Source organism: Synechococcus sp. W60.3 (genome assembly GCF_047502615.1).
Taxonomy (GTDB): Bacteria; Cyanobacteriota; Cyanobacteriia; order Thermostichales; family Thermostichaceae; genus Thermostichus.
Genome location: NZ_JANSHJ010000012.1, coordinates 1 through 54990, shown reverse-complemented (window position 1 = coordinate 54990; position 54990 = coordinate 1). Strand labels below are relative to the sequence as shown.

General features: G+C 60.6%; 54 protein-coding genes, 2 pseudogenes and 1 riboswitch. Of the genes and pseudogenes, 32 read left to right on the top strand and 24 right to left on the bottom strand.

Annotated features, from left to right (window positions below; translation table 11 throughout):
- The first annotated feature begins 76 nt into the window (after positions 1 to 76).
- Both NW846_RS06165 and NW846_RS06160 read left to right on the top strand, forming a co-directional pair.
- The gene (locus NW846_RS06165; RefSeq protein WP_414347692.1) at positions 77 to 607 is read left to right on the top strand and encodes a GNAT family N-acetyltransferase; all 531 of its coding nucleotides are present in this window, start codon (positions 77 to 79) and stop codon (positions 605 to 607) included.
- Positions 608 to 648: 41 nt separating this feature from the next.
- A complete protein-coding gene (locus NW846_RS06160; RefSeq protein ID WP_369781487.1) occupies positions 649 to 1218 on the top strand; it encodes a peroxiredoxin in 570 nt (189 codons plus the stop codon).
- Here the strand turns inward: NW846_RS06160 and NW846_RS06155 are convergent.
- The gene (locus NW846_RS06155) at positions 1215 to 1400 is read right to left on the bottom strand and encodes a hypothetical protein (RefSeq protein WP_011429792.1); all 186 of its coding nucleotides are present in this window, start codon (positions 1398 to 1400) and stop codon (positions 1215 to 1217) included. The genes NW846_RS06160 and NW846_RS06155 overlap by 4 nt on opposite strands.
- Here NW846_RS06155 and NW846_RS06150 point away from each other — a divergent pair.
- Positions 1399 to 2151, top strand: a complete 753-nt coding sequence (locus tag NW846_RS06150; protein WP_414347697.1) for a glycerophosphodiester phosphodiesterase — start codon at positions 1399 to 1401, stop codon at positions 2149 to 2151. The genes NW846_RS06155 and NW846_RS06150 overlap by 2 nt on opposite strands.
- Here the strand turns inward: NW846_RS06150 and NW846_RS06145 are convergent.
- The 6 genes from NW846_RS06145 to NW846_RS06120 all read right to left on the bottom strand — a co-directional run bounded on the left by NW846_RS06145 (position 2148) and on the right by NW846_RS06120 (position 7678).
- On the bottom strand, positions 2148 to 2879 hold the full coding sequence (locus NW846_RS06145) for a protein-L-isoaspartate(D-aspartate) O-methyltransferase (RefSeq protein WP_083759154.1): 732 nt from the start codon (positions 2877 to 2879) through the stop codon (positions 2148 to 2150). The two genes, NW846_RS06150 and NW846_RS06145, sit on opposite strands and share 4 nt — an antisense overlap.
- 233 nt (positions 2880 to 3112) lie before the next feature.
- Positions 3113 to 4471, bottom strand: coding sequence for a gluconeogenesis factor YvcK family protein (locus NW846_RS06140; protein WP_011429795.1), 1359 nt, complete (start codon positions 4469 to 4471; stop codon positions 3113 to 3115).
- The gene (gene rapZ, locus NW846_RS06135) at positions 4464 to 5471 is read right to left on the bottom strand and encodes an RNase adapter RapZ (protein ID WP_011429796.1); all 1008 of its coding nucleotides are present in this window, start codon (positions 5469 to 5471) and stop codon (positions 4464 to 4466) included. Before rapZ ends, NW846_RS06140 begins: the two co-directional genes overlap by 8 nt.
- Positions 5472 to 5520: 49 nt before the next feature.
- Positions 5521 to 6216, bottom strand: a complete 696-nt coding sequence (gene nth / locus NW846_RS06130; RefSeq protein ID WP_099812305.1) for an endonuclease III — start codon at positions 6214 to 6216, stop codon at positions 5521 to 5523.
- A 6-nt stretch (positions 6217 to 6222) separates the two neighbouring features.
- Complete coding sequence (gene rseP / locus NW846_RS06125; protein ID WP_011429798.1) at positions 6223 to 7323, bottom strand: RIP metalloprotease RseP; 1101 nt, start codon at positions 7321 to 7323, stop codon at positions 6223 to 6225.
- Between the two features lie 112 nt (positions 7324 to 7435).
- On the bottom strand, positions 7436 to 7678 hold the full coding sequence (locus NW846_RS06120; RefSeq protein ID WP_011429799.1) for a NifU family protein: 243 nt from the start codon (positions 7676 to 7678) through the stop codon (positions 7436 to 7438).
- Positions 7679 to 7911: 233 nt separating this feature from the next.
- Here NW846_RS06120 and NW846_RS06115 point away from each other — a divergent pair, with 233 nt between their 5' ends.
- The 5 genes from NW846_RS06115 to sppA all read left to right on the top strand — a co-directional run bounded on the left by NW846_RS06115 (position 7912) and on the right by sppA (position 13262).
- A complete protein-coding gene (locus NW846_RS06115; protein ID WP_414515567.1) occupies positions 7912 to 9006 on the top strand; it encodes a PIN/TRAM domain-containing protein in 1095 nt (364 codons plus the stop codon).
- 53 nt (positions 9007 to 9059) lie between these two features.
- Entirely contained in the window at positions 9060 to 10781 is a 1722-nt protein-coding gene (locus tag NW846_RS06110; RefSeq protein WP_414347025.1) for a sensor histidine kinase, read from the top strand.
- A 7-nt stretch (positions 10782 to 10788) separates the two neighbouring features.
- On the top strand, positions 10789 to 11628 hold the full coding sequence (rsmA, locus tag NW846_RS06105; RefSeq protein ID WP_011429802.1) for a 16S rRNA (adenine(1518)-N(6)/adenine(1519)-N(6))-dimethyltransferase RsmA: 840 nt from the start codon (positions 10789 to 10791) through the stop codon (positions 11626 to 11628).
- Between the two features lie 120 nt (positions 11629 to 11748).
- Positions 11749 to 12381, top strand: coding sequence for a 3-oxoacyl-ACP reductase FabG (gene fabG / locus NW846_RS06100; RefSeq protein ID WP_240527266.1), 633 nt, complete (start codon positions 11749 to 11751; stop codon positions 12379 to 12381).
- A gap of 74 nt (positions 12382 to 12455) precedes the next feature.
- Positions 12456 to 13262 carry a signal peptide peptidase SppA gene (gene sppA / locus NW846_RS06095; RefSeq protein WP_011429804.1) on the top strand — a complete coding sequence of 269 codons (807 nt, stop codon included), beginning with the start codon at positions 12456 to 12458 and terminating at the stop codon, positions 13260 to 13262.
- Between the two features lie 147 nt (positions 13263 to 13409).
- On the opposite strand, the gene raf1 is transcribed toward sppA, so the two are convergent.
- Both raf1 and NW846_RS06085 read right to left on the bottom strand, forming a co-directional pair.
- Positions 13410 to 14507, bottom strand: a complete 1098-nt coding sequence (gene raf1, locus NW846_RS06090) for a RuBisCO accumulation factor 1 (RefSeq protein WP_041438181.1) — start codon at positions 14505 to 14507, stop codon at positions 13410 to 13412.
- 781 nt (positions 14508 to 15288) lie between these two features.
- On the bottom strand, positions 15289 to 15729 hold the full coding sequence (locus NW846_RS06085; RefSeq protein WP_011429807.1) for a DUF4278 domain-containing protein: 441 nt from the start codon (positions 15727 to 15729) through the stop codon (positions 15289 to 15291).
- Positions 15730 to 15818: 89 nt separating this feature from the next.
- Positions 15819 to 15910, bottom strand: a riboswitch (Glutamine riboswitch).
- Between the two features lie 255 nt (positions 15911 to 16165).
- Here NW846_RS06085 and NW846_RS06080 point away from each other — a divergent pair.
- A pseudogene (locus NW846_RS06080) lies at positions 16166 to 17229 on the top strand (cation:proton antiporter); the annotation flags it as partial.
- Positions 17221 to 18060, top strand: coding sequence for an NAD-binding protein (locus tag NW846_RS06075; protein ID WP_414515580.1), 840 nt, complete (start codon positions 17221 to 17223; stop codon positions 18058 to 18060). The pseudogene NW846_RS06080 and the gene NW846_RS06075, both read left to right, overlap by 9 nt.
- A gap of 27 nt (positions 18061 to 18087) precedes the next feature.
- Here NW846_RS06075 and NW846_RS06070 read toward each other — a convergent pair whose 3' ends face one another.
- Complete coding sequence (locus tag NW846_RS06070) at positions 18088 to 19452, bottom strand: CRTAC1 family protein (RefSeq protein ID WP_414515565.1); 1365 nt, start codon at positions 19450 to 19452, stop codon at positions 18088 to 18090.
- An 88-nt stretch (positions 19453 to 19540) separates the two neighbouring features.
- Here NW846_RS06070 and rpsT point away from each other — a divergent pair, with 88 nt between their 5' ends.
- Positions 19541 to 19843 carry a 30S ribosomal protein S20 gene (gene rpsT / locus NW846_RS06065; RefSeq protein WP_099812302.1) on the top strand — a complete coding sequence of 101 codons (303 nt, stop codon included), beginning with the start codon at positions 19541 to 19543 and terminating at the stop codon, positions 19841 to 19843.
- Positions 19844 to 20115: 272 nt separating this feature from the next.
- On the opposite strand, the pseudogene NW846_RS06060 reads toward rpsT, so the two are convergent.
- Positions 20116 to 20332 (bottom strand): annotated as a pseudogene (locus NW846_RS06060) (RNA-guided endonuclease TnpB family protein); the annotation flags it as partial.
- Between the two features lie 95 nt (positions 20333 to 20427).
- On the opposite strand from NW846_RS06060, the gene NW846_RS06055 reads away from it, so the two are divergent.
- Both NW846_RS06055 and NW846_RS06050 read left to right on the top strand, forming a co-directional pair.
- Complete coding sequence (locus tag NW846_RS06055) at positions 20428 to 20625, top strand: hypothetical protein (protein WP_143597040.1); 198 nt, start codon at positions 20428 to 20430, stop codon at positions 20623 to 20625.
- Between the two features lie 294 nt (positions 20626 to 20919).
- A complete protein-coding gene (locus NW846_RS06050; protein WP_011429811.1) occupies positions 20920 to 21183 on the top strand; it encodes a sulfiredoxin in 264 nt (87 codons plus the stop codon).
- A gap of 21 nt (positions 21184 to 21204) precedes the next feature.
- On the opposite strand, the gene NW846_RS06045 is transcribed toward NW846_RS06050, so the two are convergent.
- The 4 genes from NW846_RS06045 to NW846_RS06030 all read right to left on the bottom strand — a co-directional run bounded on the left by NW846_RS06045 (position 21205) and on the right by NW846_RS06030 (position 24419).
- Positions 21205 to 21876: a response regulator transcription factor gene (locus tag NW846_RS06045; RefSeq protein ID WP_414515563.1), complete on the bottom strand. Its 672-nt coding sequence runs from the start codon at positions 21874 to 21876 to the stop codon at positions 21205 to 21207.
- Between the two features lie 183 nt (positions 21877 to 22059).
- The gene (locus NW846_RS06040) at positions 22060 to 22848 is read right to left on the bottom strand and encodes an ABC transporter permease (RefSeq protein WP_011429813.1); all 789 of its coding nucleotides are present in this window, start codon (positions 22846 to 22848) and stop codon (positions 22060 to 22062) included.
- Positions 22845 to 23603 (bottom strand): uroporphyrinogen-III C-methyltransferase, encoded by a 759-nt coding sequence (gene cobA / locus NW846_RS06035; RefSeq protein ID WP_099812301.1) that lies wholly within the window; start codon positions 23601 to 23603, stop codon positions 22845 to 22847. The genes NW846_RS06040 and cobA overlap by 4 nt, the downstream gene beginning before the upstream one ends.
- A gap of 66 nt (positions 23604 to 23669) precedes the next feature.
- A complete protein-coding gene (locus NW846_RS06030) occupies positions 23670 to 24419 on the bottom strand; it encodes a sirohydrochlorin chelatase (protein ID WP_414515562.1) in 750 nt (249 codons plus the stop codon).
- 142 nt (positions 24420 to 24561) lie between these two features.
- Between NW846_RS06030 and NW846_RS06025 the strand changes: the two genes are divergently transcribed.
- The 4 genes from NW846_RS06025 (at position 24562) to NW846_RS06010 (ending at position 28531) form a co-directional block, all read left to right on the top strand.
- Positions 24562 to 25515, top strand: coding sequence for an asparaginase (locus tag NW846_RS06025; RefSeq protein WP_011429816.1), 954 nt, complete (start codon positions 24562 to 24564; stop codon positions 25513 to 25515).
- Between the two features lie 72 nt (positions 25516 to 25587).
- The gene (locus NW846_RS06020) at positions 25588 to 26355 is read left to right on the top strand and encodes a hypothetical protein (protein WP_414347680.1); all 768 of its coding nucleotides are present in this window, start codon (positions 25588 to 25590) and stop codon (positions 26353 to 26355) included.
- Positions 26352 to 27302: a hypothetical protein gene (locus NW846_RS06015; RefSeq protein WP_414347677.1), complete on the top strand. Its 951-nt coding sequence runs from the start codon at positions 26352 to 26354 to the stop codon at positions 27300 to 27302. Before NW846_RS06020 ends, NW846_RS06015 begins: the two co-directional genes overlap by 4 nt.
- The gene (locus NW846_RS06010; RefSeq protein WP_414347675.1) at positions 27275 to 28531 is read left to right on the top strand and encodes a BREX system ATP-binding domain-containing protein; all 1257 of its coding nucleotides are present in this window, start codon (positions 27275 to 27277) and stop codon (positions 28529 to 28531) included. Before NW846_RS06015 ends, NW846_RS06010 begins: the two co-directional genes overlap by 28 nt.
- A gap of 311 nt (positions 28532 to 28842) precedes the next feature.
- Here NW846_RS06010 and NW846_RS06005 read toward each other — a convergent pair whose 3' ends face one another.
- Positions 28843 to 29517, bottom strand: coding sequence for a DUF3318 domain-containing protein (locus NW846_RS06005; RefSeq protein ID WP_011429819.1), 675 nt, complete (start codon positions 29515 to 29517; stop codon positions 28843 to 28845).
- Positions 29518 to 29692: 175 nt separating this feature from the next.
- Complete coding sequence (locus tag NW846_RS06000) at positions 29693 to 30184, bottom strand: YajQ family cyclic di-GMP-binding protein (protein ID WP_099884135.1); 492 nt, start codon at positions 30182 to 30184, stop codon at positions 29693 to 29695.
- A gap of 118 nt (positions 30185 to 30302) precedes the next feature.
- Here NW846_RS06000 and NW846_RS05995 point away from each other — a divergent pair, with 118 nt between their 5' ends.
- Complete coding sequence (locus NW846_RS05995) at positions 30303 to 31145, top strand: SDR family oxidoreductase (RefSeq protein WP_011429821.1); 843 nt, start codon at positions 30303 to 30305, stop codon at positions 31143 to 31145.
- A 111-nt stretch (positions 31146 to 31256) separates the two neighbouring features.
- Positions 31257 to 31619 carry an FHA domain-containing protein gene (locus tag NW846_RS05990; RefSeq protein ID WP_011429822.1) on the top strand — a complete coding sequence of 121 codons (363 nt, stop codon included), beginning with the start codon at positions 31257 to 31259 and terminating at the stop codon, positions 31617 to 31619.
- Here NW846_RS05990 and NW846_RS05985 read toward each other — a convergent pair.
- On the bottom strand, positions 31616 to 32878 hold the full coding sequence (locus NW846_RS05985; RefSeq protein ID WP_414515559.1) for a lipopolysaccharide biosynthesis protein: 1263 nt from the start codon (positions 32876 to 32878) through the stop codon (positions 31616 to 31618). The genes NW846_RS05990 and NW846_RS05985 overlap by 4 nt on opposite strands.
- Positions 32879 to 33003: 125 nt before the next feature.
- On the opposite strand from NW846_RS05985, the gene mrdA reads away from it, so the two are divergent.
- From mrdA to NW846_RS05960, 5 genes are all read left to right on the top strand, one after another.
- On the top strand, positions 33004 to 34905 hold the full coding sequence (mrdA, locus tag NW846_RS05980; protein WP_414515557.1) for a penicillin-binding protein 2: 1902 nt from the start codon (positions 33004 to 33006) through the stop codon (positions 34903 to 34905).
- Positions 34906 to 35237: 332 nt separating this feature from the next.
- Positions 35238 to 35555, top strand: a complete 318-nt coding sequence (locus NW846_RS05975) for an HU family DNA-binding protein (protein ID WP_011429825.1) — start codon at positions 35238 to 35240, stop codon at positions 35553 to 35555.
- Complete coding sequence (locus tag NW846_RS05970) at positions 35530 to 36771, top strand: threonine-phosphate decarboxylase (protein ID WP_346426044.1); 1242 nt, start codon at positions 35530 to 35532, stop codon at positions 36769 to 36771. Before NW846_RS05975 ends, NW846_RS05970 begins: the two co-directional genes overlap by 26 nt.
- 26 nt (positions 36772 to 36797) lie before the next feature.
- Positions 36798 to 37463: a hypothetical protein gene (locus tag NW846_RS05965; RefSeq protein ID WP_011429827.1), complete on the top strand. Its 666-nt coding sequence runs from the start codon at positions 36798 to 36800 to the stop codon at positions 37461 to 37463.
- Between the two features lie 380 nt (positions 37464 to 37843).
- Positions 37844 to 38608 (top strand): hypothetical protein, encoded by a 765-nt coding sequence (locus NW846_RS05960; protein ID WP_414347513.1) that lies wholly within the window; start codon positions 37844 to 37846, stop codon positions 38606 to 38608.
- 208 nt (positions 38609 to 38816) lie between these two features.
- On the opposite strand, the gene NW846_RS05955 is transcribed toward NW846_RS05960, so the two are convergent.
- The gene (locus NW846_RS05955) at positions 38817 to 39893 is read right to left on the bottom strand and encodes an ABC transporter substrate-binding protein (RefSeq protein WP_414347501.1); all 1077 of its coding nucleotides are present in this window, start codon (positions 39891 to 39893) and stop codon (positions 38817 to 38819) included.
- Positions 39894 to 39911: 18 nt separating this feature from the next.
- Between NW846_RS05955 and nadC the strand changes: the two genes are divergently transcribed.
- The 3 genes from nadC to NW846_RS05940 all read left to right on the top strand — a co-directional run bounded on the left by nadC (position 39912) and on the right by NW846_RS05940 (position 43401).
- The gene (gene nadC, locus NW846_RS05950; RefSeq protein WP_011429830.1) at positions 39912 to 40754 is read left to right on the top strand and encodes a carboxylating nicotinate-nucleotide diphosphorylase; all 843 of its coding nucleotides are present in this window, start codon (positions 39912 to 39914) and stop codon (positions 40752 to 40754) included.
- Between the two features lie 156 nt (positions 40755 to 40910).
- Positions 40911 to 41843, top strand: a complete 933-nt coding sequence (gene nadA / locus NW846_RS05945) for a quinolinate synthase NadA (protein WP_414347504.1) — start codon at positions 40911 to 40913, stop codon at positions 41841 to 41843.
- Between the two features lie 37 nt (positions 41844 to 41880).
- Positions 41881 to 43401 (top strand): L-aspartate oxidase, encoded by a 1521-nt coding sequence (locus NW846_RS05940; RefSeq protein WP_414515555.1) that lies wholly within the window; start codon positions 41881 to 41883, stop codon positions 43399 to 43401.
- Here NW846_RS05940 and gndA read toward each other — a convergent pair.
- The 3 genes from gndA to tnpA all read right to left on the bottom strand — a co-directional run bounded on the left by gndA (position 43398) and on the right by tnpA (position 45885).
- Entirely contained in the window at positions 43398 to 44807 is a 1410-nt protein-coding gene (gene gndA, locus NW846_RS05935; RefSeq protein ID WP_414515553.1) for an NADP-dependent phosphogluconate dehydrogenase, read from the bottom strand. The genes NW846_RS05940 and gndA overlap by 4 nt on opposite strands.
- A 90-nt stretch (positions 44808 to 44897) precedes the next feature.
- Positions 44898 to 45383 (bottom strand): pentapeptide repeat-containing protein, encoded by a 486-nt coding sequence (locus NW846_RS05930; RefSeq protein ID WP_414347157.1) that lies wholly within the window; start codon positions 45381 to 45383, stop codon positions 44898 to 44900.
- Between the two features lie 106 nt (positions 45384 to 45489).
- Positions 45490 to 45885, bottom strand: a complete 396-nt coding sequence (gene tnpA / locus NW846_RS05925) for an IS200/IS605 family transposase (protein WP_414347159.1) — start codon at positions 45883 to 45885, stop codon at positions 45490 to 45492.
- Positions 45886 to 45920: 35 nt separating this feature from the next.
- Here tnpA and NW846_RS05920 point away from each other — a divergent pair, with 35 nt between their 5' ends.
- The 4 genes from NW846_RS05920 to NW846_RS05905 all read left to right on the top strand — a co-directional run bounded on the left by NW846_RS05920 (position 45921) and on the right by NW846_RS05905 (position 52447).
- On the top strand, positions 45921 to 47024 hold the full coding sequence (locus tag NW846_RS05920) for an RNA-guided endonuclease InsQ/TnpB family protein (RefSeq protein WP_099812285.1): 1104 nt from the start codon (positions 45921 to 45923) through the stop codon (positions 47022 to 47024).
- 76 nt (positions 47025 to 47100) lie between these two features.
- Positions 47101 to 48294, top strand: coding sequence for a nickel pincer cofactor biosynthesis protein LarC (gene larC, locus NW846_RS05915; RefSeq protein ID WP_414347162.1), 1194 nt, complete (start codon positions 47101 to 47103; stop codon positions 48292 to 48294).
- A gap of 211 nt (positions 48295 to 48505) precedes the next feature.
- Entirely contained in the window at positions 48506 to 50500 is a 1995-nt protein-coding gene (locus NW846_RS05910; RefSeq protein ID WP_011429836.1) for an ABC transporter ATP-binding protein/permease, read from the top strand.
- A 168-nt stretch (positions 50501 to 50668) separates the two neighbouring features.
- Complete coding sequence (locus tag NW846_RS05905; RefSeq protein WP_414347164.1) at positions 50669 to 52447, top strand: NADPH-dependent assimilatory sulfite reductase hemoprotein subunit; 1779 nt, start codon at positions 50669 to 50671, stop codon at positions 52445 to 52447.
- Positions 52448 to 52456: 9 nt separating this feature from the next.
- Here the strand turns inward: NW846_RS05905 and NW846_RS05900 are convergent, their stop codons facing one another.
- Positions 52457 to 53527: a 2Fe-2S iron-sulfur cluster-binding protein gene (locus NW846_RS05900; protein WP_414515550.1), complete on the bottom strand. Its 1071-nt coding sequence runs from the start codon at positions 53525 to 53527 to the stop codon at positions 52457 to 52459.
- 134 nt (positions 53528 to 53661) lie between these two features.
- Between NW846_RS05900 and NW846_RS05895 the strand changes: the two genes are divergently transcribed.
- Positions 53662 to 54480 carry a tetratricopeptide repeat protein gene (locus tag NW846_RS05895; RefSeq protein WP_414515549.1) on the top strand — a complete coding sequence of 273 codons (819 nt, stop codon included), beginning with the start codon at positions 53662 to 53664 and terminating at the stop codon, positions 54478 to 54480.
- A gap of 15 nt (positions 54481 to 54495) precedes the next feature.
- On the opposite strand, the gene NW846_RS05890 is transcribed toward NW846_RS05895, so the two are convergent.
- Positions 54496 to 54840: an STAS domain-containing protein gene (locus NW846_RS05890; protein WP_414348693.1), complete on the bottom strand. Its 345-nt coding sequence runs from the start codon at positions 54838 to 54840 to the stop codon at positions 54496 to 54498.
- Between the last annotated feature and the right edge of the window lie 150 nt (positions 54841 to 54990).

The following is a 54990-nucleotide window of genomic DNA, read 5'->3' as shown; positions in this document are numbered from 1 at the left end:
TTGCCGCCACTTCTTGTTGGCTGCGAGCTGCTTGCCGCTTCTCTGCGAAAATGGCAAGGACGCTTGCAACAGATGCTTGAACGCCCTGTTTTCCTCTGTGTTGCCCTCCCTCGTGGTCTATCCCGTCACGCTAGGTGATTTGGAGCCCGTGGCGGAGGTTCTCGCCCAGGTCTTTTACCCGCCCTTGGGTCTGCAGCGCTGGCTCCACCCGATTCACAAGTTGGGCATCCGCGAGGATTTGCGCCTCAAGCTGGCGGCCAGGGATCCGCACTACTGCTGCCTGGCGGCTGCGGTGGGATGCGAGGTGGTGGCCACTGCCGAGATCTCCTTGTGGGCGATGGCCCATGGGAAGTATCCCTATCTGGCCAACTTGGCGGTGTTGCCCCCTTGGCGGCGGCGCGGGATCGCGCGGCAGCTTTTGCTCAGCGCCGAAGGAGTGGTGCAAGGTTGGGGCTATCACCAGTTGTATCTGCACGTGGTGGAAGACAATCTGGCCGCCCGGCAGCTCTACGCCCAACTGCGCTACACTCCCATCCAGCGCACCTCTCAACTTTGGCATTGGCTGGGGATCCCACCCCAGCTTTTGCTCTGCAAGTGGCTGCCGTGAAGTTATGTAAACTAGAGCTAGAAAGCTGGAGAGGTGTTGCAGTGGTTATCGAGGAAGGGGGCAGGAGCTGGCGCTGGTTGGGCCTTGTGGGGTTGTTTACGGCTTTGCTGGTGAGCTGGGCAGGGGTTCAGCCCGCTTTGGCCCAGTGGGGCACCACCCCCCTGCCGCAGATCGGGGCGCCGGCGCCGGAATTTGAGCTGCCGGATCAGTCGGGCCAGGTGCGGCGGCTGGCGGATTTTCGCGGCAAGTGGGTGGTGCTCTACTTCTATCCCCGCGACTTCACTGCCGGGTGTACCATCGAGGCGCGCCGCTTCCAGCAGGATCTGCCCAAGTTTCGGACGCTGGGAGCGGAGATTGTGGGCGTGAGCGCCGACTCGGTGGACTCGCACCGACGGTTTTGCTCGGCAGAGGGGCTGCAATTTCCTCTGCTTTCGGATCCTGAGGGCACGGTTAGCCGCGCCTACGGCTCCTGGACGGGGGAGATGGCCCTGCGCAACACTTTTTTGATCGATCCTGAGGGGATCCTGCGGGCCATCGACCCGATTGTCAACCCCTCTCGGCACAGTGCCGAGGTCTTGGCCCAACTGCAAGAGCTCGCCCAGGCTGGCTAGTCCTGGGGGCCAAAGGTCTGCTCGAACTCCTGCAGCAGCTCGTCGATCTCCTCCAAGGCTTGATTGACATCGACCCGCAAGCTGCCCAGGTCTGGCTTTTCCAAAAGCTTGACCAAGGTGGGCCGGCGCTCGCGAATGCGCTTGATGCGCTCTTTGAAGGCGGCAATTGCAGCTGTGTCCATGGCTAGAGAGATTATTTCAACTCCTCCAGACTATCGCTTTCCCACCCGGATTGTCGCCCACCGCGGGGATCACACCCACGCCGAGGAGAATACCCTGGCCGCTTTTGCGGCGGCCATCGAAGGCGGGGCCGACGGGATCGAGCTGGACGTGCGCCGCAGCCGCGACGGGATCCCGCTGGTTTTTCACGATGCCGAGCTGGAGGGGCAGCCGCTGGCGGCGCTCACTTGGGCGGAGATCCGCGCCCGCAAGCCCACGATCCCCAGCTTGGAAGAAGCGCTGCTCCACGTCAGGGGCAGGATTGCCCTCGATATCGAGCTGAAAGAGGCGGGCTACGAAGAACAGATCCTCGCCCTCATCGGCAAGCTCTTGACCCCTGCAGAGTGTGTGATCACCTCTTTTTTGCCCCAGGTGGCGCAACGGGTGAAAGCCCTTCTGGGAGGGGCTGCCCCCCAGGTTGGCCTGTTGGTGGAGGCGCAGCCGGAGGGAGAGAAGGGATCCCTCTTGACCTACTGCCGCGAGGTGGGAGCGGATTTTCTCGCCCCCCATTACTCTTGGCTGGACCTGCCGTTTTTGGCGGCGGCGGCCCAAGCCAGGATCCCGCTCTACGTCTGGACGGTCAACGATCCGGAGATCATGGCCTTCTGTTTGCGCCCGTCTGGGGAGGAGCCGCCGGTGCGGGGGCTGATCACCGACCACCCTCAGTTGGCGCTGCAAATTCGCCGCCAGCTCTGGCAGGCCGCAGAAGACTAAACCATGGGCACAAATTGCACTGGGAAGGCCCCCTTTTGCACCACCCCCTCCGGGGTTTTGTGGAGGATCAGCAAGGATTGGAATCCCTGGCTTTCGCCCACCGGCACCACCAGGGTACCTCCCACCGCCAGTTGATCCAGCAGCAGCGTCGGCAGGGTTGGGGGGGCTGCCGTCACCACGATGGCGTCGTAGGGGGCGTGTTCCGGCCAACCCTGATAGCCATCTCCCTGGCGCACCTCCACGTTGCGGTAGCCCAAGGAGGCCAGGGTTTGCTGAGCGCGGGCGGCCAAGGGAGCCAGCCGCTCCAGGCTATATACTTGCCGGGCCAGCTCGGCCAAAATGGCCGCCTGATAGCCGGATCCGGTGCCGATTTCCAGCACCACCGACTCAGGGGTGAGGCGGGCCGCCTCAGTCATAAAGGCGACAATATAGGGCTGAGAAATCGTCTGGCCGTAGCCAATGGGCAGCGGGCAATCCCTGTAGGCGCGCTCCCGCAGCTCCGGGGGAACGAAAAGGTGGCGCGGCACCTTGCGCATTGCCTCCAGCACCCGGGGATCGCGGATCCCTCGCTGCAAGATCTGCTCCCTCACCATCCGCTCCCGTTGGCCAGCCCAGGGATCCATGCCACTATCGCCGGCACAGGACTGAGGAGCGCCCAACTCGGCAGCCGGGATCCCAGCCAAGGAGTCAGAAGTCCTCTTAAAAAGAGACGAGAACAACTTTACCATTGGCGCACAACCTCCAAAGCTAACAGCTTGCCGGGATTTTCCGGGAACGCTGCGCCGTCACTTGGGATCCCTCAACTCGATCCTGGCCTACTTTCCAAAAGACTTCCAGCTTTAATCAGGCTTTTTCCCCTACCCCTTCCCGCAAGGGGATGGAAACTCCTCTTGTGCACGACTTAGCCGCAAGGATCTACCGGCTACAGCTAGCCCTTAGCAAGGTGGGGCCGTGGGGTGGTTTAGCGGTGTCTGTCAAACCAGCGCATCAGCATCGCCGCTAGGCGCTCAGGGTTGTGACGCACCAAGCCGGTCTCAGGATCCTCTTGCATGACGTTGGCCAGAACTGCCCGGCAACCTAGGTAGGCCAGCTTATCCGGATCCAGCACCACAAACTCAGAGCCATTGCGGCGGTAATGCTCCAAGGCGCGGAGAGAAGGGGGCTCCCGCTGTACCAGGACACCATCGAACAAGCGCACGCCCGCCACCCGATCCAGGGCCATGACGTGATCCCCAACGGTGTAGCCGTCGGTTTCCCCTGGCTCGGTCATAATGTTGCACACGTAGATGTGGGGCGCCATGTTCTTGGCCAGAGCTTCCACAATCTCCGGGATCAACAGGTTAGGGATGATGCTGGTGTAGAGGCTACCCGGCCCCAGCACCACAAACTCTGCCGCCTCGATGGCCTCGATCGCCTCGGGCAAGGCAGGAGGGTTGGGCGGGTCGCAGCCAATGCGGCAAATGCGCCCCCTGGCTTTAGCGATGTTGGACTCGCCCACCACGCGGCGGCCATCGCTCAACTCCGCCCAGAGGGTGACGTCCGCCAGGGTGGCCGGCAGCACCCGTCCCTGAATGGCCAAGACCTGCGAGGTGGCGGTGATGGCCCGAATCAGGTCGCCCCCGGTTACGGCGGTGAGGGCGGTGATGAACAGGTTGCCGAAGCTGTGCCCGCTCAGACCTTCCCCAGCCTGGAAGCGGTATTGAAACAGCTCCGTGAGCAGCTTTTCTTCGTTGGCCAAGGCGGTGAGACAGTTGCGGATATCTCCAGGGGGCAACACGCCGATCTCCCGCCGCAAGCGCCCTGAGGAGCCGCCGTCATCGGCCACGGTGACAATGGCGGTGATGTTGGAGCTGTAGTGCTTCAACCCCCGCAGCAGGTTGGAAAGGCCGGTGCCGCCCCCCAGCACCACGATGCGAGGGCCACGACTCAGACGTCGCCGCGACAGGAGCTTATCCACCAGCGCCTCGTCTCCTTCTGGGATCAGCACATCTTCGATGGAGCGCATGGCGCTGCGAAAGCCCAGCACCACCATCACCAAGCCGATCCCGGTCACCAAGGGGCCGCTGATGTTGTTGGGGATCCAGGTGGTGATCAGGCGCAGGGTGATGTCGATTAATCGCTTGAGGCGAAAGATGGGGGTCAGCTCTGTCCAGATGGCGATGCCCAGCACCATCAGCAGCACGCCCCCCACGGCTAGGGTGAGCCAGCGCTTGACCGCCAGACCAGGGAAGAGCCATTTCCAGCCATTTCCCGGCCAAGTGGCCTGGCGACGGCGAGGCCCCCACACAGTGGACTTGTTGCTGGGCGCGGGCTTAGTCATGGGGAGGTGCAGGAACGCCGGCCAAAGGGATCCTAACCTGTTGCTGTTCTACGCCAGCGGCAGGGGGTGGCGGGCCAAAGCGGGCCTCCAGCTCCCGCTGCGAATCCAGCAAATGGCGGTGCTGCACCTGGATGTTCAGGGCAGGCAGGGCAGGGTTGTCGGTGGGGACAGCCCAGGGCCGCAGATCTTCAGCCAGGCGCTCCACCAGAGCCACAGAGCGGTGTTGCCCGCCGGTGCAGCCGATGGCCACGGTCAGGTGAGGCCGTCGTTCTGCTCGGTAGTGGGGCCAGAACGCCTGCACCAGAGAAAAGATCTGCCGGTAGGTGGATTGGGTAACTGGATCCGCAAAGAGGAACTCCTGCAGAGGCGGATCCTGGCCGGTCAAGTGGCGCAGATGGGGCTGAAAGAAGGGATTGGGCAAAAAGCGCACGTCGAACAGCAAGTTGGCATCGGGGGGGGCACCGTACTTGAAGCCGAAGCTGACCAGCCTCAGGTTGAGCGGCTGTGGGATCCCGTGGACCAGGGCTTGTAATTGCTGCCGCAGTTGCTGGCTGTTCAGCTCAGACGTATCCAGGAGGTGGGTGCAGCGCTCCCGCACGGGGGCCAGATCGCGCACTTCCTGCTCAATGGCCTCCAACAGGCCAAGGCCAGGGCGGTGAGGGTGGGGGCGGCGGTGGGCGCTGAGACGGTTGAGCAATACCAGGGGACGAGCCTCCAGAAAGAGGAAAGGGATCCCTTGCGCTTGCCGCCAGCGGTCAAAGGCAAGGAACTGCTCCCGATATTCCGGGGTGTGGAGGTTTAGGCTCACCGCTAGAGCAGGGTGGCGAGGCCGGATTGCCTCGATTAAATAAACGGCCTGGTCAGGCGGGATCCCTTCCAAGCCGGTGTAGCCCAGTTGTTCCAATTGCTGGATGGCCAGGGTTTTCCCGGATCCCGTCAGCCCGGCAATAACGAGAACAGGCGAGGTCGCGGCGGTCGGTCTAGTCGCTTGATCGTCCATGCAGCCTATTCTAGGGCGAGGGGGAGCCGAAAAACCGGATGCCAGGCGCTCAAGTCTGGGAGGCTGTTGCGGCTTCTCTGTCCGTTTTCTCCGCCGGCCCCGGGAGGGGGGCGCTGGGGCAGAGATCGGCCAGAAAACACTGTTCGCAAAGGGGCTTGCGGGCGGTGCAAATGGCCCGCCCATGCTCGATCAGGCGAATGGACCAATTTTCCCAGTCGGCTTGCGGCAACAACTGCATCAGATCCCGCTCGATGCGCACGGGATCCTCGTGCTCGGTGAGGCCGAGGCGACGGCTGAGGCGCTTGACGTGGGTATCGACAGTCACGCCAGCGTTGATGCCAAAGGCATGGGCCAGGACCACATTGGCCGTCTTGCGGGCCACCCCCGGCAGAGTGAGCAGCTCCGGCATGGTGCGGGGCACCTGGCCGCCGAAGTCCGTCACGATCTTGCGGCAGGCCTCTTGGATGTGTTTAGCCTTGTTGCGGTAGAAGCCGGTGGGACGGATCAGGGCCTCGATCTCCTCCCGCGGCGCCGCCGCCAGCGCCTGGGCATCGGGAAAGCGGCAAAACAGCTCCGGCGTAACTTGGTTGACTCGCTCGTCGGTGCACTGTGCAGACAAAATGGTGGCCACCAGCAGTTGCAGCGGCGTTTCGTAGTGGAGGGCACAGGTAGAGTTGGGGTAATGGCGCTTCAGCCGGATCAGGATCTCCAAAGCCCGCTGGCGCAAAGCCCGCTTGCCGCTCATCTGCAACTAGCCCGACCCGGTGACGATGGCAAGGGTGTCCTTGAAGATCAGCACTACCCCCAGCCCCAGCAGCAGCACCAAGCCCGTCTGCATCACCCGTTCCTCCAGTTCTTTGGGCAGCCGCTTGCCGCGGATCGCTTCCAAGATCAAAAAGGCGATGTGTCCCCCATCCAAGGCGGGCAGGGGCAACAGGTTGAGAATAGCCAGGTTAATGCTGATCAAGGCGGTGAAATTAAACAAGCTGGCAGCATCGTCCCGCGCCAGATCCGCGCCGAGCTTGACAATCCCCACCGGGCCGGATACCTGGGTGGCGGTGTTTTGGAAGTTCTGCAGGAGCTGCTGCAGGCCACTGAGGTTCATCATCACCAAGCGCTGGTAGGCGTTCCCGGCTTCGGCAAAGATCTCTGCCGGGCTCTGAGCCGGGCGCAGTGTCACCTCTTGGTTGGGGGCCAGGTTGACCCCAATGGCCACCACCTCTCCCCGCATCTCGGGAGTCACCGTGATCTCCAGAATGGGATCCCCCTCCCCTCGCTGCACCTGCAGGGGGACGGGCCGGTTTTGACTGCGGCGGATCAACGCCTGAAAATCATTGAGAGCTGCCAAGGCCGAGGCCTCGTCGGCAACCGTGCTGTAATCGTGGTCGGCTGCCCGCAACACCACATCTTCCGCCTGCAAGCCGGCCCGCTCCGCCGGGCTATCCGGCATCACCTGGGCGATGAGAATGCCGGGATGGATGCGCGTCACCGATGGGATCCCCAGCGTGGCAAACATCAGCACCAGCACCAGATAGGCGAAGGCCAGGTTGGCCATCACCCCCGCGCTCATCACCACCAGGCGATCCGCGACAGGGCGATTCTTCAGCAGATCCGGGTCGTCGGGCGGGTAGGGAGAGCGCTCGTCATCGTCGGGAAAGCCCACGTAGCCCCCCAACGGCAGGGCGCGAATGGCGTACTCCGTCTCCTTGCCCTGGTAGCGCCACAGCACCGGGCCAAATCCCAGCGAAAAGCGGTTGACGTGGATCCCTTGGAGTTTGGCTGCGGCGAAGTGTCCCGCCTCATGCACCAGGATCAGCAGGGCGAGAATGGCGATGGAGAGGAGAACAGGCATGGGCTGGCTTGAAGGAGAGAAGGAAAAAAAGAGCAAGAGGCAGAGAGCCACAGCGACGGCTGCACCTGCCGCCTTAAGGAACCAAGATAACAGACCAGAAGCGGCAGAGCCCTCAGAACACTTGTTCTACTTCCAGGATGTCGGGAATGCTCTCCCGCAACTTGCGCTCGATGCCCATTTTTAAGGTCAGGGTGGAGCTGGGGCAGGCGCCACAGGCCCCCTGTAGGCGCAGCTTCACCACCGGGCCGTCGATTTCCACCAGCTCTACGTTGCCGCCATCGGCTTGCAGGTAGGGGCGCAGCTCGTTGAGGACTTTTTCCACATTTTCGGCCGTTAGTTCCAGTGCTTGTGCCATAGTTGCTTCCAGCTCTGCTGAGACCTTGCCTGGGATGTCGAGATGTTGATTGTAGCGATTTCTCGCCAGACCCCTCAAGCCAGGGAGGGATCGCCCTTCTTCAGCATAGTCTCCTTCTTTCGGGGTGGGGGATGAGATCCCTCTCTTCAGCCAGAAGACTAGAATAGGACTCAGATTTGCCTGTTGCGAGCAGCAGACCCAAGCCTATTCTGAGCAGGGGCGCTTTCTTCGCCATGTTAGATGTCTTACTGATTGTGATCTTCATGTTGGCCGGGGCGGGTCTTGGATTCTACGGCCTGGATCTGCTCCCTCCTGCCGCCATTCAGGGGGCCAATGTGGAGGGGGCGCGCGTGGTTACCAGCGGCTTTGGTGTCCTAGCGGGTTTGGCTTTTGGATCCTTGGTGCGCTGGGGCTACCGCCGCTTCGAGGCCAATGTACGCTCGCTGCCGCCGGATGTGTTGATCAGCCGCTCGGTGGGGTTGGTGATCGGCCTGGTGATTGCCAACTTGGCCATGGCTCCTGTCTATTTGTTGCCCCTGCCTCAGCAGCTCAATAGCTTTATCGAGCCGCTGGCCTCCGTCTTTTTTAGCTTGTCCTTTGCCTACTTGGGGGTGAGTTTGGCCGATACCCATGGCCCTGCGCTCTTGCGCCTGTTCAACCCCAACTACGCCCTGCAGGCGGCCGCAGAGGGCAGTGTGGTGGCGGCCAGCCCCAAGGTTTTGGACACCAGCTCCATCATCGACGGGCGCGTGGCCCAGTTGATCGAGACAGGCTTTTTGGAGGGAACGCTGGTGATCCCTCGCTTTGTTATCGCGGAGCTGCAAACCATCGCCGACAAAGCCGATCCGCAAAAACGGGAGCGAGGCCGCAGAGGGGTGGTTACGCTGCAAGCCCTGCGCCAGGCCTATCCCGACCGCTTTGTGATTCACGAAGCCAACTACCCGGATCTGGCCACCGTGGACGAGAAGCTGGTGCGCCTGGCCCAGAATGTGGGGGGAACGCTGGTGACCACCGATTACAACCTGAAGAAGGTGGCCACACTGCAGGGGATCAAGGTGCTCAACGTGAACGAGCTGGCCGAAGCCTTGCGGCCCATCTACATTGCCGGCGACAGCTTCGATATCAAGATCACCCGCGAAGGGAAGGAGCCGGGCCAGGGGGTTGGCTATCTGGAGGATGGCACGATGGTGGTGGTGGAAGAGGGACAGCGCTCTCTGGGCAAGACTCGCTCGGTTGTGGTGACCAGCGCCATTCAAACCTCGGCGGGCCGGATGCTCTTCGCCCGCCTCAACAAGGACTCCAGCCCAGCTTCCTCTGCGAAAACCTGAGGCTTCAGGCCGAAGAGCTTTGTTTTCCCGACGCAATGATGGCCTCTCCCCCAATGGGCGTCCTCCAACCGGATCTGATTTTCTACACCCAGGATCGCCAGCAGCGTTTCTGGAGTTTTTATTGGGAGGGTGCTGAGAACTACGCCATCTACCCGCAGCAGATCCTGAGCGGACAGCAAAGCTGGGAGGTGGCCAATGCGGAGGAGTACGAAGCCAAGCTCAGGCAGGTGTTTGCGAGCGGGGATCCCTTGCAGCATCAGTGTCAGGTGATTTCTCCCCGCTACAAGTTGCACTTGCATCTTTGCCTCAACCCGGTGCGGGACATGGAGGGGGAGGTGGTGGCCGTGTCGGTAGTGGGCAAGGTGTTGGGGGCGACGCCTTTCAACTTGGCCGGCGGAGCCGGCAGCCCCCCTGCCCAGCGCCATCCCCTCCTGACCGAGCCGGTGCCGGGGATCACGGCGCAGTTGCTGCGCAACATCGGCCACTCCCTCGGCATCCGCGAGCTGTGCCAGCAGACGGTGGAGCAGTTGGGCCAGTTGTTCGGGGCGGATCGCTGCCTGCTGGCCCTCTACGAAATGGGGCAGGACTCCCTCACAGTCAATGCTGAGTACCGCCGCAACCCGGGGGATCCCTCGCTGTTGAACCAGACCTTGCGTCTGGCGGATCACCCGCCTCTGCTGCAAGCCCTTCGTCAAGAAGAGCCGGTGGTGATGGGACGCCATCTGGCCATCGCCATGTCTTACCGGGGCTATGCCAACAGCCTGCTCTGGCTGGAAGTGTTGCCCCCCAACGAAGCCCCCCTCTGGCAGGCCGGCCACCTTCAGGTGCTGCAGAGCATCGCCACCTACCTGGGCACCGCCATTGCCCACGCCATTTTGCTGAATCAAAGTCGCCAACTGGCCACTCGCCTGCAGTTGGCCAACCAGACACTGCGCCAGAAAAACAAAGAGCTGGAGCAGGCCCGCGCCCAAGCAGAATCGGCCAACCAACTGAAAAGTCAATTCTTGGCCAATACTTCCCATGAGCTGCGCACCCCTCTCAACGGGATCATCGGCTTTATTAGGCTGGTGCTGGACGGGATGGCCGAAAGCCGAGAAGAGGAGCTGGACTTTTTGCAGGAGGCCTACCGCTCGGCCCTGCACCTGTTGGCCTTGATCAACGACGTGCTGGACATCGCCAAGATCGAGGCGGGCAAAATGCAGTTGCAGTTTGAGCCCTGCGACCTGCGCGCCTTGTTCAAGGATGTGGAGGCCAAAACCGGCCTGCAGGCCAAACAGAAGGGATTGCAACTTAGCTTCCACCTGCCCCCCACGCCGGATCGGATTTGGCTGTACGGAGATTACCAACGCCTGCTGCAGGTGATGCTCAATCTGGTGGGCAATGCCATCAAGTTCACCCCCAAAGGCTCGGTGACGGTACGAGCCGACCTCCTTCCCGGCGACCCGGGGATGGCCCGCATCCGCGTCATCGATACCGGGATCGGCGTGTCGCTGGAAAAGCAGCAGAAGCTGTTTCAGGCCTTCACCCAGGTGGATGGCTCCACCACCCGCCAGTACGGCGGCACCGGCTTGGGCCTAGCCATCAGCCAACGGCTGGTGGAGGCAATGGGGGGAGAGATCAACTTCTATAGCCTGGGCGAAGGGCTGGGATCCACCGTCACTTTTACCGTGCCCCTCTACCGCCAGCCGCTCCCAGGGGGGGAGGCGAGCCCAGCTCAAGAAGGCCCCCCAGAGGCTACGAATCCCAACCTAATGCCCTATCCGGCCCAGTGCTGATCCACCGATGCCCTATCCCCGCAAACGGTTTGGCCAGCATTGGCTTAAGGATCCCGCGGTTCATGAGGCGATTGTGCGGGCCGCCCAGTTGCCGCCTCCTCAGAGGGATCCTGCGTGGGTTCTGGAGATCGGCCCCGGCACCGGGCAGTTGACGCAGCGGTTGCTGGCCCAGGGCGTACATGTGGTGGCGGTAGAGATCGATCGGGATCTGTGTCGGCTGCTGCAAAAGCGCTTCGCCGACCAACCCCGCTTTCACTTGGTGGAAGGAGATTTTCTTCGCCTGCCGCTGCCGCCTCAGCCCCGCCTGCTGGTGGCCAATATCCCCTATAACCTCACTGGCCCAATTTTGGAGAAAGTGTTGGGATCCCCGGCCCAGCCGGTGAGGCAGTTTGAGCGCATCGTCTTGATGGTGCAAAAAGAGCTGGCCGAGCGCCTGCAGGCCGGCCCTGGCAGCAAAGCCTACGGCGCTCTGAGTGTACGGGTGCGCTACTTGGCCGAGTGCGAGCTCATCTGCCGCGTGCCCCCCAGCGCCTTCCGGCCTCCTCCCCAAGTGGAATCGGCAGTGGTTCGCCTCACTCCCCGCCCCGCCCCCACCCCCGCCCGCGATCCCCGCTGGTTCTCCCAACTGGTTTGCCAGGGCTTCTCCGCCCGCCGCAAGCAACTTGTCAATGCTCTGGGAGGCCTCGTGGATCGCCAAACCGTGGCCGCCGCTCTGGCTCAGCTCCGCCTCAGCCCCACGGCCCGTGCCGAAGAGCTGGATCTGCCCGATTGGCTGGCCCTGAGCGATCTGCTGCTGGAGCAGACACCTAGGATGGCTGCCGTTTCCGGCGAGGGAAAACCGCGGTAGGGTGAGAGGAAGTCCTCAAGGGTTTTTCACCAGACCCCAAAACAACCTATGCTCAACAACCAAGGCAGACAGATCCTTGTAACTGGCGGTACCGGTGGGCTCGGGTTGGGAGTAACCCCCGTGCTCCTGGACACAGGGGCAGAGTTGACCTTGACCTACCGCCAAGAGGAGGAGTTGGCTGTTTTGCGGCAGCGCCTGCCGGCCAATAGCCTGGATCAGGTGCGCTTTGTGCAGGTGGATTTGCTGAACGAAGCCGCTGTGGCACGGCTCATCGACGATCTGCCCCGCGTCGATGGTTTGGTGCACCTGGTGGGCGGCTTTGCCATGGGCCCCACTCACGAGTACAGCCTAGAAGATTGGCGGCGCGATTTTGACCTCAACCTCACCACCACCTTCCTGGCCTGTAAGCACAGCCTGCGCAAGATGTGGCAACAGGGTTATGGACGGATCGTGACGGTGGCCTCCCGAGGGGCGGTAGAGCCGGGATCCCAACTGGCCGCCTACTGTGCTTCCAAAGCGGGGGTGGTGGCCCTGACCCGCACCATTGCCGCCGAAACCAAAGGCACCGACATCACCGCCAACGTCATCCTGCCCAGCATCATCGACACGCCGGCCAACCGGGCTGCCATGGGCTCCGAGCAGGCGGAGCTGTGGGTAAAGCCCGAGTCGATCGGGCAGGTGATCGCCTTTTTGGTCTCGGAAGCGGCGCGGGATCTGAGAGGGGCGGCGATCCCGGTGTACGGCAATGTCTGAGCTGCTTGGTTGACCGCGCCCCCAGACGGCCTTCATGATACGAGGGTAGAGGCTTATTTTCGTGCCGTTTTCCTATGCTGAAGCGATGGTTCTTGGGGGGCTGGCGTCAGCAAATTGGCCGCATTGAGGTAACAGGGGTGATCGATGGCAGAACCCGAGAGCGGGTTCTCAAAGCCTTGCAAGAGGTGGAAGAAAGACAGATCCCTGCCGTGGTGTTGCGCATCGACAGCCCCGGTGGGACAGTGGCAGACTCCCAGGAAATCTACAATGCCCTCTCGCGTCTGCGGGAACGCAAGGGCACGCGCATTGTGGCCAGCTTTGGCAACATCGCTGCCTCTGGAGGGGTTTACATTGCCATGGGAGCCGAGAAAATTGTCAGCAACCCCGGCACCATCACCGGCAGCATCGGCGTCATTATCCGCGGCAACAATCTCGAACGGCTGCTGGACAAGATAGGGATTTCCTTTAAGGTCATCAAGTCCGGCCCCTACAAGGATATCCTTTCCTTTGACCGCGAGCTGACCCCAGAAGAGCGCAACATCCTCCAAGAGTTGATCGACATCACCTACGGCCAATTTGTGCAAACCGTTGCTGCCGCTCGCCGGCTAAGCGTGAATGTGGTCAAAACCTTTGCCGATGGCCGCATTTTCAGCGGCGAACAAGCTCTGCACCTGGGCGTGGTGGATCGCCTGGGCACAGAAGAGGATGCCCGCCTCTGGGCCGCGGAGCTGTCAGGGTTGCCGCCCGATGCGAAGTTCTGCGATCTGCTCCCACGGCGCAGGGGTTGGGCCCGCTTGCTACCGGCGGCAGAGGCATTGGCGCGTCTGCAATTTGAGGTAAGCACCTCAGGCCTGCCCCTGTGGCTCTACACCGGTTCTTGAGAGACGGCCTCCACAACTGTGAGGATTGGTTCTCCCGCCCCCAACCCTTATGCCGGCATAAGAGAGCAGTTGGGAAGCAAAGCCAGAAGCCGCTTTGCCACCTGCTCCTGGCCGGGGGCTTGCGGCGGTGCGTCTGGCTGGCCGGAGTTACTCCTCTATTTGCCAGGGATCCTGCGCCAACTCCTCGTCGAAGATGCGGGGGGGACGCACCGCCATCAGCACTTGGCCCAGCAGGGGAGAGGGGGGCGAATCCTCTATCCACTCCACCGCCACAGCTCCCCCTCGATCCACCAGGAAAACCCCTGCCCTCCCTTCCCAGGTGCGAACGGCGCGATCCGCTACCAGCAAAATCGGATCCTGTTCTTCTTCAGGGGCCACCGGCCAGCCCAACAGGGATCCCAGCAAACCATTGTCCACCTGCAGGGCGACTGGGTCGGCGGCCCTTTGAATGGCCGGCCAAGCGGGCAAGGCCATCCACGTCTGCCCAGCCACGCTGGTGACCCAACCAAAAAGGCCTTGAGGCTCAACGGCAGGGATCTGCTCCCAGGTGGCGGTAGAAAGAGGCAGGGATCCGGCCACCGGCAGCAGACGGGGCAGATCCTCTTCCGGGCGAAACACCGAAAGCCTGGGCAACGGCTTGCGCTGGGGTTGAGAGCCGGGAGCCAACGTCGACAAGAGCCGCTCAACCTGTTGGCGGGCTGTTTCGCTGTGGGCATACTGAAAGGCGCGGCCAATGGCCCGGGTTCGCTCCTGGAGATCGCGGGTTTCCTGGGCAGTTTTCCAGGCTTGGTAAGCCACCGCATCGCCGGGGTGATCCGTGAACCCTTCCGGGAGCTGCCGCAGTTGGGCATAGTTTTTCACAGCCCGGGCGATCTCGTGGGCCTCATCGGCACCCAGGTTGCGGCTGACAACCAGCTCCGCCACCCGGACGCGATCCTGAGGCGAGAGGATGCGCAACTCGTAGAGAATATCGCTGCCTTTGTGGGCAAAGTGCTCCAAAACGGCTGAGCTGGCTCCTGCTTTCGCCATTCCTTCGTAAACCTGGGCGGCGACAACGATCTGGTTTTGGTGGGCGGGCTCAAACCCGGTCGCCTCGAAGATGGCCTGGGGAGTCATTTTCTGTCGTTGCAAGCTTTGGCAGGCCTTTGCCCAATCCAGCCACCCCCCCTCTTTGCGCTGCAGCCGGCCCATCAACAGGCTGGGATCCTCCTCCGGGGCAGTGGGTTCCGGCAAATGCTGACTCATGGCCAGGCTTCCTCCGCAACGACAATAGCCCAAAATGAACGCATACAGAACCAACCCATCCAATACAGTAAACTACCCCATGGCTATAGCTTGCTTCCGCGAAGCGGTAGCCGGGGGCTTTGGGAAATCCTGTAGCCGGCAAGCCAGCCGCGGATCCCTGGGCTGGTTGATAAGGGCAGCCTCAAATAACATAGGCCTACGGCCCACTAACGCGGGGGGCAGCGTTGGAGCTCGCATCCCCTTCCCGCCCACGTGCAAGAGTGACCCCGCAACCGCTGGCCAACCTGCAAACACAAAAGGATAGCTCGGTAGCCTCGTACTTTAGGGCGGGGCGGAAAAGCCCGTAGGCAACTTGAGTTGCTCATAATGGTATCGTTGTTACCGAGGCGTGCCGTTCCCAGGCAAGCACCTCATCACGATGAAAAACTCGACCGGTGGCCAGCGTCTGGGAGATGCCAACGTCTCAGCCAACCTGCAAGGACTCTGCCCCCTGACGCGATCAGAAAAGTCAGCAGAACCTTGGGGCCTTGCCTCAAGGAACTGTCTAGCTAGAGGCGCTTTGGCAGCGCCTTTACGAGCCCGTTTGTGAACTACGTTAAGCATCCCCCGCCTTCCGGCGGAGGGAGTGTCAATTGCTCTCGGCGCTCTCTCGGCACTCGCCCTCCGTCACCTGAATTCGATGAAGTAGCCGCGCCTTTTCCCCTCCCCTGACCCCCCATCCAGATCCAAAGGGATCCCTCTCCCGCCATACCAGAAGATGAACTGGGGTGGGCAAAGCAAACTAGCTCATGCTGACCCGGCTGCGGTCATAGGTGAGACGGAAGGTGGGATGCACCTTTCCTTGGATGCGGTTCCAGAAGTTGCGCACATTGGCCTGCAGGCCAACCCGCTCCGTGCCACGCACCAACATGGCTTGCTGACGAACCCGAATCGCCCGTTGGTGGCCCATCATCAGGCGGCGAGCCAGCTCATCCAGAACGTGAGAACGGCCAGGAGCAGGTGCCTCGGCTGTCTGAACGGTTTGAGCCGGCGCTGCAGCAGCTTCGGAACGATAGGCCGCGCCCCGATAGAGCAGGTCAAGCTTGGTGGGCAAAACCACCGGCTTGCTCAGGTGGCGAAATCGCCAGTCCAGCCCCCGATAGCGACCCCCCACTTTGCCCGGAGAAACAGTCACCGTCGCCGGCGAGTGGGTGTAACCAACGCCACGGTAAGAGAGTTCCATGATCTTCGCCTCCAAACGTATATAGTCTGTATCCACTTCACTTCCTGAGGAGTGACCCGAGATGTCCCGTGGACAGTCCCAAGGGTTGAGGCGCGTTCCTTCGGGATAGCTCCCTACTTCCGTCCTCCGGCTGCCGTCTTGCTCCACGATAAGCCAAACAGCAGGCGAGAGGATGAACGATTTCTTTCTACATTTTGTATTATAAGCTACGGTTTTGAGGTATTGCCACCAACTTTTAACGAAAATTTCCACTGATCCTCCCTTTGGCTGGCCAAGAACCCAGCCTGAATGAGGCGGGATCCCCTGCGGGAGCCGGTTTGCAGCGCTTTGGGTTGGGCCCAGCCTTCCACTCTGTCCGCAGGGCCGAAGAAAGCATTATCGTGGAAGAATCCTCAGGATTGGCTACAAAAGTTCATACTCCTGGTGGGGTGTCTCTGTGCAGGAAGACTTTCGCCTGATTCTGGACATCGTGACAGTGTTGGCGGCAGCGGCGGCGGGTGGTTTTCTGGCAGCGCTGCTGAGGCAGCCGGTGTTGCTTGGGTACCTGCTGGCAGGGATCCTGGTGGGACCAACGGGGCTGGGGTGGATCAAGGAGTTGGTGCAGGTGGAAACCCTGGCCCAGTTTGGGGTGACCTTTTTGCTGTTCAGCCTGGGAGTGGAGTTTTCCCTCAAAGAGTTGCGCCAGGTGCGGGGGATCGCCATTGGCGGCGGCGCTTTGCAGATCGGCCTGACCATCGCGATCACGGCGGCGCTGGCAGTGGCCAGCGGCTGGCTGACGCCGGTGCAGGGGATCTTCCTGGGGGCAGTGCTCTCTTTGTCTTCCACAGCGGTGGTGCTCAAAAGCCTCACCGAGACCAACCAGATGGGCACGCCCCAGGCTCACGCCATGCTGGGGATCTTGATTGTGCAGGATCTGGCGGTGGGGCTGATGCTAGCGGTGTTGCCGGCTTTGGATTGTCCTTTGCCGGAGCTGGCGGGATCCCTGGCCAAGGCGCTGGCGGAGATTGGCCTGGTGGGGGGGGGGGGGTGGGCGGGACGTGGCTGGTGCCCGCTTTCCTGCGCCTTTTGGCGCAGCAGGAGAGCAAGGAGGTGTTTTTGTTGGGGGTGATCAGCCTCTGCGTGGGGATTGCCCTGTTGACAGAGCGGCTGGGCATTTCCAGCGAGATCGGGGCCTTCCTGGCCGGGCTGATGATCTCAGAAGTGGAATACGCCGACCAGACCCTGGCCTATGTGGAGCCGCTGCGGGATGTGTTTGCCGCCCTCTTTTTTGCCGCCATCGGCATGCTCATCGATCCCAGCTTTATCGCTGCCCACCTGCCCTTAATCTTAGGGTTAGTGGGGCTGGTGATGGTGGGCAAGTTTTGCCTGGTGGCCCCTTTGGCCGGTCTGTTCGGCTACCCGCTCCCCTCAGCGGTGTTGGTGGGGCTGGGCCTCTCGCAGATCGGCGAGTTCTCCTTTGTCCTGGCCAGCGAAGGGCAAGCGCTGGGGCTGGTGTCGCGGCAACTGTATTTGCTCGTCGTCAGCACCACCGCCGTTACCCTGCTGGTCACTCCCCTTCTGCTCAGGGGCGCGCCGCGGCTGCTGGCAAAATTACAAGGGATCCCTTTCTTTGCCCGTTGGCTGGAAGCGAGCGAGCGGCCCCGCGCCCTGTCCCCCGACGCTCCCCAACAGGATCACGTGGTGGTGTGCGGCTATGGACAGGTGGGGCAGGACATCGTGCGCATCCTGGAAGCCCGTCGCCATCCCGTCTTGGTGATCGACCAGTCGGAACGGGTCATCCAACACCTGCGCTCCCGTGGGATCCCCTATCTCTACGGCAATGCCGCCAGCGCCCCGGTGCTGGAGAAAGCTGGCCTGCCCCGCGCCCGCGCCCTGGTGATCGCCCTGCCGGATCGCCTGAGCATGCGCCTTTGCCTGAAACGGGCGCTGGAACTGGCGCCCCACCTGGATGTGGTGGTGCGGGCCACCCATGAAGAGGACATCGAACAGCTCTATCAGTTGGGGGCCAGGGAAGTCGTCCACCCGGAATTTGAGGCCAGCCTGGGCTTGTGCAGCCATGTGCTGCTGAAGCTGGACGAGCCCCTGGAGGTCATCCAGCAGGAGATTCTGGCCATCCGCAGCAGCCACTACCGCGATTTGCGCCCTCCTTACCCCAGTTGTCTGATCCCCACCCCCGTGAGTTGGCCGGCGCAGCCCCCATCCCCGCCGCTCCTCGGCCATGCCAACGGCAGCCGCGACAGCGGCCCACCCGAGCCTGCGACCGCCTGGTGGGAGCACTGGCAGCGCCCTGTACAGCCGGAATGGGCAGGGATCTCGGGCTCGGCTGAGTAGATAGAGACAAAACCCCTCTCAGGGGAGCTAACCAGGATAGGGGATCCGCAGGAGCTGGTTGACCGGTGGGTGAGCCACCTGCACCTGTTTGCCGTCCGGCCACTGGATCTGGATGGCTTCTACTGCCGACTCGGATCCCAGGCCAAAATGGGCCACCGGCTCCATCTGGCAGAGGTAGCCGCTGCCGGCGTCGATGGGTCGGATCTGCGTGCGGGTAGAGGTAACCAGGCGTACCAAGGCGCCGCGGGCTGGGGATCCCTGGCGGGTGAGGGGCAGAACTCTCAGCCAGTTGTTGCCAGGGGCCAGCGGACGGTAGAAGCTCAGGGGCTGGGCGCCCGATTCTCCGTGGGCAACGAGCAGCTCTAGGCAACCGTCCCCATCCACATCCGCCACCGCCGCTCCCGTCCCCAGTCCCTGCGGCTCGACAGCATCTCCCATGTCGATAGCCTGCCAGCAGCCGGAGCGCCAGCCAAACAGCCGGTTGGGCTCGCCGATGTTGTTAAAAAACAGCTCTGGGTAACCGTCGTTGTCGAAGTCGGCAGCGATCACCGTGCGGATGCGGGAGGGCCTGGCCAGCTCGGGAGGGGCCACATTTTTGAAGACGCCGCTGGAAGTTTGGATCCAGAGGCGATGCGGCCCTTCCCAGTTGCCGTACACCAGATCCAACCGCCCGTCCCCATCCAGATCCACCGCTGCCACCCCCCGTCCGTGCTCGCCGGGATCCGCCAACCCCACCTCGGCGGCAATTTCCTCAAAGGTGCCATCCCCGCGGTTGCGAAACAAAAAGTTGGGCCCCTGCTCGTTGACGGCAAAAATGTCCATCCGCTGGGAAACCAGGGGCACGGCCACCAGCCCCCGCCCTCCCGTTACCCGGGTTACCCCCGCCTCTGGCGCCACATCGGCGATCATCTGGCCGGCGGACAGCTCGTAAAGGCGCATGGGGCCGCCATAGTTGGCCACGAAAAACCCGTACCGCCCCTGGCCAAAGCGATCCACGCAGGCCACCGAGCGACCTGCCGTCAAGTTGAGGGCATCTTGGTTGTGGGGCAGAGAGAACAGATCCACCCAACGGGATCCCTGCCAGTCGAAGAGGCGATCCCCAAAGCGCTTGCGCCCGCCGAAGGTATCAGTATTCAAGACGTAGAGTTCTTCTTGCCCGTCGCCGTCGAAGTCGCCGGCAGCCACCCCAATGGCCATCCGCCCTGCATCGGCCAGAGTATCGTCCACCAAATCCACCAGCGCCTGGCCGTTCCACTTCAAAACCCGATTCGGGCCGCCGAAGCCGCACACAAACAGCTCAAAAGCCCCGTCCCGATCCACATCGCAAATGGCAACTCCATAGGAAAAAGCAGGCGGGTTGAACTGGATGAGGGAGCTGCAATCTTGGAACATGGGGATCCCGTCGTAGGAGAGGCAGGAACTGGTGGGGCTCCAGACTCTAATGGTATGCTAGATCCTCGCTGTCGCTTCCCTTTCAACCATGCCACGCATCAAATCTGCCATCAAGCGCGTCAAGATTGCGGAGCGAAATCGCCTGCGCAACAAAGCTACCAAAGCCATGGTGCGCGCGCTGATGAAAAAAGTCATTTCTCTCTCCTCTGCTTACGCCGCCAACCCCCAACCGGAAACCCTGCAGGAGATTCAAGCGGCGATGAGCGCTGCCTTTAGCCGCATCGACAAAGCGGCCAAAACAGGGGTTCTCCACAAAAACACAGCCGCCCGTCGGAAGGCGCGTTTGTCTCGGATCGTGCAACGATCCCTGGCCGCCACAAGTGCCTCCTAAGACAGGGTCTTGGACGGGCAGGGCCCAAAGGTCTCTACTGCTGCCCCGGAAGCAAGCTTGAGCATTTGCTTACCGAGCTTTTGTTTGACACTCCCACCCAGGGGATTCTTACGCAGCCCAAAATGAACTCGTAAAGGCGCTGTCAAGACGCCCCCAGACAGTCTTTTGAGGCATAACCTCAAAGTTCTGCTTGCTTCGGATCTGTCTGGTTGCGCCGCTGTTGGTTGACACGCTTCTGGATCCCCCGCCCCCACACCCCCCGTATACGGGGGGATGGACCTACATACCTGCACAGCCAAGTTGCTGGACAGCCCAAACCGTGCATGGATTTCGCGGTCACTCAGAGACTGAAGCTGAAGAGCGTTGGTTATCTTCTCTGGCGTGTTTTGGTTGACAGGCCTGGGCAAAGGCATCCAAAGTTGCATCCAGCTTTGTGGCTTGCGAGGCAGATACCTTGAGCTTGCAGAAGACAGTCAGGACTTGGGTCATGCAGGTTATATTAGGCGCTATCCCTCCCCACCGTATAGACGATGGGGAATCCCGCGCGTTTTCTTGAAATAGAACTGACCGCGCGGCCACTGTCGGTGGCGGAAGCAATGCGGGAAATCCGGGATCCTGTATCGGCCATGGCCCAGAAGCTGCCGATGCTTTTGGCCGTAGAGGTGCCCAGGGGAGATTCTACTGTCTCAGAGTCGGGGGATTTCTCCTGGGAAGCGATCAACACCGCCGCTTCCCCACCCTGCCGGGCTACCGCTGGAGTGGAAGGTTCCAGCGTGGGCTGAGAGGCTTCTGCTGGGCAGGTGAAAGATGACTGCGGCGGCCTCTTGCCAGGGGAGGTTTGTGGGGCCTTGCCTGTCCTGACGGCAGGGGGTACGGGAGGAGCCTTGCCGGCGATCTTTCCCCATAAAGCCTGGAGGAGTTGCCACATGGCTAAGTTGGCTCCTGAGCGAAAGGGCAGCGAGGGATGGTGCTATCCTGCCATGCTCTGACCTGAGAATCCACCCCCTCTGCAAGCCTTGCTAGGGCAAAGTCATAACGAGTATGATTAAGGAGCTTACCTAGGGAGAGAATTCACCATGGCGCAAATTCGCGAGATTCCCTTGGCCCAAATTCGTCGCCCCTTGCCGCGGCAGACGGATCCGGAGAAGGTGCGGGCACTGATGGCTTCCATCGAAGCAATCGGGCTGCAGGAGCCGATCGAGGTTTTGGAAGTGGAGGGAGAGTACTACGGGTTCTCGGGCTGCCACCGCTACGAGGCATTTGTCCGCTTGGGTAGGGAGCGGATTCCTTGCCGGGTGCGCAAGGCAACGCCTGCCGTCTTAAGACTCCACCTAGCCTAGAAGGGATCCCTCTCTCCCAACCTATTTTTTGTCGCTCGACTCTTCCCGGGGGATGTAGCCCCGTTCGTAGGCAAAGCGCACCAGTTGGGAGCGATTTTCCAGAGAGAGCTTGCTGAGAATGTTGGTCAAGTGGGTCTGCACGGTACGCGGACTGATGAACAGCTTCTCGCCAATTTGCTTGTTGGTGAGGCCGCGGATCACTTCCCGGAACACCCGCTCTTCGGCAGGGGTGAGGAGGAGATCTGCCAAGGTGGGACGGGGGGCAGCTTCAGCTTTGGCCTGGGTCTGCTGCTGGATTAGGCGCAGAATCTCCAACTGGGTGCGGCGGGCTCGTTCGATTTGCGCCTCGATCTTGGCCACCAGCTCCAGCGGCTCGAAGGGCTTGATGATGTAGTCGTCGGCTCCCCACTCGTAGCCCTGAACGCGGTCATCCAGCTCGCTGCGAGAGGAGAGGAAGATGAAAGGAACGAGTTCGCCGCCCCGCTGTTGGCGCAGTTGGCGGCAAAACTCGAAGCCATCCATTTCCGGCATCACCACATCCGATACCACCACATCCGGCTGCTCTTGGGCAAACAGGCGCAACCCTTCTACACCCGAAGCGCCTGTACAAACCCGATAGCCGTGCTGGGTGAGGTGGCGGCTCAGCACCTTTAAGGAGAGGGGATCGTCATCTACGACCAATACGCGCTTCATGATGACCGGGGAGAGGCTGTTGAGGAATGGTTGAGGCGTAACAGAGGGATGACTTGAGGGCAGTGTTCAACCCTTGCCGCAAGATTGAAGTTTAGACAGGGATACTGGCAGTCAACTATAGATAGATCCTTGCCCCATGATAGTTTCGGAAGCGGTCTGGCTGCCGGCTCAGGCGGACTGGGCCTAAGCTCCCATCCCGGAGTAGTGTTGCAAACCCTTGCGCCACAGCCAGCGGTTGACCAGCCAAAACAGAACCAGCCAGGCCAGGCCCATGGCAAAACCGCGCGGGATATCTTGCGGGATCCCCACCCAGAGGCTGGCGGGAAAATGCACCAAGTAGGGAAAGGGCGTCCAGGCCAAGGCCTGACGCACCGCCGGCGGAAACACCTCCAGAGGGGCGATCACCCCTGAGAGAAATAGGTACACCAAAAAGTGGAATTGCTCCAAGGCCGATATTCGCTCCACCCAAAAGGCCAGCAGCGCCAGGGTGTACTGCATGAGAAAGCGCAGGGCAAACGCCAACAAAATGGCCAGGGATCCCAGCGCCACTTGTTGCCAAGACGGGATCCAAAAAGCGCGGGGGTAGAGCAGGAAAAAGAGGGCAATCAAAGCCACGGTAAAGGGGAGGCGGGCCAGGCGTTCCATCAGGTGGCTGGCCACATGGTGCCAAGCGGGATCCAGAGGCTGCAACAGAAGGGGCGAGAGTCTTCCCTCCACCACCTCCCGCTCAAAGTCCCAGATTACCCAGATGATGCTGAACTGGCGCACCAGGAACACGGCCAGGAAATAGCGGATGAACTCTAGGGAAGACAGCGAGAAATCTCCTGAACGGGCCGCCTCGCTCCAGAGCCCCATCATGATCAAGGGCAGGGATCCGGCCAAGGCCCACAGGAGCAGCTCCGCCCGGTACTCCAGCATGTAGGCGTAGTAGGCGGCAAAGAGCGCGCTCAGCTTGCGAAAAAAGGCGTTCATTGAGGTTCTGAAGGGGCAAGGGGGTACAAGGTGGGCAACAGGCTGGCCAAATTGACCACCGCCCCCACCACGACAATGGCGGGCGGCGCCGCAGGCGAGGGCTGACCGGCCAGAGACTCCAAACGGAGCAGATGAATCTCTTGCTCCGGGGTGGTGCCCCAGCGGATCAAGGCGACTGGGGTAGCGGGATCTTTTCCTCCCGCTAACAATTCGGCAGCGATGTAGCCGAGGTTGTGCATGCCCATGTAGATCACCAAGGTTTCTACGGCCTCGGCTAGGGCACGCCAATTGACCTGGGGGCGGTATTTGCCTGCCGCCTCGTGGCCAGTAACAAAAGCAACCGAGGAGCTGAGGTCGCGATGGGTGAGGGGGATCCCGGCATAGGCGCTGGCGGCCATGCCCGCTGTAATTCCCGGCACCACCTCCACCGGGATCCCGGCCTGCACCAGGGCCAGCATCTCCTCTCCCCCCCGCCCAAACATGAAGGGATCCCCGCCCTTGAGGCGCACCACCACGGCTGCCGTCTGGGCTTTCTCGATCAGCAAGGCGGTGATCTGTTCCTGAGGAAGGGTGTGGGCGCCGCAGTGTTTGCCGGCGTAGATCCGCTCTGCTGTGGGCGGGATCAAATCCAAAATGGGGGATCCCACCAGGGCATCGTAGATGACCACGTCCGCATGGGCGAGCAGGGCCTTGCCCTTCACCGTCAGCAGTCCCGGATCCCCAGGTCCTGCCCCCACCAGATACACTTTGCCCATCCTGTCTCCCAACAGCCTCTTGGAAAGATCCATCTTGCTTAAGCAAGACGGCTTTGACCAGCCCATCTAGCGAGAACAGGCCGTCCGCACCGTCTCAACAATGGCCTGCAGCAGTTGAGGATCGCGCCAGAGGGGTGGCTCCACCTGGATTTGGAGCAGAGGCCATTCCCGCTGTAATCGCTGAGCCTGTTCTTGTAGGGCGCGCAGCAGACCGCCTGGAAAGAGAAAAAACGGCAGCACCCGTAGACGGCACTGGCTAAGGCGCAAGCAATGGATCACGACCGCTTCTAAGGTGGGGGACTGGGCAGCAAAAGCCACATGCAAGGGGATCTCGGGCAAGCGCCGTTGCACAGTTTGGATCCCTGCTTGGAGCTGGGCGGCAAACCCCGGCAGACGGCTGCCATGGCCAAACAGGATCCAGCCGTGGGTCAGTTCCCCCAACCGCTGCGCCGCTGCCACCCGCGCTGCCACCAGATCAAGCAGGGCTGGATGCTGGCCAATCGGCGGTGTCAACAGCAGCTTCAGGTGCGGCCAGCGAGCTTGAACCTGCTCCAGGGCAGCCGGCAAGTCCTCCTCCACATGGGATCCCCCGCCCATAAACAGCGACAGCAGCACCACCGGCCCCTCCAGGCGGGCTGTCAGGTGTCTGTGAATCTGCTCCGCCAGGCTCAGAGGCTGACCTTCCAACTGGGCCAGCTCCACCGGTTGAGGAGCCAGCCGCTGCCGCACCCGGGCCAGCAAATCCGCCGCCGCTTGCTGGTATTCGGGATCCCGGCTGCCGTGACAAACCAAAAACACCAGCGGGGCTGAGGACATGGCAGCAGTCAGGGATCCAGACGCAACTGTTCTATTTTGCTACTTGGAAAGGTTCCGGCAACGTCTCGCGCCGCATCTGCGCGTATGATTTGATAAAGTACACACCTCCTTTTCAGACTCGTCGGCCCTTTCCCAGGATTTCATGTCATTTGAGAATCGTTCTACCACCCCCGAACTGTTGATCCATGTCTTGCGGGAGGGGTTGACCGAATCCATCCATCATTGCCAAGCGGTCGTGGCCGATAGCCGCGGGCGATCCCTGGCCATGGCCGGCAAGAGCACCACCCCTGTTTTTGCCCGTTCTGCGCTCAAACCCTTCCAAGCGCTGGCCATGCTCTCCACCGGCATCCGCGAGCGCTATCGCCTCAGCGAGAAAGACATCGCCATTATGTGCGCCTCCCATCAGGGCACCACGGCCCATGCGCGGCAGGTGTTCAGCATGCTCTGGCGGGCCGATCTGTCTCCCGATTTGCTGGTCTGCCCCACCCCACCCGGCAAGCCCAGCCCCCTGTGCCACAACTGCTCCGGCAAACATGCCGGCATGCTCCTGGCCAGCCGCGCTCAGAACTGGACTCTGCAGGACTACGCCCAGCGGCAACACCCCGTCCAGGCCCTGGTGCGGGCCAAGTTGGCCGACTTGTTGCAAATGCCCTCAGAAGAGTTTTTGTTTGCTCGTGACGACTGTGGCGTGCCCACCTACCAGCTACAACTCAACCACCTGGCTTCCCTATATGCCCAACTGACCGCCGGCGAGCGGCCGGACTTGGAGGCCATCGCCCGCGCCATGACCCACCACCCCGAAATGGTGGCTGGTGAGGGATGTTTCGACACCGAATTGATGCGGGCCACCCAGGGAGAGTTGGTCAGCAAGTCCGGCGCCGAAGGGATCCAGTGCATCGGGCGCGTCGGAGAGGGGATGGGCCTGGCCATCAAGGTACAAGACGGGGCCGCGCGGGCCAAATATGCCCTGGCCCTGCACCTGCTGCAGCGCATGGGCTGGATCCAACCGGCTGCCGCCGAGATGCTGGGGGAACGCTTCCTCGCCGTCGGCCCCTACACCCGCCTGGAGGTGGAAGGGGAGCTGCGCATGCCTTGAGCAACCCAACGGGGGCTGAGTCTTGCATCTCATTCCCTGGCAGTGTTACTTTGTTGAAAAACTGGAAGAGCAATGATTGAGGAGGCTTTCAAAGCTCTCGACGGCGAGCTGGCCAGCTTGGTTGAGCTAACTAAGAAAGTGACGAAAGCGGTAGGCAGCGCTCAAGCTGCTAGCAGAAGGGGAGATCTCCAAGCAGTAAACCGCCAGGTGGAAAGCTGCGGCTCTGCCTTGAACACAGCTCTCTCCCAAGCGGAGCTGGTGAGGCGAGCTCTTGAACAAGCCCAGCAAGTTTTGTCCACCCCCTCCCTCGAAGACCTGGCCCGCGAAGTGGGGGAACGGGTAGGCCAGCCCTGGCTTCCTACCGAGAATCCCAACATTTTTGTGGCCTTTCCTGTCTCAGTGCACTTTGCCAGAGAGCGGATACGTATTGACCGCAAGATTTTCCGATCCCAGCGGCCCAGTGCTATTGCTGAAGCAATCAAGCGAGCAAGAGGCGGCAAGAGCAAAGAGACTGATCCCCAGGCTGTCCTTCAGCTCATTTGGAAGGCGGCAAGAATTGCGGCAGGCTACCTGAGAAAGTGTGTGGAGCAGCTACCTAACTCCATAAGCGTAGCTGCGCGAGATGTCTTTGAGGTTCTCCACCTCAATAACTCAGACTACACAGAAGTAGAATTTACCCGACATCTTTACCTTCTAGATCGAAGCCCAATCAACAATGTGGATGGCTATCGCTTGATCTTCTCTGCATCTACAGGCACTCGCTCAGGTCGCTGCTATCGCATTCGCGATGAACGCGGTGAGGAACATATTTACTATCTTTTGGAGTTTGAGCGTCTATGAGTGGGGAAACCCATAGTTGTCTACAGCTTGATTTATGGCTGCGTTGTCTTGAGAAAGACTACCTGAGATCCTTCATACCTGAGGGCGGTGCAACCGTCAAGCTAGCTGTCGTCCCAAGAGATTCCTACTCCCGCCTCTACAAATCTCTTCGGGAAAAGCTATCCCCTCCTTCTTTTCAGCTTTTTGATCTAACCGAAGAGTGCATCAATCTACATTCAATTGAGAATTTTTGGTTTGCCCTTGCTCAGAGGGTAGACTGGGAATCTTTTGCCAGAGAACTGCGCTATAGCATTCTCAAAAAAGTTGGATATCCCCTCAGCTCAGAACCTCAGGACTGTACTTTAGAGGAACTGGCAGAGTTTTACCAAGTCGAGGCCCGCGAGATTAACATACAGTTCCAGCGAGAAATCAAGAGGCTGATTTTTCAGGACTACTCTCTGGCTCTCGACTTTCGCAAGGCTATTTCCCGTCTTATCTACGAGCCTCTCCAAAGTCCAGGCACTCTAGAAGGTTTGTGCCTTGCGGTTCAGGAGTGGCTCAAAGGCACGCTGAAATCTATTAGTCAAGTGCGTGGAGCAGCTATTCTTCGAAGGATTGATAGGACAAACTCCAGAGAGATCCTACTTTCTTTTCTGAGACTTTTTACACGCCAGTTCGGTTCTACGGCAATCCTTGTCAGTCTGTTTCATTACTACGAGCGAAGAGAAAGTGGACGTCCAATCTTTACCCGTAGGCAAATCATCGATCTCTATGAAACCTTGCGAGAGTTTATCGATGCAGACAGTAAGCTTGAGAAAACAGCCATAATCTTCATGGCCCCTCCAGAGTTCATTGAATCAGAACTTTTGTCCTACCATAAGTACCGAGCCTTGCAAACTCGAATCCAGAACGAGGTATATTCCTCCAAGTATCCCAATCCTTGTACAACTATGGTTCAACTTCAATGAGCGCATCACTTGTAGCCCGACGAGCGATTGAAGCGCTGCGAAACGGTGTTCCCAATCCATTTGCAGTTGCAGAACTTGGCTCCTGGCAACAAGAGGTCGAAGAGAAGTTTTGGGAATTATGCAACGCCCCCAGCTTAGAGCCTGGGGGGATGCTCGTGAAGGGGGACTTCGGAACTGGTAAGTCTCATCTTCTACTAACTCTGCAGGAAAAAGCAAAGAAGCAGGGTTTTGCCACCTCGCTGGTTGTCATCTCTAAAGAGCTGCCTCTTGGCAATCCTAGTCGCCTAATTCCCCGCATTCTTGCCGAAATCGAACTCCCTGACATGGCTGAGCGCGGGCTTCAAGGCATTGCAGCTCGTCTGCAGTACAAACAGCCTTCTTTCCAGGAGTTCCAGCTTTCGGTTAACCAATGGCGATTTGGAGAGGGCTGGTGGCCGGCTACTCTAGCTTTACACCAAAGGCTAGAGGGTGACGACGAGAAGTTAGACGCTATTGTCCGCTTTTGGGCTGGTGAACCTACCTTGAGGCTGTCAGAGGTGCGGCAGAGACTTCGGGATCACGGCCTGGCAGGGGCTTACTCCGTCAGCAAGCTACCTCCTGCGGAAAGTCTGCACTGGCAGCGCCTGGCTTTCTCTGCTCAGCTATGTCGGGCCATAGGGCTCAGGGGCTTGGTGGTTTTGGTGGATGAGATCGAGCTGATTGCACAGTACAGCATCCTGCAGCGGGTCAAGTCCTACCGCGTTCTTGGCCACTTGTTTGGCAAGGAAACTTTACCTGAAGAACTAAAAGCAGCTCCGCTAATTCTAGCGGGAGCAGTAACCCGCGACTTTGAGCAGTCTATCTTGCAGGAAAAAGGGGATCGGGAGAAGGCACCTGAGATGGCGCGCCAGAAGCATATTTCTGAAGAAGCTGTAAAAGCGGGCATGGAGGCCATTCAGCAAGCTATCCCCCTCCGTTCCTGTTCGGAAGCTCAGGAGGCCATTCAAGCGATGTTGCACAAGGTGGTGGATCTCTACCAGAAGGCCTACCCTGATTGGGTACGGCCATCACTGTCTGAGCTCCCTCCTCTTTACGGCACAACTACCGTGCGGTCAATTATTCGCCGTTGGATTACTGAGTGGGATGTGCGCCGGTACTACAACCCCACTGGTACAGTTCAGATTGAGGAAGACAAAGCGACTGGACACACCCCTACGGAAGAGATCCAAGAACTGGAAGAGGAAGCTTAAGCAAGCCTAGGTGCTCCTCAAAGTTTTCTGAGTTTAGCTTAATCGGCGGGAAGCCCCGCACTGTATGGGTGAATTGTGTTGACTCAAGAGCCAATCAGTGTCGGGATGAAAGCCGTTCGTGCTTCAGTTGAAGAGATTGAGTTAAATCTCTGGAGAGCTTCCCTGACTGGTTTCCGCCGTGGGTTGCACGGTGGCAGCATGCTGAGACAAGTCAGTGAAGCGTGAAGCCGGTACGCTATCGGTTCGCGCAGCGTGGCGTCACCCATGTTTGAGGGTCGGGAGTCATCCCCCACCTAGTTTGCAGGAACTGCTCAACGCTGAAAGGGATTTTGGTAGGGGTTGGGGTTCTGGCCCTTGTTGCGGTACTTGGGATTGATGGTCAAGGTGCCGGATCCCAGGCCCCGCTGCGCCAGAAACTCCAGGTTGCGGCGGCGCATGGTGGTGTCGTAGTCGTTCTTGACGCGATCTTCCAGGATGGCCACCTGCTGCAACGCGCTCAGCAAAATGGCAGCCGCCTGTTCGGAGGTGTAGCCATTTTGGGAGGCGTAGCGCACGGCAAACTCGTCGGCTGCCACCTGGGCCTTCTGGCCTTTCTCTGCTTTGCGCAAAAGAAACACCGCCGACGCCGCCAAGCCGGCTGCCAAGCCCACGCCCAGGTTATCCCCCATCTGCAACTCCACCAAAATGCCCATGCTGCCGGCCCCGATCAGCGCGGGATACAGCAACAGGGCCGACCAGTTATCCCCCAAGGCCAGCTCGGTGGCCATCACCGCTTCCCGCAAAAAGTAGATCTTTTGTTGGTCAGGGCTCAGCTTCTGCCAGCGGCTGAGGTCAATGGCGAAGCGGGTGTACTTCTGCCAGGGGAAGCGCCAGAGCGGCTGCACAACCCGAGATTGGTCAGGGGTGCCGATCTCGATCTGCACCTCGGGGCGGATCTCCACCGGGAGAAACTGGATCAGGCGATCGAACTCAGAGATAGTGTACATACTGGCACGGCAGAGTCGCGGCTGGAGATGGAGATCATCCCCATAGTAAGGGATCCTAGCTTTTTCTGCAGACTGGTTCCAAGAGAGGCTGTGGCGATGGGATGGCGAGAGCCGGGATCGCTCTGCACCAATCCTTATCATCAACCAGGGATCCCCCCGACTTTGTATCGGATCTCTATCGGTAATTGACAAATTGGAGCGCCACCGGGTAATCCTGCTGCTTGAGCATTTGAATGACCGCCTGCAGCTCATCTTTGTCTTTGCCGGAAACCCGCACCAGATCCCCTTGAATGGAGGGCTGCACTTTTTTGAAGTTGTCGCGGATTTGTTTGGCAATCTGCTTGGCCAGCGCCGCATCGATGCCCTTTTTCAGCCGAACCACCTGGCGCACCCGGTTGCCGCCGGCACTCTCCGGAGGTTGAAAGTCGAAGATCTTTAGGGAGAGGCCCCGCTTGGCCGCCTTGGTGAGGAGGAGATCGCGAATGGAGTTGAGAGCCATCTCGCTGGCGGTGGTGATGGTCAGGGATCCCTCCTCCAGCTCGATTTCTGTCTGAGTATCCTTGAGGTCATAGCGCTGTTTGATCTCCCGCCGGGCTTGATCCACGGCATTCACCAGTTCCTGCCGGTCGAAGTCGCTGACGATATCGAATGAGTAGGTAGAGGCCATAAACTGTATCTTCGCTACCGCTCCGTATCTTAAGCCCTCAGGCCAAGCAGGGATCCCCAACCCCCAAAGAAGCTACAACAGGTAAAGGGATCCCAGTCCAGATTTGCGGAGAAGCAGGATGGCCGATGTTGTTTTAATTACAGGCGCTTCCGAAGGCATCGGCAGGGCCACGGCCTTTACCTTTGCCCGTGGCGGCTACCGCTTGGCGCTGGCCGCCCGTACCGCCGAAACCCTGAGACAAACCGCCATCGAGCTGGAGCAAAGCCTAAACGCCGAGGTCTTGGCCGTTCCCACCGATGTCACGCAGCCAGAACAGGTGCAAAACCTGGTGGAGAGAACCCTAGAACGCTATGGCCGCATCGATTGTCTGATCAACAACGCCGGCATCTGCCTGAAGGGCCCTTTTTTGCAAACCACCCTGGAACACTGGCAGGCGCTGATGGCGGTCAATTTTTGGGGCTACCTGTACACCATCCGGGCCGTGCTCCCCGATATGCTGAAGCGCAAAAAAGGTCAGATCATCAACGTGGGATCGGTCGGCGGCAAGATGCCCCTGCCCCAAATGAGCGCCTATTGTGCCAGCAAGTACGCGGTCAGTGGGCTGACGGAGGCGCTGCGGCTGGAACTGCAACCCCACGGGATCCAGGTGATCGGCGTCCATCCGGGCATTGTCAGCAGCAATTTTCTCAAGCGAGCCATTTTTTTGGATGAGGGGGGGCCGGAGTCCTCTCCCGATGGCCAATCGCAAGCCTCAGGTGGGAAAGCCCGCGAGCAAATGCAACAGGCGCTGGAGAGTTTTTGGGCCAGCCGGCCAGAAGAAGTGGCCGCAGCCATTTGGGACGCCGCTCGCCAGTCCAAGTCGGAGGTGGTGGTGGGCATGGCCCAATGGGCAGTAGGAGCCTATGCCCTTTTCCCAGAGCTGGTGGGCCCGCTGCTGCAAAGGGCCGCTGGCCGACCTTGAGATTTGGCAGGTCATCTTAGGCGATTCTGCAGCTCTGCCAATTCTGGAGTCGAGCTTCTATAGATAGTATGGTGCTAAGGTTAGATTCGGGCAGTTGCAGCGGAAGGGATTATGGTTGATTCTGCGCCTTCTCCTCCGAGTGCTCAGCAGCACATCTTGGTCGTGGAGGATCGAGATGGCCGCCGCAGCCAGGTGCTGACCTCTGCGAAATACTTCATTGGTCGCGACCTGGCCAACGACATCTGCCTTAACTCCCAGTACGCCTCCCGCTACCACGCCATGCTGCTGCGCGTTCCTGCTGAGAAGGAGGGAGAGTACTACTACCGCATTCTCGATGGCGATCTGGAGGGTAGGCCCAGCACCAACGGCCTGCTGATCAACGGCCAGAAAATTTCTACCCACCAACTTAAGTCGGGGGATGTCATCAGCTTTGGTCCGGACGCCAAGGCCACCTACATCGTCAAGACCTCCTAGTTCGAGCTGGGTTGGCCTCCCTCTGGAAAGCGCAATTGCTGTCGAATTAGCAGCAGCAAGGCCAGCACCAGCGCCACTTCTGAGAGCAAGGTGGCCGAAGCCGCCCCTCGCCAACCCCACCTCGGGATCCAAACCGCATTCAAAAGCCCGTTGAGCCCCAGAGCCAGCAGTTGCAGGCGGCTGCGGGGCTTTTGCAACCCTGACCCGGTGAGCAGGTGAGACAGCAGCAGGTGGATCCCCTCCAGCAAGATCACCGGGCTAAGCCAGCGCAGGATGAGGGCCGTCTCTTGGTAAGCCGACCCCAGCACCCAAGGGATCCCGTAAGAGCCCAATGCCACCCCCAAGGCGGCCAAACTGCCGTAGCCCGCCACCCAAGGGGAAAGGTGCCAGGCGTAGCGGCAGCCCTGCGGCAGGCTTTTCTGTCCTTGGCGGCACAGCTCGGCAAAGTGGCTGGTGAGCAGAGCGATCATCGGCGTTTGCGAAAAGTTGATCACCCGGTAGGCAGCGCTGTAGAGCCCCCCCGCTGCTGCCGAGGCCAGGCGGGGCAAAAGCAGCTTGTCCAGGTCGGTGAAGGTTTTGGCCGCCGCCAGCCCCACGGCAAAGTCCCAGCCCGCCACCAGCCGTTCCCCCAGATCTCTCCAGGCCAGGGGGGGAGAAGGCTTGCTCCACCGTCCCATCCCCCGCGCCATCAGTAGCAGCACCGCCAGCACCATCAGCCCGTAGAGAATGGCCCATTGGGTTAGGGATCCCCAGCCCAAGGCCACCGCCAGCAGCACAGCCCCCAATCGCCCCAGCGCCATGCCGGTGTCGATGAGGGCCACGCCGGCAACTTGCCCTTGCCCAATCAGGATCCCTCGGTACACCTCAGGAATGGCGATAAACAGCAGGTCGCTGGCCAGCAGGATCCCTACCAGCAGGGGAGAAGTCTCCGCCAGCCAGAGGCTCAGGAGGGGCGCCAACAGCAGCGCCATCCCGCCGCAGCCCAGTCCGGCCAGCCACAGGCTGGGACTGATCTCCGGGGCAGCCGCGGCAGATCTCCGGTTGCTTAGGCGCTGGATCAGCAATTCCGATTGGCCCCAGTAGCCAAAGGGGGCAGCTAGGTTGCTGCAGGCCAAAATCGCGGAGAACACTCCAAAAGCTTCCGGCCCCAACAGCCGCGCCAGCAGGATGAAATAGGCCCCGGACAACCCCAGGCGCAGGCCATTGCCCACCATCAGCCAGGCAGCCTGGCGTAGCCGCTGTTGTTCTGCTCTATCCACGCTGCCACTCCTGGACGAGGCTTGCCAGAGCCAGGGATACTGGATGGATGCTGAGAGGGCCCGCCCAAGAGCGGGCATCTCCTCTTGATTTTGGGTGTATGGGTTGCAATTCTTCTGGCAAGTTCATGGCCAAACTCTACCCTGTCAGCGACGCCACGCGAAGCCCCAACACCTTGACCGGACGGGATCCAAAAGCCCTGTTCTCCCCCCATTCCAGGCCGCCTGCCCCTCGCCGGGTGCTTCCCCCACCCCCGCCGGACGGCGGTAGTCCTCGTTGGCTGGGATCCCTGCCGACCAAAACGGTGGGGCAAGGCTATCGGGCCGTTGTCTTGCTCTTGCTGGCCAGCCTGCTGCTGTTCGGAGGGCTGGGATCCCGCCTGGCCTACCTGCAACTGGTGCGCACCCAGTATTACCGCCAGTTGGCCGATACCAACCGCATTCGTCTCTTGCCCCAGCCGCCGGAACGGGGGCGCATTGTGGATCGCAACGGCGTGTTGTTGGCGGGCAGCCAGCTCTCCCACTCGGTCTTCCTGTGGCCGCTGGTGCAATCGCGGCAGGGCTGGCAGGAGACGATCCCCAAGCTGGCCCGGTCCTTGAACATGGCTCCCGAAGAGATTGCCCAAAAACTGGAGCAGGCGGGCTATCGCTCCCCGTTTCCGGTGCGCATCCTGCGCAACGCCAGCCCCCAGGTGGTCACTCAACTGGAAGAGATGAGCCGCGAGCTGCCGGGGGTGATGGTGGAGGCGGAGACGGTGCGGTTTTATCCCCACGGCGACTTGGCCGCTCATCTGCTGGGCTACACCGGCGAGATCCCCCTAGAGCAACTGCGGGCCGACCCTAGCTATCGCCTGGGGGATATCGTTGGCCTGATGGGAGTGGAGGAATTGTTCGAGAACCATCTGCGCGGCCAATGGGGCGGGCGACAGGTGGAGGTGGACGCCATGGGAGAGGTGCTGCGGGTGCTGGGGGAACAAGCGCCCCAACCGGGCAACACCCTGCAGCTCACTTTGGATGTGCGGCTGCAGCAGGCGGCAGAGCGAGCCCTCGGCCAGCAAAAAGGAGCAGTGGTCGCCATGGATCCCCGCGACGGCTCGATCCTGGCCATGGCCAGCTATCCCACCTTTGATCCCAACCTCTTTTCCAGCCGCATCACCCAAGCCCAGTGGGAGAGCCTGCAACAGCGGGACTTCCCCTTCCTCAACCGCGCCCTGCGGCCCTATCCCCCCGCCAGCACCTACAAAATCATCACCACCGCCGCCGGGATCGAGTCGGGAGCCTTTCCCCCGGATACGGTGCTGCAGACCGGCCCCTACATCCAGGTGGGCGGGTGGAGGTTCTGGGACTGGAACCGGGCCGGTTTCGGGCGGCTGAACTACCGCCAGGCGATGGCCTACAGCAGCGACACCTTCTTCTACCAAATTGCCCTGGGCACCAAGGCCGCCCCCCTGCAAGAATGGTCGCGCCGCTTCGGGCTGGGGCAATTGACCGGGATCGGCCTCAAAGGGGAAGCTGCTGGGCTGGTGCCCGACGCCGAGTGGAAACAGCGCCACTGGCGCGAGCCCTGGTACGTGGGCGATACGGTCAACATGTCCATCGGCCAGGGATTTATCACCGCCACGCCGCTGCAGATGGCGGTGGTAACAGCAGCGGTGGCCAACGGCGGCTGGCGGGTTCGCCCCTTGCTCTCGCAGCAGGTGATCCCGGAAAGCCCCGTGCCCCTGCGGCAGAAGGTGGGTCTTTCCCCCGCCACGCTGGAGATCCTGCAGCAGGGGTTGCGGGATGTGGTGGTCTACGGCACCGGCGGCAACGCCAACCTGGGGCCGGGCTTTCCCCCCACCGCCGGCAAAACCGGCACCGCCGAGGATCCGCCGCGGCGCTCCCACGCCTGGTTTGTCGGCTATGCCCCCTACGACCGGCCCGAATTGGTAGTCGTGGTCTTTCTGGAAAACAGTGGCGGCGGGGGTGGATCCCGGGCCGCCCCGATCTTCCGCGAGGTGATGCGGGCCTACTTCCAACGTGACTCGTGAGGCCCTGGGCGCGACTTGCCCCGGCATTCGAGGGGAGTGGATATTAGGATTATCGGTTGATCTCTCTTTGTTCCCAAAAAATTCCACTCAGCCCCCCTAAAATCCCTTCTCCAACCGGCTTCTGCCCTAACTTGGCTGTAGAATATGTCAGTGATTTGGAGCCAAACTGCCACAATCCTGCCATTCGCGCCAGCGGCGCCTTGGCGCAGTGCAGGGCAAGCCCCGCTCCTAAAAACTGAGAACACTCTGGGCCGTGGTTGCTTCGCAGCACCTCGCAAGTACGCGGCCAGAGTCTGTTTTAACCCTATTGCCTAACTCACGAGGAGATCAGGATGAACAAGGCAGAGCTTGTGGATGCCGTCGCTCATCGCGCCAACGTAACCAAAAAAGAAGCTGAAGCTGTCCTGACGGCGGCGCTGGAGATCATTGTCGAAGAGGTCGCATCCCGCGATGAAAACGGTGAACCCAAAGGAAAGGTGACCCTGGTGGGCTTCGGCTCCTTTGAGGCCCGCAAGCGCAAACAACGGGAAGGTCGCAACCCGAAGACCAACGAGAAGATGGTGATCCCAGCCAGCATTGTCCCGACTTTCACTGCAGGCAAAACTTTCCGCGATGCGGTGGCAGGTGGCCACAAGTCTTCGGGAGTTTGACGGGATCCCAGCCGTTCGCGCTCCTCAGGCGGAGTTCTCTCAGCGAACCTGGGCTTTGGGATGGACAGGCGTGCAACGGCCTCAGCATGGTGGCAATCGCGCTTGGGGGGCAGCCATTGCCGGCTGCCCTGCCGAGGCTATTTTGGATTTTTCGGCCAGCCTCAACCCCCTGGGTCCGCCGCAGTCGGTTTTGCAAGCTCTGGCTCGGGCCCTGTCGGCGTCGGATCCAGTTGCGATTAGCCGCTATCCGGATCCCGACTACCGCGAGCTGCGGGCCTGTTTGGCGCAGCGCTGGGCGGTCGATCCGGAGTGGATCTTCGTGGGCAACGGGGCGGCGGAATTGCTCACCTGGGCGGCCCGCGATGCCCAGGGACGGGAGGTTTGGCTGCCCCGGCCGGCTTTTGGGGACTATGAGCGGGCCCTGCGGGCGGCGGGTGTAACCCTCAGGGGTTTGGATCTTTTGCCCTCTCAGGGATCCCCCCCCTTGGCCTTGCTGCAGAAAGAGATCCGGGCGGACAAGACAGGCCGGGTGCTCTGGCTAAACAATCCTCACAACCCGACGGGCCGGCTTTTCCTCCGGCAAGACATCTTGCCCCTTCTGCCCCAGTTCGAGCAGGTGGTGGTGGATGAGGCTTTTATGGACTTTTTGCCAGGAGACGCCCCGCAGGAGCTGCCCCCTCTGGACGCCAGCTCAGAGGTGGGAGAGCTGCCCCGCAGCCAGACTTTGATCCCTCACCTGGAGGCCCACCCCAACACCATCGTCATCCGTTCGCTGACCAAGTTCTTTACCTTGCCCGGCTTGCGCATCGGCTTTGCTGTGGGGCATCCGGATCACTGGCGGCGCTGGCGGCAGTGGCGGGATCCCTGGAGCGTCAACGGATTGGCGGCGGTGGCGGCGGCGGCGGCTCTGGCAGATGAAGACTTTCGCCGGCGCACCCTGGCCTGGCTGCCTACGGCGCGGGAGCATTTGCTGAGAGGTCTACAGGGGCTACCCGGCTGGGATCCCTGGCCCGGCCAAGCCAACTTTGTGCTGGTGCGCTGCCCTGGCTCCGCTACGCAGATTCAAGAAAAGCTGTTGCGGCAGCACCGCATCCTGGTGCGGGATTGCCTGAGCTTTCCAGAGCTGGGGGATCGCTATCTGCGCATTGGCCTAAGAACCCTGCCGGAGCAGGAGCAGTTGCTATCGGCCTGTCGAGAGATCTTGGAAAATAGCTAGAGAGCTTCTTTCTGGCGAGAGGGATTATGGTTGAGGTGGTGACTCCCCTTTGGCGGGAGTGCGAGGCCTCTATCGTGAAGGGGGTGGCCCACCACAGCGATCTGGAACTGCTGCGAGCCTTTCAACGGCAGCCGCAGGCGGCGCGCTACTTCATCGCCCTGTTTTGCCGCTACTGCGCCTGGGTGGATGGGATCCTGGCCGAGCATCTGCCCCCGGAGCAGCGGGCTGCTTGGCGAGAGGAGGTTTGGCTGCGCCTGTATGCGCGCCTTCAGCATCTCGATGTCCGCACGCTCCAGAGCGAGGGGGGCGGGGATCCGGTGCTGGCACCCTGGCTGGCGGCGCAAATCCGCGAGCTGATCTGGCCTTTTGCGGGGCGGTCTGACGGCGCTGCTGAGGGTGAGGCTGCCCCTCCTCAAACTGCGAGCGCTGGTGCAGCGAAGCCCCCTCTTTCGCCGGCATTGGCCTGTTACCTGAGCGCGGCTCTGGACAACTTGCCGGGAGATATGCGCTTTATTCTGCTGCTACGGGATCGGTTTGGTTGGTCGCCGGAGCGCATCGCTGCCCAGCTCAAAGCTGACAGGTACTACCTCGCCCCAGAGGAGGTGGATGCCATTGTTGCCTCCGCTCGCCAGCTCCTGCTTCAGCATCTGCCGGCAGATGTGCGCGCCCTCTATCTTGCGGCCAATCCCTAGAAGAAGGCCTTCGGCTTGTGGCATGGTAGTGATGGCTTGCCTTTGTCCCTGGGGTTGGCTCTGTGGTTAAGCGGTTCTCGGGTTCAGCACCGGATCGGTTCTGCTGGCTTCCTAGCTCTTAGTCTAGCGAGGGTGAGTTGCCTATGAGTTTTTCTCCACTTCCCTCAGATGCTACTCGACCCCTACCGAGGGCCCCGCAAGCCCAGCCGACTCCTCAACTGACGCTTCAGGAAGCGCTGAGCTGCTTGCATCTGGATGAGCTCAAGGAATTGGAGCGATTTCGCCTCTGGCAACGTTTGCAGCGCAGGCCATCTGTCCCCTTGCCGTGGGCAGATCCCCTTGGAAGCGATATCCCCGTGGAGCGCTCTTCACCTGTGCTGATGCAAGAAGTCGTGGAAGACTTGGAGGAGGAAGAAACGCCACGGCCGGCGGGGGTGCTCTCCCCTCTTTGGGTCTTGCTGGTGTGGGCCCTCTCCTGCGCGGGGATCGGCTTTGGGGTGCGCTGGCTGATCTGGCCGGAAGAGCTGTCGCTTCCCCAAACCGCTGTCCTGGCCCACAAGACGGAAAAAGGGATCCCTGCCCAGGTGGATTTGGCCCGGTTGCCCTTGCTTCCCCTGGAGCCGCTGCCAGGACAGGTAGGGGAAGAGTTCTATTCAGGTGGGCTGGATCCCAGTCAGTTGGCGCTAGGGTTGGCCAACACTCCCAATCTGGAGGAGCTGCGGGTCGATCCCCTTCAGGATGTCGCCAACTTGTTGGACAGCCTACAAACCAACTTGGCCGCGGCTGTACAGAAACCTGCTCCTTCCCGCCCGAAAACAGTGGAGAAAGTGGCAGCCAGCCTGGAGCGCCCCTCTCAGCCCAAAGTGGCCACTGTTTCAGAATCTTTGCTCACGGTGCCCCTGCACAGCAACGATCTCGATTCCTTGGGGCCTAACCGCGGCGAAGGAACTTTTTTGGTGCTGACCACCTACTCCGGAGAGGAAAGCTTGGCGCGAGCTCGGCAAGTTGCCAATGACGCTTTTGTAAGAGATGTGAACGGCCAGAAGTTCGTGCAGTTGGCAGCATTTGAACAACTGGAATATGCCCGCTACCACGCTGAAACTTTGAAGAACAAGGGCTTCAACGTCACCATTGCCGAGCAGTAGCTTTGGCCAGCGGTCGGCAGGATACCCGAAGGTTAGTTACAGCCATTCATTCATTCATTGACAAGTAGCAGTGGAGCAGTGAGATGCCTAGTCCCCCTCTCCCAAAGGGAGAGGGTCTGGGGGTGAGGGCCTTTGGCAGAGCGGAACGGTCGGCAGCCCCCTCCAAACCGATGCAATCCCCTCCCCCTTCCCTTTTTCGCAACCTGACCTAGCTTTTGTAATAGGCAGTGCCTTTATTGACAAAGTCCAACGTGTAGGCGGCTTGGTAGTTAATGGTTGGCTCAAAGACACCCGCCACTGTCATGCTCTCGAAGAAGCTTTGCCAACGCTCGTGGGTCATGGCGCCAATGCCCTTTTCCAGGGCATCGCCAGACAAAATGATGCCGTACTCCTTCAGCTTCTCAAAGCTGTAGGCCAACTGCTCATCAGTCATCTCCGGGTTATCCTGCTTGATGAGGCGGTAGGCGGGGCGGGGATCCTCCAAAAAGCTGTACCAGCCCTTGATAGAAGCATCCACAAACCGCTGCACCAAGTCAGGCTTGCTTTCCACCAGTTGGCGCCGCGTCTCGATGGTGGTGGCATAGGGGTTGTAGCCGTAGTCGGCCAGGAGGAAGACCACTGGCTTAAAGCCTCCTTGTTTTTCAATGGCAAAAGGCTCAGAGGTGAGATACCCCTGCTGGGCCGAGCTGGGATCCGCCAGGAAAGGACCGGGGTTGAAGTTGTAGGGGCGGGTCTGGTCGTCGGTGAAGCCGTACTTGGCCCGCAAAAAGGGCCAGTAGGTGGTAAAAGCCCCTTTGGCCACGAAGATGGGTCGGCCCTTGAGATCCTCCAAGCGCTGGGTGCCGGGATGGGCGAGGAGAACCTGGGGGTCTTTTTGGAAAATAGCCGCCACGCAGATAAGCGGGATCCCTTCCCGCACAGCGTTGATGACCCCTGCGCTTCCCCCCATGGCAAAGTCGGCGGCTCGGCCAGCCAAAATCTGGGTGATGTTGACGCCAGGGCCACCCATTTTGATGGTGACGTCTAGCCCATACTCGCGGTAAATGCCTGTGGCCACCGCCTGATAAAAGCCGCCATGCTCGGCCTGGGCATACCAGTTGGTAGCATAGGAAACTCGCTCGAGCTTGGATCTCTGGGCCACTATCAGAGTGGGGGAAGCCCGTCGTTGAGCCTGAGCCCCTGCTGCGGCCAGCCAACTGCCTCCAAGAGCGGCAGCTCCTGCTTTGAGCAGCTGACGACGGCTGAAGGTGCCGCCCTTGGGTCTAGAGGATCCAACCGAGGCCATAGGTAACTAAAGCGAAAGATGACGCAAGCATTATACATCCCGGAGGAGACCCTGTGTGCCTGGCTACAAGAAGATCTCGGCCACGGCGATCTCACCAGCGAGCTGACCCTGCCCCCCAGCGTTGAGGGGGAGGCGGTGATCCTGGCCAAGGAGCCAGGGATCCTAGCTGGCCTGGAAATTGCCAGGCGGGTTTTCCGGCTGGTGGATCCCCAGCTAGCGTTCGCCTCCCAGGTAGAGGAGGGAGCCTCTGTTGTCGCTGGCCAGGAGGTAGTCCAGATCAAGGGATCCCTGCGGGGCATTCTGGCGGCAGAACGGCTGGCGCTGAACCTTCTCCAAAGGCTTTCCGGCATTGCCACCCTCACCCGCACCTACGTAGAGGCGCTGCGGGGAACCTCAACCCAGCTTCTGGACACCCGCAAAACTACCCCCGGCTTGCGCGCCCTGGAGAAATACGCCGTGCGGGTAGGGGGCGGCAAAAACCACCGCTTTGGCCTCTTCGACGGCATCTTGATCAAGGAAAACCACATCCGCGGCGCAGGCGGCATCTTGGCAGCCGTCCAGCGGGCCAAAGCAGGTGCCCCCCACCACCTCAAGGTCGAGGTTGAGGTGCGCAACCTCCAGGAGCTGGAGGAGGCTTTGGCGGCAGGCGCCGATCTCATCCTTCTCGATAACTTCCCCTTGGAGCAGATCCGGGCTGCCGTTCAACGGGTAGGGGGGAAAGTTCCCCTAGAAGCCAGCGGCAACATGAACCTAGAGCGCGCCCGGAAAGCGGCGGAGGCAGGCGTTGACTACATCAGTGTGGGGGCCCTGACTCACTCGGCCAAGGCCCTGGATCTCTCCTTGCTCGTGGTGCGGCCCTGAGGTTTGCCCCAGGGAGCGCTGTTTCTAATGCTAGGCTAGGTAACGATCCCGCCTAAAGCAGGAAGGCCAGTTGCTGCCTGCTGGCAACTTCTCCTTAGCCCCGCACCAGTCCAGCTCTGCACCCGTGGCCGGTCCAGCCAAAACAGAAGGTTCACCATGACCCAAGAAACCCTTGTCCAGGAAATTGCTCGACTCAAGCAGGAAAGGCAGGCCGTTATCCTAGCCCACTCCTACCAACTCCCCGAGGTGCAGGAAGTGGCGGACTTTGTGGGAGACTCCCTGGGCCTGGCCCGCGAGGCCCAAAAGACAGATGCCCAGGTCATTGTCTTTGCTGGCGTCCACTTCATGGCCGAGACAGCGGCTATCCTCAACCCGGAAAAGACGGTGCTGCTGCCGGATCTGGAGGCGGGCTGCTCTCTGGCCGACAGCATCCGCCCAGAGGACGTTCTGCGCTGGAAGGAGGCCAACCCCGAGGGGCTGGTGGTGGCCTATGTCAACACGGCCGCCGAGATTAAAGCCTTGGCCGATGTCTGCGTAACCAGCGCCAACGCGGTTCAAGTGGTGGCTAGCCTGCCGCCGGATCGCCCCATCTTTTTTGTGCCGGATATGTTCCTGGGGGCCTATGTAGCCCAGGCAACGGGGAGGGAGCTGGATCTATTCCCCGGCGAGTGCCACGTCCATGTCGGCATCCGGGAGGAGCACCTCAAGGCAATGGCAGAGAGGCACCCGGAGGCGGAGTTCCTCATCCACCCCGAGTGCAGTTGCGGCTCCAGTTGTCTATTTCTCAAGCCGGACGCCAAGCTCCTTTCTACCGAGGGGATGGTGCGTTATGCCAGAACTTCGGCCAGCCGCGAGTTTGTGGTTGCCACCGAAGTGGGCATTCTCCACCGGCTGCAAAAAGAGGCCCCCGATAAGACCTTTATCCCCGTCAAGGCGGACGCCGTCTGCGAGTATATGAAAAAAATTACCCTGGAGAAGATCTACCGCTCCCTAGTGGAGATGCGCTACGTGATCCAGGTGCCGGAGGCGGTGGCCGAAAAAGCCCGCAAGTCCATCCTGGCCATGCTGTCAGTGCCTGCTGGAGCCTAGAGGGAGCACCCTTGGCGAGGGTCTGTTTTGTCCAGTGTTGTCTACGTCTTTCCTAGCGGAAACAGACCTCTTGATCCTGGGGGCAGGGGTGGCAGGGATCTATGCAGCCCTGTGGGCGGAAGCAGAGGGAGCCAGAACCCTGGTGGTAAGCAAGGATCCCTTGCCTTCTGGATCCACTCCTTGGGCGCAGGGGGGGGTGGCTTTTCCGCTGGATGCGGCAGATGTGGAGGCCCACCTCCAGGACACCCTGCAGGCAGGCCGGGGCCTGGTGGAGACCGAAGTGGCCCGCTCCATTCTGGAGGAAGCGCCCTTTCACCTAGAGAAGCTTTTGTCCTGGGATCTGCCCTTCCATCCGGAGCCGGTGCGGGAAGGGGGACACTCGCGGGCGCGGATACGCCACCTGGGAGGGGATCGGAGCGGGCTGTGGCTCCTCAAGGGCTTGCTGGCCCGCCTGAGCAAGCCGCCTTTGCAGGGGTACACGGCCCTCAGTCTTTTGATGACCGAGGGGAGAGTGGCAGGGGTCTTGCTCCTGGGTCCTGAGGGACTGGTGCAGGTGAGGGCGGGGGCGGTTCTCCTGGCTACAGGCGGGTTTGGCAGCCTCTTCCCCCTCTCTACAGCGCCGCCGGGAGCTAGCGGCGATGGCATGGCCTTGGCCTGGCGGGCAGGGGCCATCCTAAGGGATCTGGAGTTTGTGCAGTTTCACCCCACCGTCCTGCCCAATGGAGCCCTGGTCAGTGAAGCTGCCCGAGGGGCAGGGGCCGTGCTCCTCAATGCCTGGGGGGAGCGCTTTATGCCTCGTTATGCGGAGCTGGAAGAGCTGGCGCCGCGGGATGTGGTGGCCCAGGCGGTGTTCTGGGAGCGGCAGCGGACGGGGGGAGTTTACCTTGACCTCCGGGCTGTGCCCCATCTGGAAGAGCGCTTTCCCACCGTGGTTGCCTCTGCCCGCGCTTTGAGGCTGGATCCCGGCAAGGATCCCCTACCGGTTGCTCCTGCTGCTCACTACGTCATGGGGGGGGTGCGAACGGATGCTTTTGGCCGCACTGGCCTGCCGGGCCTCTATGCTGCCGGGGAGGTGGCCTCCACAGGGTTGCACGGGGCAAACCGTTTGGCTTCCAACAGCCTTTTGGAAGGGCTGGTCATGGGCAAGCGAGCTGCTCTGGCTGCCCTGCGGGACCTCCAGGAGCCCCCCCTTCAGGTGCAGGCTCTACCTGTGCTGACAGCGCCGCCCTCTCTACTTCCCCAGCTCAGGCAGCAAGCAGAAGAAGCCCTGGGGGTGGTGCGGGAGGGAGAGCGGCTGCGGGCTTTTCTGGCTTTTGCGGAAGCCCTGCCCCTGGAGGAGAAACCGTGGGCCAGTCGGGAAGAGGTCGAGGCTGGGAGTTTGCTGTTGCTGGCTCGCTGGGTAGCCCAGGGGGCTTTGCTGCGGGAGGAAAGCCGGGGATGCCATTTCCGCAGGGATTTCCCCCAAGAAAGGGAGCCTTTCCACACCGAAGTGTGGGGCTCTACGTTTAAGCAAGCGCCGCTGGATCTGGCGGCTGCCCCAGGGCGGGGCCCTGCCTAGGCGTTCCAGGCGTGGTGGAAAACCCCCAGCCTGTCGATGCGCTCAAAGGTGTGGGCGCCGAAGAAATCCCGCTGGGCCTGGGTGAGGTTCTGGGGCAGCTCGGCGGTGCGGTAGCTGTCGTAGTAGGCCAGGGAGGCGCTGATGGCCGGGATCGGGATCCCCAAAGCTGCTGCGGTGGCCACCACCCGCCGCCAGGCTCCCTGCCGTTCCTGGATGGCCTGCTTGAACTCCTCATCCAGAAGCAGGTTGACCAGCTCCGGATCCCGCTGGTAGGCTGCCTGGATTTTGCCCAGGAGGCGGGCGCGGATAATGCAGCCCCCCTTCCAGATGCGAGGGATCTCGCTCAAGGTGTAGATGTAGCCGTGGGCAACGGTGGCTTGCCGGAGCAGCGCCATCCCCTGGGCATAGGAGCAGATCTTGGAACAATAGAGAGCGGCGCGCAGATCCTGAAGGAAGCGCTCGGGATCCCCTTCAAAGGTGGTTCCTGGCCCTTGCAACTGCTGGGAGGCAGACACCCGCTCTTCCTTCATCGACGAGAGAATGCGGGCCTGCACTGCCGCCTCGATGGTGGGCACTGGCACCCCCAAATCCAGGGCGTCCTTGACCGTCCACAGGCCTGTGCCCTTCTGGCCTGCCTTGTCCAAAATGAGATCCACCAGCGGCCTGCCCGTCTCCGCATCCAGCGTCCCCAAGATCTTGGCGGTAATCTCAATCAGAAACGACTCCAGCTCCGTCTCGTTCCAGGCTTGGAAGATCTCCTGCATCTGGGGTGCCGAAAGCTTCAGCCCCCTGCGCATGAGGTCGTAGACCTCGGCAATGAGTTGCATGTCGCCGTATTCGATGCCGTTGTGCACCATCTTCACGTAGTGCCCGCCCCCTTTGGGCCCCAGGTAGGTGACACAGGGGCCGTCCGGCCCTTGGGCGGCAATTTTGGTGAGGATGGGCTCCAGTAAGTGGTAGGCTTCCAGACTGCCGCCAGGCATGAGGCTAGGGCCGTTGAGGGCGCCTTCTTCCCCGCCGCTCACCCCCATGCCGACAAAGTGGATCCCAGTAGGCTCCAGGGCCGCGGCGCGCCGGTCGGTGTCGCTGTAGAGAGAATTGCCCCCATCGATGAGGATGTCGCCCGGCTCCAGCAGCAGTTTGAGCTCGTCGATGAGAGCATCCACCGCTGGGCCTGCCTTGACCATGATCAAGATTCTGCGGGGCCGATCCATTTGTTGCACCAACTCCGGCAGGCTGTAGGCGGGGGTAATCTGTTTGCCCTGGGCTCGCCCTTGGATGAACTGCTCGGTTTTGGAGCGGGTGCGGTTGTAGACAACAACTGGAAAGCCGTTGCGTTCGACGTTGAGGGCCAGGTTTTCCCCCATCACCGCCAGGCCGATCACCGCAAAGCTGGGCTTGCTCATGGCTGAGGTACGATCAATGCCTCACCCAATCTAAAGGTCAATCCGGCTGGCGAGGGTCAGGGATCCTATTTTCTTCACCTTTGCCAGCTTTCAAGGACAGCCGAGACTTGCGCGAGTGGAAACTCCGGTTACGGGATGGGATCCCTCTGCTCGCTGGCACAACTGGCGCAGGGCCGCCCGATCCACATAGGCCTCGCTGAAGTCGGCGCCGGCAATCTGGGCCCCTTCCCAAACGGCCCGCGCGGCGATTGCTCCCCTAAGGTTGGCCCCTCGGAGGTCAGCACCCGCTAGGTTGGCCAGATCCAGCAGGCTGTTGCTCAAATCCGCCCCAGCCAGGTTGGCCCCCGCTAGATTGGCTTTGGTAAAGGCTACGCCAGCAAGGTTGGCCTCCTGCAGGTCGGCACCCTGCAGGTTGGCGCTGACAAAGCTGCTGCCTCGCCAATCCTGACGCGACAGATCCTGCCCTCGCAGATCGGCGTTGTTGAAGTTGAGGCGAGTCTGGCCGTTCGCCGCCGATCCCCACAGACCCCACAGCAGCAGCATTGCCGCTAGCAGGATCCCCAGGGGGATCCGCATCTGGGATCCCCTCTTGGCTTTTGCTGCCTCAGGACGCTTCAAAGCGCTCAACTTCTTCCGCGAGTTCTTATCATTATCAGAAAATCTAGGTCTAGAACCCTGCCCTCTAGGGCAGCTTTTCTTGGTTTTGGATGTAGGCCACTAAGAGATGCAGAGGGGCACCCCCAACACTAGAAGCCAAGTAGCTGGGACTCCACAAGGCATTCTTGCCGTAAGGTTTAGGTAGTTTAGCTTGCCCGCACTTGCGACTCGAAACTCCCTTCAGTGCATTCACCATTTGAGAGATAGACCACTTGGGCGGGTAGGCAATTAGAAGGCGGACGTAGTCTGCCTCGCCGTTAAACTCCAAGACCTCAAAGTCCATCTTTCGGGCAACACTCTTAAACACCTCCGCAATCAAGTTTAAACTCTCTTGAGTGAGTATCTTTCGCCTGGATTTGGTGACGAACACCAGCTGAGCCTGCAGACTGGAAACACTGTTGCGGTCTCTCCTTAATTTCATGTGCTATCCTGAACATGCCAACTTGACTCTAGCCCATGAAAGCTCGATACAGGTATAGGTTCTACCCCACAGACCAACAGCGGCAGAAGCTTGCCAAGTTGTTTGGCTGTGTCAGGTACGTCTGGAATGAAGCCTTAGCCCACTGCCAAGCCGTTGGGAAGTATCCAGGGTACAACGCTTTGGCCAAGCGCCTAACCGAGCTCAAGCAATCGATTCCGTGGTTGGGCGAAGTTTCAAGTGTTGCTTTACAGCAATCTCTCAGACATTTGGACAAAGCTTACCAGCGTTTCTTTGCCCAGGAAGGAGGTGCGCCGCAGCTCAAAAAGAAAGCAGCCAAGCAGTCAGCAACGCTAACTAGGGGAGCTTTTTCTATCAACGGTAAGCGGGTTTACTTGGCCAAGGTGGGAGCCATTAAGCCTATTTGGAGCCGACCTTTGCCGAGTACCCCTAGTTCCGTCACTGTAATTAAAGACACTGCCGAGCGTTACTTTGTCAGCTTTGTGGTGGAGACGGAACCTGTTAGCATCCCTGCTCGCTCACCCAGTATTGGAGTGGATTTGGGGATTAAGACCTTCGCCGCCACAAGCGATGGGGCCAAGTTCCCCAGTCCCAACTACAGGCCTCTGTACAACCGTATTGCCCAGCTGCAAAAGCAGCTTGCCAGGCGGGTGAAGGGATCCCATCGGTGGGAGCGAACCCGGCTGAGGATTGCCAAGCTGCACAACCGCATTGCCGACATGCGGCTCGACTTCCTGCACAAGTTGTCAACCCAGCTCACAGTCGAAAACCAAGTCGTGTGCTTGGAAGACCTCAACGTTAGCGGGATGTTGAAAAACCGTCGGTTGTCCAAGGCGATTAGTCAGCAGGGGTGGCATACCTTTCGGGCTCTCTGTGAGGGCAAAGGTGAGAAGTACCAGAGGGAAGTGCGCCTAATCGACCGGTGGGAGGCTACAAGCCAGTACTGTTCGGCTTGTGGCTGGCACTGGGGCAAGTTGGATTTGGCTACCCGTGTGGTGGTCTGCGACGGTTGCGGGGCAGTGCATGACAGGGACGTCAACGCTGCCAACAACCTAAAGCAAGTCGGGATGGGGCATCGCCCGACTCTAAAACGGACGTGGAGACTGCGTAAGACTGGCTAGCCAGCAGCAGTCTGTGAAGCGTCAAGAATCTCTCGCCTTTAGGCGAGGGAAGTATGTCAAGTCAACATGCTTTGGTATGAAAGTAGCTTACTTTGACTGCGCAGCGGGCATTGCCGGCGACATGTGCCTGGGGGCGCTGCTGGATTGCGGGGTGCCCCTGGAGTATCTCAACCAGCAGCTCCAGGCCTTGGGCATCGGGGGGGAATACAACCTGCAGGTGAGTCGCGTGCAGCGCTGTGGGCAGCCTGCCCTGCAGGCGGTGGTGGAGGTGCTGGACGGATCCCTGCCCCCTCGCTCCTGGTTGGAGATCCAGGCTTTGATTGCCGGATCCCACTTGGCCCCTGCGGTCAAGGCCCGCAGCCTCAAGGTTTTCGAGAAGCTGGCCCAGGCGGAGGCAAAAGTTCATCAGGTTCCCCTGGAAAAAGTGCATTTCCACGAGGTGGGGGCGGTCGATGCCCTGGTGGATATCGTCGGCACCTGTGTTGGTCTCGATTGGCTGCAGGTGGAGCAGGTGATCTCTTCTCCCCACCCCATTGGCGGCGGCTGGGTGGACACTGAGCACGGCAAGCTGGCCGTGCCGGTGCCGGCGGTGATTGAGCTGTGGGAAATGGGACGGGTGCCAGTGTTTAGCAATGGCGTAGAAGCCGAGCTGGTCACCCCCACCGGCGCGGCCTTGGCGGTGGCGCTGGCAGAAGCGTTTGGGCCCTGTCCGCCGCTGCGGTTGGAAAAAGTGGGGCGTGGGGCCGGCAGCCGCGAGCTGCCCATTCCCAACATCTTTCGTCTCTGGATTGGCCAGTCCCAGGGGGAAGAGCCGACCGAGATCGTCTCGGTGTTGCAAACTCAGATTGACGACCTCAACCCTCAAGTGATTGCCTATACCTGCGAGCAGTTGCTGGCCCTAGGTGCCTGGGACGTGTTTACCCAGCCCATCACCATGAAGCAAGGGCGGCCGGGAGTGTTACTGACGGTGATCTGCCCGCCGGAGCGGGTGCCGGAGTGCCAAGATCTCATCTTCCGGGAAACCACCACCCTGGGCATCCGCCACTCCCAGCAGCAGCGCACCGTCCTGGAGCGAAGGATCGAGCGGGTGGAAACCCCCTACGGCCTGGTGGACATCAAGGTGGCCTGCCGCCACGGCCACATCGTCAACGCCCAGCCGGAGTTTCGCGACTGTGTGGCCCGCGCCCAAGAGTTCCGCGTGCCGGTCCAGACGGTGTGGCTGGCAGCCCAAGCGGCCTGGCAAAAGCGGCTGCAGGGGGATCCCGCCTAAGAAGGTTGGGCCTTGGACAAGCGCATGCTCGTGCATAAGATCTGGCTGGATATAAGGATTTATGGAGCCAGATCGGAAATGTTCCAGAGTAGGCAACGGGGCTCTTCCTCAGATTCCCGATGGATTGGCTCCTGTTGGACAGAGATGCGGATCCCTGACCTGCTAGCCTGAAAAATATCAATACCCCGCGCTCTTGCCGACAACCGCAACCATGGAATCCCAAGCCGCCCAATTTAACTTCGACCGCCAACTCTGGGATCGCTTTATCAGCGTAGCGCAACCCTACTTCTACCCGCGGGTGCGCTACGGGGGCTGGATCTTCTTCGGCTTGCTAGCAGCATCCATGGTGTTTGTGGTTGCCCTCATGTTTTTTGTCGAGATTGGGGTAACCCTGGTTGGACAGGCTCTTTTTCCAGAGTTCTTCCGCACCCTAGCAGCAGGCTTGGTCGAGCAAACAGAGAGGAATTTAGCCTCGCCGGTGCTATGGGTGGCCGCAGCCAGTTTGGCCCTGAGCAGCCTGGCCTTTGGGCTGGTGTGGCGCCAGATTTGCCGCCGTTGGCTGCAATGGGTGCTGCTGACCTTTTTGTTGTTCCTGTCGCTAACGGTAAACCGGCTGAACGTGATGATCAGCTTTATCTTCCGGTTTATCGACACGGCTCTGCAGCAAAAAGAAGAGAGCACCTTCTGGCAATTTTTGATCATCTATGGCGTGCTGATCATCTCCGCCATCCCCATTTTGGTTATTTACCGATATACACGGCTAAAGCTGGCCCTGTTTTGGCGGGAATGGCTGACCGACTACTTTCTGGATCGCTACTTTGATCGGCGGGCCTACTACGAGCTGGATTCCAACGCCGCTAACACAGAGATCGATAACCCTGACCAGCGCATCTCGGAAGATGTACGCTCCTTTACCGGCACCACTCTTTCTTTTTTGTTGGATATTCTTGACTCCATCCTCACCCTCTACGCCTTTACTGGGATTCTCTACAGCATTTCCCGCCCCCTAGCGGTGGGGCTAGTTATCTATGCTACCATCGGCACCGGGATCGCCATTTTGGCCGGCCGCAAGCTGATTAAAATTAACTTCGATCAACTGCGCTACGAGGCCGACTTCCGCTACAGCCTAGTCCACGTGCGGGACAACGCCGAGTCCATTGCTTTTTACCAAGGGGAAGACCTGGAGCTGAGACAGATCTTGAACCGCTTTGCTGCCGCCTTGCGCAACTTTAATTTGCTGATCATCTGGCAGGCCATTATCGACATTTTTCAGTACGCCTATAACTATTTCACTCGCATTGTGCCCTACGTAATTGTGGCCCCCCTTTACTTTAGCGGCGTGCGCGATTTCGGCACCATTACCCAGGCTACCATCGCCTTTAGCCAGGTGCTGAGCGCCCTTTCGATTGTGGCCAACCAGATCCAGAGCATCTCCAGCTTTGCCGCCGGGATCAACCGCCTGGGATCCTTTTACGAAGCTTTGGAGAATCCTGCCCTGCGCCAGCTGCGCCCTCGAGAAAGTACCATCCAAACCCGCATTGCTCCCCAACTGGCCCTGCAGCAGGTGACTTTGCTAACGCCTAATTCGGAACGAACCCTGGTGCGGGATTTGTCCTTGACTTTAGAGGCGGGCCAACGGCTGCTGATTGTGGGAGCCAGCGGCAGCGGCAAGAGCTCCCTCCTGCGGGCCATTGCCGGCCTGTGGAACAACGGCCAGGGATCCATTGCCCGCCCCGATACCACCGAGATGCTCTTCCTGCCGCAAAAGCCCTACATGCTGCTGGGATCCCTGCGGGATCAACTGCTCTACCCGGGCCGCCGCCGGGATCTTAGCGACGCAGATCTCCTCCGAGTTTTGGCCCAGGTGAACCTGGCCGATTTGCCGGAGCGGGTGGGCGGCTTCGACGTGGAGAAAGATTGGGCTAGCACCCTCTCTTTGGGCGAACAGCAGCGCTTGGCCTTTGCCCGCATTTTGATTACTCAGCCCCGCTACGCCATTTTGGACGAGGCCACCAGCGCCCTGGATGTGGCCAACGAAAAGCTGCTCTACCTGCAACTGCAGCACCTCAACACCACCTACGTCAGTGTCGGCCACCGACCCACTCTCCTGGCCTACCACGATCTGGTCTTGGAGCTGCAGGGCAACGCTGCTTGGAAGCTCTGGTCGGCGGCAGACTACGGCGCCCGCCTGGCGCTGGCCGGCTAGAGATGCTGCCGCAGCTCTCAATCTGCGGCGGCACCCCTCACCCCCATCCCCTCTCCCTCTGGGAGAGGGGGGCAGGCTGTTCTAACCCCAACCCACAGAACTGGACGCGACCCAGGGGAGATGCTACCCTGTTTCACAGGTATTCCGACCGGATTACTGGAGAATCAGATGACTCCCTTTGCCGCCTCTGAGGCCAAGCGCTCCAAGGTGGAGCAGATCAAAGCAGATAGCCACTTCCTGCGGGATCCCTTGCGGCAGGAGCTGGCCCAGGACACCACCCACTTCAGCGAGGCGGCGGTGCAGGTGCTCAAGTTTCACGGCGCCTATCAGCAAGACGACCGGGATCTGCGGCAGCAGCGGAAGCAGGAAGGTCTGGAGCGGGCCTACCAGATGATGTTGCGCACCCGCATTCCAGGGGGGCATGTGCCGCCACAGCTTTACTTGACCCTGGATCGGCTGGCGGAGGAGTACGGCAACGGCACTTTGCGGGCCACCACCCGGCAGACCTTTCAATTACACGGGATCTTGAAGCAAAACCTCAAGGCCACCATTGGCAGCATCATCCGGCAGATGGGATCCACCCTGGCCGCCTGTGGAGACGTCAACCGCAACGTCATGGCGCCGGTCGCCCCCCACAAAAACCGGCCTGCCTACCGCTATGCCCAGGAGTATGCCCGCAAGCTGGCGGATCTCTTGGCTCCGAAGACTTCTGCCTACTACGAGCTGTGGGTGGATGGGGAGGCGGTTGCCATCCCGCCGGTGGATGCGGAAGTCCGGGAAGCGGAGCAGTTTGTCGGCAACGGGGTGAGGCTGGAGGGGCCAGAACCTCTGTATGGCCCGGTCTATTTGCCCCGCAAGTTCAAGACGGCCATCGCCGTAGCTGGGGAGAACACCGTCGATGTGTACTCCCAAGACCTGGGTTTGATCGTGCTCACCGACCGCAAGGGCAACCTCAAGGGCTTCAACATCGTGGTGGGCGGCGGCATGGGGCGCACCCACGGCAAGGAGGAGACCCAACCCCTTTTGGCCCAGAAACTCTGCTTTGCCCCGCCGGAAGCGGTGTACCGGATTTGCCAGGCGGTTTTGGCGGTGCAGCGGGATCACGGCAACCGCTACGACCGCAAGCAGGCGCGGCTGAAGTATCTGGTGCGCGACTGGGGGATCCGCAAGTTTCGCCGCGTGGTCGAGCAGTACCTGGGGGAAAAGCTATTGCCCTTCCGACGGATGCCCAAGTTTGTCCCCAATAGCGACGACTACCTGGGCTGGCACGAGCAGGGGGATGGCCGTTGGTTTTTGGGCCTCTCCATTGAAAATGGCCGCATCCAGGATACGCCGGAGCGGCAGCTGAAAACGGCCCTGCGCAAGATTGTGGAGGAATTTTCCCTGCACCTGCGGCTTACCCCCACGCAGGACGTGATCTTCATCGACATCGAGGAGGGCCAGCGAGAGGCCATTAACCAGATCCTCAAGTCCCACGGGGTGCTCTCCAAAGAGGAGATCCCGGAGCTGGTGCGGCTTTCCATGGCCTGTCCGGCGCTGCCCACCTGTGGCTTGGCCATTACCGAGTCGGAGCGGGCCCTGCCCACCCTGATCCGCCAGTTGGATCAGGTGTTGCGGGAGCTAGATCTGCAGGATTCGCCCTTTTTGGTGCGCATGACCGGCTGTCCCAATGGCTGTGCCCGCCCCTACTTGGCAGAGCTGGGACTGGTGGGATCCGCTCCCGATCACTACCAGATTTGGCTGGGGGCCAGCCCGCAAGGGGATCGCCTGGCTCAGCCGTTTCAGGATCGGGTGCACATCAGCCAAATTGTGCCTTTGATGAGGATTCTCCTGCAGCTCTACAAACAGGAGCGCCACCCCCAAGAGCGCTTTGGCGACTACTGCCACCGGGTGGGGATCCCCTACCTACAGGCCCAGGTGCAGCAAAGGGATGGCGTTTTTGCCTGAAGGGATCCCTCAAAAACGAGACCAAGCCTGTAGCCATTCCCGGAGCGCTTCCAGCCATCCAATCGGTTCGGGCTTGGCTGCTTCTGGAGCTTCCTCCTCGCTAGCCGGCAAGCTAACTTGGTCAGGGTGCACCCTGTAAACTCGGATGGGTTTGGCGTTGGGAAAAGGTTTCACCGAAAGAGGCTCCACCTGCAGGAGTTGCCCTTCCACTGCTCGATACACGGCTGCCGAGATGAGCAACCGGGAGCTCTGTTCCTCAGACTGTTCCCCCCCTTCCGAAAAATCCTCAACCGACTCCAGCCAGGTGGCAACATTGACCGACTTGCCAAAGGCAGACAACCGCTGCGGATCTTGGGGATCAATGGGGAGCAGAAGAACCGGTCCGTAGTGGATCCCGATGGCAAGCTTGACCTGCGGGTAGGAGAGTTGCCGCAGAGACCTATTCAACTCCGCCACCGACTGCCCAAGCGCCAACCCCGCCTGCAGCGCCTGCTGTATGGCCAGCTCGGGTTGTTTGAGACCAAACAAGGCCAAACTTCTCAGCCCACTCTGGTTGGCCAGTACTCCCCCATATTGCTGCACCAAGGCCCCCATTTGGGCGAAGTAGCGACCCAAGGTGTAGACAACATCGTAGGGAAAGTTCTCCTCGTCGAAGTTGGCTGTCCCCCGCAGCGAAGCGCTGAGAATGGCGGCGGTGACTTGGCTGCCGACCGAATGGGCCTGCAATTGATGTTGAGCTACTTCCACATCTGCTTTATCGATCACCAGCCGCTGCAGGGTGACATCTCCAGTGATGCGGGTTTGACAGGCCAGACGAATATGTACAGGAAGGTCTAGCCGTTGAGCTAACTTCTTCTCGGCAGGGGTCATGCTGCGGCAGTTTTGGCTGCCTTCCAAAATCAGAATGCGACAGGTGGAGCAGGCGGCATTGCCCCCACAGGCATGGACATGGCGCACCCCCGCCTTGAGCAGATTTTCCAGAACCGTGAGCAGGGGATTGGCTTCCAAGGTGAGGTTGTCGGGGTAACAGGTGATCCGCATGGTTAAGAGGGAGTGAGGGGTGGCAAAAAAATTCAGCACTACCTAAATTCAGTACGGCATTGCCCTCCCCTTGGATGCTGTTTTCAAAAGTTTTGGGTATTGGGTAACCTCACCCCGCAGCCTGCCCCGGCGCCGATGATAGAGTACAGAGGAGTCTTCTGCGCGAGCCCTTTATGCCTCAGTCCAAACCCCAAGAATCCCCAGCCCGCAAGCTCCTCAACATTTTGCTGCTGGTGGTGGGCACGGTAACTTTCTTGGGCTTCTCCTTTGGCCCGCTATTCCAGGCCCTCGGGCCTTCCGAATCTCCAGAGGCCAGCCTGGTAACCGAGCAACTGCGGGCCCAGGCGGACGGCTACCGGGCTGTGCTGGAACGGGAGCCGGATAACCCCATCGCCCTGCGGGGGTTGATCGACACGCAACTGCAGCTCAACGAGCCGCAAGGGGCCATCGAGCCGCTGAAGAAGCTGGTGGAACTGGAGCCGGAAAATCGGCAACTGCGAGCTTTTTTGGCCCAGATTCAGCAAGATACAGGGGATCTGGAAGGGGCATTAGAGCAGCTCCAGATCCTTCACGAGAAGGATCCCAAAGATAGCCAAGTCCTGCAGGAGCTGGCCGACGTTCAACTAGCGCTGGGCCGCCCTTCTCAAGCCATTGAACTACTGGAGAACTATCTGAAGGAAGTCCCGGAAGATAACGATGTCCGTCTGCGCTTGGCCTTTATCTACGTCCGCAATAACCAGACGGAAAAGGCTGTCGCCCTCTACGACGAGATGATTGCGGCGGATCCCAGCGACTTTGCGCCCGTGTTGGGCAAAGCAATAGCCCTTAGCTCCGCCACCGATGAAAACCTACGGGCAAAAGCCCCGGAGCTATTTGAGCAAGCAGCCCGCCTGGCCCCACCCAAGCTGCGGGAGCAGATCCGGCAAGAGGCCGAGCTCTCTGCCCAAAGAAACCAGCCTCAGGCTGTTGAGAGCCAGGAGACTGCTCCCTGAGGAGAGTCGTCCCCCTCAAGACTCGGAGACCTCCTTGAGGGCCGCTTCCACCGAGGGATAGATCTCGAAGAGGGAATCTAGGTGGGTAACCTTGAGAACCAGCTTCGCTTGTTCTCCCAGGCTGCAGAGCTTGAGAGGACAGCCGGCAGCGGAACAGAGGCGTCTTGCCCACACCAAAGCCGACACCCCCCTACTGTCGATCAGCGGAACCTGACTTAGATCCAGCAAGAGATGTCTTGGTTTCTCGGCGAGAACCGTGCCCAGCTCTTGGCGCACCAGAACCGGATCCAGCTTTCTTGGCGGAAGCTTGACGAGGGTAACAAGGGATCCCTTGGGGCTGAGCCGGGTGGAAACATTCACAAAAGGCTGAGAAAGTCAAGGGCGGGAGCCACATTGATTCTGAACCAAAGCCGCCGGGTTGGGTTCCGCCGGGCAACTTTTATTTGAGATGTGGGAAGGTACAGCCTTTTAATTTAAAATAGGGTACAGGTATTCAAGAGGAAGGAGAGA

Excerpts from the sequence above, each read along its gene's own strand:
- NW846_RS06150 (WP_414347697.1), top strand. The coding sequence starts at position 1,399 with ATGGCTAGAGAGATTATTTCAACTCCTCCAGACTATCGCTTTCCCACC.
- NW846_RS06155 (WP_011429792.1), bottom strand. The coding sequence starts at position 1,400 with ATGGACACAGCTGCAATTGCCGCCTTCAAAGAGCGCATCAAGCGCATT.
- NW846_RS06145 (WP_083759154.1), bottom strand. The coding sequence starts at position 2,879 with ATGGTAAAGTTGTTCTCGTCTCTTTTTAAGAGGACTTCTGACTCCTTG.
- NW846_RS06140 (WP_011429795.1), bottom strand. The coding sequence starts at position 4,471 with ATGACTAAGCCCGCGCCCAGCAACAAGTCCACTGTGTGGGGGCCTCGC.
- rapZ (WP_011429796.1), bottom strand. The coding sequence starts at position 5,471 with ATGGACGATCAAGCGACTAGACCGACCGCCGCGACCTCGCCTGTTCTC.
- nth (WP_099812305.1), bottom strand. The coding sequence starts at position 6,216 with ATGAGCGGCAAGCGGGCTTTGCGCCAGCGGGCTTTGGAGATCCTGATC.
- rseP (WP_011429798.1), bottom strand. The coding sequence starts at position 7,323 with ATGCCTGTTCTCCTCTCCATCGCCATTCTCGCCCTGCTGATCCTGGTG.
- NW846_RS06120 (WP_011429799.1), bottom strand. The coding sequence starts at position 7,678 with ATGGCACAAGCACTGGAACTAACGGCCGAAAATGTGGAAAAAGTCCTC.
- NW846_RS06115 (WP_414515567.1), top strand. The coding sequence starts at position 7,912 with ATGTTAGATGTCTTACTGATTGTGATCTTCATGTTGGCCGGGGCGGGT.
- NW846_RS06110 (WP_414347025.1), top strand. The coding sequence starts at position 9,060 with ATGGGCGTCCTCCAACCGGATCTGATTTTCTACACCCAGGATCGCCAG.
- rsmA (WP_011429802.1), top strand. The coding sequence starts at position 10,789 with ATGCCCTATCCCCGCAAACGGTTTGGCCAGCATTGGCTTAAGGATCCC.
- sppA (WP_011429804.1), top strand. The coding sequence starts at position 12,456 with ATGCTGAAGCGATGGTTCTTGGGGGGCTGGCGTCAGCAAATTGGCCGC.
- raf1 (WP_041438181.1), bottom strand. The coding sequence starts at position 14,507 with ATGAGTCAGCATTTGCCGGAACCCACTGCCCCGGAGGAGGATCCCAGC.
- NW846_RS06085 (WP_011429807.1), bottom strand. The coding sequence starts at position 15,729 with ATGGAACTCTCTTACCGTGGCGTTGGTTACACCCACTCGCCGGCGACG.
- NW846_RS06070 (WP_414515565.1), bottom strand. The coding sequence starts at position 19,452 with ATGTTCCAAGATTGCAGCTCCCTCATCCAGTTCAACCCGCCTGCTTTT.
- rpsT (WP_099812302.1), top strand. The coding sequence starts at position 19,541 with ATGCCACGCATCAAATCTGCCATCAAGCGCGTCAAGATTGCGGAGCGA.
- NW846_RS06050 (WP_011429811.1), top strand. The coding sequence starts at position 20,920 with ATGGCGCAAATTCGCGAGATTCCCTTGGCCCAAATTCGTCGCCCCTTG.
- NW846_RS06045 (WP_414515563.1), bottom strand. The coding sequence starts at position 21,876 with ATGAAGCGCGTATTGGTCGTAGATGACGATCCCCTCTCCTTAAAGGTG.
- NW846_RS06040 (WP_011429813.1), bottom strand. The coding sequence starts at position 22,848 with ATGAACGCCTTTTTTCGCAAGCTGAGCGCGCTCTTTGCCGCCTACTAC.
- cobA (WP_099812301.1), bottom strand. The coding sequence starts at position 23,603 with ATGGGCAAAGTGTATCTGGTGGGGGCAGGACCTGGGGATCCGGGACTG.
- NW846_RS06030 (WP_414515562.1), bottom strand. The coding sequence starts at position 24,419 with ATGTCCTCAGCCCCGCTGGTGTTTTTGGTTTGTCACGGCAGCCGGGAT.
- NW846_RS06025 (WP_011429816.1), top strand. The coding sequence starts at position 24,562 with ATGTCATTTGAGAATCGTTCTACCACCCCCGAACTGTTGATCCATGTC.
- NW846_RS06020 (WP_414347680.1), top strand. The coding sequence starts at position 25,588 with ATGATTGAGGAGGCTTTCAAAGCTCTCGACGGCGAGCTGGCCAGCTTG.
- NW846_RS06015 (WP_414347677.1), top strand. The coding sequence starts at position 26,352 with ATGAGTGGGGAAACCCATAGTTGTCTACAGCTTGATTTATGGCTGCGT.
- NW846_RS06005 (WP_011429819.1), bottom strand. The coding sequence starts at position 29,517 with ATGTACACTATCTCTGAGTTCGATCGCCTGATCCAGTTTCTCCCGGTG.
- NW846_RS06000 (WP_099884135.1), bottom strand. The coding sequence starts at position 30,184 with ATGGCCTCTACCTACTCATTCGATATCGTCAGCGACTTCGACCGGCAG.
- NW846_RS05995 (WP_011429821.1), top strand. The coding sequence starts at position 30,303 with ATGGCCGATGTTGTTTTAATTACAGGCGCTTCCGAAGGCATCGGCAGG.
- NW846_RS05990 (WP_011429822.1), top strand. The coding sequence starts at position 31,257 with ATGGTTGATTCTGCGCCTTCTCCTCCGAGTGCTCAGCAGCACATCTTG.
- mrdA (WP_414515557.1), top strand. The coding sequence starts at position 33,004 with ATGGCCAAACTCTACCCTGTCAGCGACGCCACGCGAAGCCCCAACACC.
- NW846_RS05975 (WP_011429825.1), top strand. The coding sequence starts at position 35,238 with ATGAACAAGGCAGAGCTTGTGGATGCCGTCGCTCATCGCGCCAACGTA.
- NW846_RS05965 (WP_011429827.1), top strand. The coding sequence starts at position 36,798 with ATGGTTGAGGTGGTGACTCCCCTTTGGCGGGAGTGCGAGGCCTCTATC.
- NW846_RS05960 (WP_414347513.1), top strand. The coding sequence starts at position 37,844 with ATGCAAGAAGTCGTGGAAGACTTGGAGGAGGAAGAAACGCCACGGCCG.
- NW846_RS05955 (WP_414347501.1), bottom strand. The coding sequence starts at position 39,893 with ATGGCCTCGGTTGGATCCTCTAGACCCAAGGGCGGCACCTTCAGCCGT.
- nadC (WP_011429830.1), top strand. The coding sequence starts at position 39,912 with ATGACGCAAGCATTATACATCCCGGAGGAGACCCTGTGTGCCTGGCTA.
- nadA (WP_414347504.1), top strand. The coding sequence starts at position 40,911 with ATGACCCAAGAAACCCTTGTCCAGGAAATTGCTCGACTCAAGCAGGAA.
- gndA (WP_414515553.1), bottom strand. The coding sequence starts at position 44,807 with ATGAGCAAGCCCAGCTTTGCGGTGATCGGCCTGGCGGTGATGGGGGAA.
- NW846_RS05930 (WP_414347157.1), bottom strand. The coding sequence starts at position 45,383 with ATGCGGATCCCCCTGGGGATCCTGCTAGCGGCAATGCTGCTGCTGTGG.
- tnpA (WP_414347159.1), bottom strand. The coding sequence starts at position 45,885 with ATGAAATTAAGGAGAGACCGCAACAGTGTTTCCAGTCTGCAGGCTCAG.
- NW846_RS05920 (WP_099812285.1), top strand. The coding sequence starts at position 45,921 with ATGAAAGCTCGATACAGGTATAGGTTCTACCCCACAGACCAACAGCGG.
- larC (WP_414347162.1), top strand. The coding sequence starts at position 47,101 with ATGAAAGTAGCTTACTTTGACTGCGCAGCGGGCATTGCCGGCGACATG.
- NW846_RS05910 (WP_011429836.1), top strand. The coding sequence starts at position 48,506 with ATGGAATCCCAAGCCGCCCAATTTAACTTCGACCGCCAACTCTGGGAT.
- NW846_RS05905 (WP_414347164.1), top strand. The coding sequence starts at position 50,669 with ATGACTCCCTTTGCCGCCTCTGAGGCCAAGCGCTCCAAGGTGGAGCAG.
- NW846_RS05895 (WP_414515549.1), top strand. The coding sequence starts at position 53,662 with ATGCCTCAGTCCAAACCCCAAGAATCCCCAGCCCGCAAGCTCCTCAAC.